General features: G+C 53.2%; 50 protein-coding genes and 4 pseudogenes. 18 read left to right on the top strand and 36 right to left on the bottom strand.

Annotated features, from left to right (window positions below; translation table 11 throughout):
* Positions 1-1,045 precede the first annotated feature (1,045 nt).
* The 16 genes from BK665_RS09100 to BK665_RS09015 all read right to left on the bottom strand — a co-directional run bounded on the left by BK665_RS09100 (position 1,046) and on the right by BK665_RS09015 (position 18,642).
* Positions 1,046-1,306: a PAAR domain-containing protein gene (locus BK665_RS09100; protein ID WP_123404753.1), complete on the bottom strand. Its 261-nt coding sequence runs from the start codon at positions 1,304-1,306 to the stop codon at positions 1,046-1,048.
* A gap of 179 nt (positions 1,307-1,485) precedes the next feature.
* The gene (locus tag BK665_RS09095; RefSeq protein WP_123404751.1) at positions 1,486-1,809 is read right to left on the bottom strand and encodes a hypothetical protein; all 324 of its coding nucleotides are present in this window, start codon (positions 1,807-1,809) and stop codon (positions 1,486-1,488) included.
* Between the two features lie 58 nt (positions 1,810-1,867).
* On the bottom strand, positions 1,868-3,034 hold the full coding sequence (locus BK665_RS09090; protein WP_123405010.1) for a T6SS immunity protein Tli4 family protein: 1,167 nt from the start codon (positions 3,032-3,034) through the stop codon (positions 1,868-1,870).
* Between the two features lie 107 nt (positions 3,035-3,141).
* Positions 3,142-4,848 carry a Tle4 family T6SS lipase effector gene (locus BK665_RS09085; RefSeq protein WP_123404749.1) on the bottom strand — a complete coding sequence of 569 codons (1,707 nt, stop codon included), beginning with the start codon at positions 4,846-4,848 and terminating at the stop codon, positions 3,142-3,144.
* Positions 4,849-4,924: 76 nt separating this feature from the next.
* Positions 4,925-7,423, bottom strand: coding sequence for a type VI secretion system Vgr family protein (locus tag BK665_RS09080; RefSeq protein ID WP_123404747.1), 2,499 nt, complete (start codon positions 7,421-7,423; stop codon positions 4,925-4,927).
* A 660-nt stretch (positions 7,424-8,083) separates the two neighbouring features.
* On the bottom strand, positions 8,084-8,383 hold the full coding sequence (locus BK665_RS09070) for a helix-turn-helix domain-containing protein (RefSeq protein WP_123404743.1): 300 nt from the start codon (positions 8,381-8,383) through the stop codon (positions 8,084-8,086).
* A gap of 456 nt (positions 8,384-8,839) precedes the next feature.
* Entirely contained in the window at positions 8,840-9,274 is a 435-nt protein-coding gene (locus BK665_RS34240) for a hypothetical protein (protein ID WP_148053204.1), read from the bottom strand.
* 103 nt (positions 9,275-9,377) lie between these two features.
* Positions 9,378-11,030, bottom strand: a complete 1,653-nt coding sequence (locus BK665_RS09060; protein WP_123404739.1) for a hypothetical protein — start codon at positions 11,028-11,030, stop codon at positions 9,378-9,380.
* Positions 11,031-12,593: 1,563 nt separating this feature from the next.
* Positions 12,594-13,004, bottom strand: coding sequence for a DNA-binding transcriptional response regulator (locus BK665_RS09055; RefSeq protein WP_123404737.1), 411 nt, complete (start codon positions 13,002-13,004; stop codon positions 12,594-12,596).
* A gap of 234 nt (positions 13,005-13,238) precedes the next feature.
* Positions 13,239-14,381 carry a sensor histidine kinase gene (locus BK665_RS09050; protein WP_123404736.1) on the bottom strand — a complete coding sequence of 381 codons (1,143 nt, stop codon included), beginning with the start codon at positions 14,379-14,381 and terminating at the stop codon, positions 13,239-13,241.
* A gap of 105 nt (positions 14,382-14,486) precedes the next feature.
* Entirely contained in the window at positions 14,487-14,870 is a 384-nt protein-coding gene (locus BK665_RS09045; RefSeq protein ID WP_123404734.1) for a hypothetical protein, read from the bottom strand.
* A gap of 698 nt (positions 14,871-15,568) precedes the next feature.
* Entirely contained in the window at positions 15,569-15,973 is a 405-nt protein-coding gene (locus tag BK665_RS09035) for a response regulator (RefSeq protein ID WP_123404730.1), read from the bottom strand.
* Positions 15,974-16,230: 257 nt separating this feature from the next.
* On the bottom strand, positions 16,231-16,719 hold the full coding sequence (locus BK665_RS09030; protein ID WP_123404727.1) for a hypothetical protein: 489 nt from the start codon (positions 16,717-16,719) through the stop codon (positions 16,231-16,233).
* 232 nt (positions 16,720-16,951) lie between these two features.
* Positions 16,952-17,563 (bottom strand): AbiU2 domain-containing protein, encoded by a 612-nt coding sequence (locus BK665_RS09025; RefSeq protein ID WP_221179248.1) that lies wholly within the window; start codon positions 17,561-17,563, stop codon positions 16,952-16,954.
* A 240-nt stretch (positions 17,564-17,803) separates the two neighbouring features.
* Positions 17,804-18,334 (bottom strand): Fic family protein, encoded by a 531-nt coding sequence (locus tag BK665_RS35325; RefSeq protein WP_375538927.1) that lies wholly within the window; start codon positions 18,332-18,334, stop codon positions 17,804-17,806.
* 98 nt (positions 18,335-18,432) lie between these two features.
* Positions 18,433-18,642, bottom strand: coding sequence for a hypothetical protein (locus BK665_RS09015; protein ID WP_123404723.1), 210 nt, complete (start codon positions 18,640-18,642; stop codon positions 18,433-18,435).
* Between the two features lie 523 nt (positions 18,643-19,165).
* On the opposite strand from BK665_RS09015, the gene BK665_RS34765 reads away from it, so the two are divergent.
* Both BK665_RS34765 and BK665_RS09005 read left to right on the top strand, forming a co-directional pair.
* Entirely contained in the window at positions 19,166-19,384 is a 219-nt protein-coding gene (locus BK665_RS34765; RefSeq protein ID WP_123404721.1) for a hypothetical protein, read from the top strand.
* A 358-nt stretch (positions 19,385-19,742) separates the two neighbouring features.
* A complete protein-coding gene (locus BK665_RS09005) occupies positions 19,743-20,735 on the top strand; it encodes a hypothetical protein (protein ID WP_123404719.1) in 993 nt (330 codons plus the stop codon).
* A gap of 212 nt (positions 20,736-20,947) precedes the next feature.
* Here BK665_RS09005 and BK665_RS34235 read toward each other — a convergent pair whose 3' ends face one another.
* The 3 genes and pseudogenes from BK665_RS34235 to istA form a co-directional block, all read right to left on the bottom strand.
* On the bottom strand, positions 20,948-21,175 hold the full coding sequence (locus BK665_RS34235) for a hypothetical protein (RefSeq protein ID WP_148053203.1): 228 nt from the start codon (positions 21,173-21,175) through the stop codon (positions 20,948-20,950).
* Positions 21,150-21,965 (bottom strand): IS21-like element helper ATPase IstB, encoded by an 816-nt coding sequence (gene istB, locus BK665_RS09000; RefSeq protein ID WP_123404717.1) that lies wholly within the window; start codon positions 21,963-21,965, stop codon positions 21,150-21,152. Before istB ends, BK665_RS34235 begins: the two co-directional genes overlap by 26 nt.
* A gap of 19 nt (positions 21,966-21,984) precedes the next feature.
* A pseudogene (istA, locus tag BK665_RS08995) lies at positions 21,985-22,515 on the bottom strand (IS21 family transposase); the annotation flags it as partial.
* 104 nt (positions 22,516-22,619) lie between these two features.
* Here istA and BK665_RS08990 point away from each other — a divergent pair.
* Positions 22,620-23,471 (top strand): annotated as a pseudogene (locus BK665_RS08990) (transposase); the annotation flags it as partial.
* Between the two features lie 280 nt (positions 23,472-23,751).
* On the opposite strand, the gene BK665_RS08985 reads toward BK665_RS08990, so the two are convergent.
* Complete coding sequence (locus tag BK665_RS08985) at positions 23,752-23,940, bottom strand: AbrB/MazE/SpoVT family DNA-binding domain-containing protein (RefSeq protein ID WP_123404715.1); 189 nt, start codon at positions 23,938-23,940, stop codon at positions 23,752-23,754.
* A gap of 279 nt (positions 23,941-24,219) precedes the next feature.
* On the opposite strand from BK665_RS08985, the gene BK665_RS08980 reads away from it, so the two are divergent.
* Positions 24,220-25,653, top strand: a complete 1,434-nt coding sequence (locus tag BK665_RS08980) for an ATP-dependent nuclease (protein ID WP_259699587.1) — start codon at positions 24,220-24,222, stop codon at positions 25,651-25,653.
* A 464-nt stretch (positions 25,654-26,117) separates the two neighbouring features.
* On the top strand, positions 26,118-27,830 hold the full coding sequence (locus tag BK665_RS08975; RefSeq protein WP_123404713.1) for a UvrD-helicase domain-containing protein: 1,713 nt from the start codon (positions 26,118-26,120) through the stop codon (positions 27,828-27,830).
* A 30-nt stretch (positions 27,831-27,860) separates the two neighbouring features.
* Here the strand turns inward: BK665_RS08975 and BK665_RS08970 are convergent, their stop codons facing one another.
* From BK665_RS08970 to BK665_RS08950, 5 genes are all read right to left on the bottom strand, one after another.
* A complete protein-coding gene (locus BK665_RS08970; protein WP_123404711.1) occupies positions 27,861-29,831 on the bottom strand; it encodes a hypothetical protein in 1,971 nt (656 codons plus the stop codon).
* Positions 29,832-30,009: 178 nt separating this feature from the next.
* The gene (locus BK665_RS08965) at positions 30,010-30,621 is read right to left on the bottom strand and encodes an SLATT domain-containing protein (RefSeq protein WP_123404709.1); all 612 of its coding nucleotides are present in this window, start codon (positions 30,619-30,621) and stop codon (positions 30,010-30,012) included.
* A complete protein-coding gene (locus BK665_RS08960; protein WP_123404707.1) occupies positions 30,618-31,928 on the bottom strand; it encodes a nucleotide-binding domain-containing protein in 1,311 nt (436 codons plus the stop codon). The genes BK665_RS08965 and BK665_RS08960 overlap by 4 nt, the downstream gene beginning before the upstream one ends.
* A 235-nt stretch (positions 31,929-32,163) precedes the next feature.
* Positions 32,164-32,799, bottom strand: a complete 636-nt coding sequence (locus BK665_RS08955; protein ID WP_123404705.1) for a 3'-5' exonuclease — start codon at positions 32,797-32,799, stop codon at positions 32,164-32,166.
* 311 nt (positions 32,800-33,110) lie between these two features.
* The gene (locus BK665_RS08950; protein WP_148053202.1) at positions 33,111-33,515 is read right to left on the bottom strand and encodes a hypothetical protein; all 405 of its coding nucleotides are present in this window, start codon (positions 33,513-33,515) and stop codon (positions 33,111-33,113) included.
* 284 nt (positions 33,516-33,799) lie between these two features.
* Between BK665_RS08950 and BK665_RS08945 the strand changes: the two genes are divergently transcribed.
* Together BK665_RS08945 and BK665_RS34760 are read left to right on the top strand one after the other, a co-directional pair.
* Positions 33,800-35,047, top strand: a complete 1,248-nt coding sequence (locus tag BK665_RS08945) for a TIGR03862 family flavoprotein (RefSeq protein WP_123404702.1) — start codon at positions 33,800-33,802, stop codon at positions 35,045-35,047.
* Between the two features lie 576 nt (positions 35,048-35,623).
* A pseudogene (locus BK665_RS34760) lies at positions 35,624-35,722 on the top strand (hypothetical protein); the annotation flags it as partial.
* A gap of 263 nt (positions 35,723-35,985) precedes the next feature.
* On the opposite strand, the gene rhlE1 reads toward BK665_RS34760, so the two are convergent.
* The 7 genes from rhlE1 to BK665_RS08905 all read right to left on the bottom strand — a co-directional run bounded on the left by rhlE1 (position 35,986) and on the right by BK665_RS08905 (position 41,561).
* Complete coding sequence (rhlE1, locus tag BK665_RS08930) at positions 35,986-37,320, bottom strand: RNA helicase RhlE1 (protein ID WP_123404696.1); 1,335 nt, start codon at positions 37,318-37,320, stop codon at positions 35,986-35,988.
* A 52-nt stretch (positions 37,321-37,372) separates the two neighbouring features.
* Positions 37,373-38,299, bottom strand: coding sequence for a drug/metabolite exporter YedA (yedA, locus tag BK665_RS08925; protein WP_123404694.1), 927 nt, complete (start codon positions 38,297-38,299; stop codon positions 37,373-37,375).
* Between the two features lie 266 nt (positions 38,300-38,565).
* The gene (locus BK665_RS34755) at positions 38,566-38,832 is read right to left on the bottom strand and encodes a BRO-N domain-containing protein (RefSeq protein ID WP_259699586.1); all 267 of its coding nucleotides are present in this window, start codon (positions 38,830-38,832) and stop codon (positions 38,566-38,568) included.
* Positions 38,833-38,847: 15 nt separating this feature from the next.
* Positions 38,848-39,060 carry a BRO-N domain-containing protein gene (locus BK665_RS34750; protein ID WP_259699585.1) on the bottom strand — a complete coding sequence of 71 codons (213 nt, stop codon included), beginning with the start codon at positions 39,058-39,060 and terminating at the stop codon, positions 38,848-38,850.
* Positions 39,061-39,544: 484 nt separating this feature from the next.
* Positions 39,545-40,156 (bottom strand): 3'-5' exonuclease, encoded by a 612-nt coding sequence (locus BK665_RS08915; RefSeq protein ID WP_054052626.1) that lies wholly within the window; start codon positions 40,154-40,156, stop codon positions 39,545-39,547.
* A 22-nt stretch (positions 40,157-40,178) separates the two neighbouring features.
* On the bottom strand, positions 40,179-40,658 hold the full coding sequence (locus BK665_RS08910) for a LabA-like NYN domain-containing protein (protein ID WP_054616703.1): 480 nt from the start codon (positions 40,656-40,658) through the stop codon (positions 40,179-40,181).
* A 135-nt stretch (positions 40,659-40,793) separates the two neighbouring features.
* Positions 40,794-41,561 (bottom strand): DUF2076 domain-containing protein, encoded by a 768-nt coding sequence (locus BK665_RS08905; protein WP_123404692.1) that lies wholly within the window; start codon positions 41,559-41,561, stop codon positions 40,794-40,796.
* A gap of 177 nt (positions 41,562-41,738) precedes the next feature.
* Between BK665_RS08905 and BK665_RS08900 the strand changes: the two genes are divergently transcribed.
* The gene (locus tag BK665_RS08900; protein ID WP_123404690.1) at positions 41,739-42,413 is read left to right on the top strand and encodes a YciC family protein; all 675 of its coding nucleotides are present in this window, start codon (positions 41,739-41,741) and stop codon (positions 42,411-42,413) included.
* 75 nt (positions 42,414-42,488) lie between these two features.
* Positions 42,489-43,568, top strand: coding sequence for an endonuclease/exonuclease/phosphatase family protein (locus BK665_RS08895; protein ID WP_123404689.1), 1,080 nt, complete (start codon positions 42,489-42,491; stop codon positions 43,566-43,568).
* Here the strand turns inward: BK665_RS08895 and BK665_RS08890 are convergent.
* Entirely contained in the window at positions 43,551-44,954 is a 1,404-nt protein-coding gene (locus BK665_RS08890; RefSeq protein WP_123404688.1) for an MFS transporter, read from the bottom strand. The genes BK665_RS08895 and BK665_RS08890 overlap by 18 nt on opposite strands.
* 119 nt (positions 44,955-45,073) lie before the next feature.
* Here BK665_RS08890 and BK665_RS08885 point away from each other — a divergent pair, with 119 nt between their 5' ends.
* From BK665_RS08885 to BK665_RS08875, 3 genes are all read left to right on the top strand, one after another.
* Positions 45,074-45,964: a LysR family transcriptional regulator gene (locus BK665_RS08885; RefSeq protein WP_123404687.1), complete on the top strand. Its 891-nt coding sequence runs from the start codon at positions 45,074-45,076 to the stop codon at positions 45,962-45,964.
* Positions 45,965-46,573: 609 nt separating this feature from the next.
* Positions 46,574-47,368, top strand: coding sequence for a Hachiman antiphage defense system protein HamA (locus tag BK665_RS08880; protein ID WP_123404686.1), 795 nt, complete (start codon positions 46,574-46,576; stop codon positions 47,366-47,368).
* A complete protein-coding gene (locus BK665_RS08875) occupies positions 47,369-49,849 on the top strand; it encodes a DEAD/DEAH box helicase (protein WP_123404685.1) in 2,481 nt (826 codons plus the stop codon). It abuts the gene before it with no gap.
* A 478-nt stretch (positions 49,850-50,327) separates the two neighbouring features.
* Here BK665_RS08875 and BK665_RS08870 read toward each other — a convergent pair whose 3' ends face one another.
* Complete coding sequence (locus BK665_RS08870; protein ID WP_148053201.1) at positions 50,328-51,140, bottom strand: DUF4145 domain-containing protein; 813 nt, start codon at positions 51,138-51,140, stop codon at positions 50,328-50,330.
* A 438-nt stretch (positions 51,141-51,578) separates the two neighbouring features.
* Here BK665_RS08870 and BK665_RS08865 point away from each other — a divergent pair, with 438 nt between their 5' ends.
* The 4 genes and pseudogenes from BK665_RS08865 to BK665_RS08850 all read left to right on the top strand — a co-directional run bounded on the left by BK665_RS08865 (position 51,579) and on the right by BK665_RS08850 (position 53,678).
* Positions 51,579-52,490, top strand: a complete 912-nt coding sequence (locus BK665_RS08865; protein WP_185076474.1) for an Abi family protein — start codon at positions 51,579-51,581, stop codon at positions 52,488-52,490.
* Between the two features lie 123 nt (positions 52,491-52,613).
* Entirely contained in the window at positions 52,614-52,931 is a 318-nt protein-coding gene (gene tnpA / locus BK665_RS08860) for an IS66-like element accessory protein TnpA (RefSeq protein ID WP_123404680.1), read from the top strand.
* A gap of 43 nt (positions 52,932-52,974) precedes the next feature.
* Positions 52,975-53,118 (top strand): annotated as a pseudogene (locus BK665_RS08855) (transposase domain-containing protein); the annotation flags it as partial.
* Positions 53,119-53,207: 89 nt separating this feature from the next.
* A complete protein-coding gene (locus BK665_RS08850; RefSeq protein ID WP_123405006.1) occupies positions 53,208-53,678 on the top strand; it encodes a bifunctional diaminohydroxyphosphoribosylaminopyrimidine deaminase/5-amino-6-(5-phosphoribosylamino)uracil reductase RibD in 471 nt (156 codons plus the stop codon).
* A gap of 372 nt (positions 53,679-54,050) precedes the next feature.
* Here BK665_RS08850 and BK665_RS08845 read toward each other — a convergent pair whose 3' ends face one another.
* On the bottom strand, positions 54,051-54,923 hold the full coding sequence (locus tag BK665_RS08845; RefSeq protein WP_123404678.1) for a restriction endonuclease: 873 nt from the start codon (positions 54,921-54,923) through the stop codon (positions 54,051-54,053).
* A gap of 113 nt (positions 54,924-55,036) precedes the next feature.
* Between BK665_RS08845 and BK665_RS08840 the strand changes: the two genes are divergently transcribed.
* Positions 55,037-55,441, top strand: coding sequence for a hypothetical protein (locus BK665_RS08840; protein ID WP_259699584.1), 405 nt, complete (start codon positions 55,037-55,039; stop codon positions 55,439-55,441).
* 84 nt (positions 55,442-55,525) lie between these two features.
* On the opposite strand, the gene BK665_RS08835 is transcribed toward BK665_RS08840, so the two are convergent.
* A complete protein-coding gene (locus tag BK665_RS08835; protein ID WP_123405004.1) occupies positions 55,526-55,987 on the bottom strand; it encodes an Xre family toxin-antitoxin system antitoxin in 462 nt (153 codons plus the stop codon).
* A gap of 210 nt (positions 55,988-56,197) precedes the next feature.
* On the opposite strand from BK665_RS08835, the gene BK665_RS08830 reads away from it, so the two are divergent.
* Positions 56,198-57,097, top strand: coding sequence for a Fic family protein (locus BK665_RS08830; protein ID WP_148053199.1), 900 nt, complete (start codon positions 56,198-56,200; stop codon positions 57,095-57,097).
* The last annotated feature ends 574 nt before the right edge of the window (positions 57,098-57,671 follow it).

The following is a 57,671-nucleotide window of genomic DNA, read 5'->3' as shown; positions in this document are numbered from 1 at the left end:
ACCGCACATTGCGCACACCAATGACCAGCTCGTATCACCGCCAAAGGCGCTCGCCAGTGATGGCCTCGATGACACAACCACTCCATGTACGCAGCGTTATTCTCATAGGCCATTGAAAGGCACTGTCCTCCGTGCGCGGATGCCGCGTTCTGTGCATCAGCCAGCGTTAATCGTCGCTTATCAATGCTGCATATCGGGCACCACGTGCCTCTGATCACCCGGCGGCCAAGCGTTTCCCATTCATGCCCCACTTTGCAACGAAAAAGCACACGTTGTCGTACACCTAGATATTCCCCATCACTCAAGCAAATCCCGTTATGACTAGCGGCAATAGCTCGAAGACGTTCTAACCCTTCCGGGTGCAATCGTTGTTTAGAAAACTGTTCGATTGCGCAACGCTGGCACCATGAGTCTCGTAAGATCTCATGGCCCATGGCATACCAGGTATGTTCTTGAGAGCAAATAAACTGATGACGCTGGCCCGTTCCTAAATAGGCTTCACTCAGGCACCGACCTCCCTGCTTCGCCGCCGCCTCTTGAAGCCTTTCCAGGCCGTCAGTTAAACGAGTCTTTTGGTAGCGAGTTCGCTTAACGCAGGCAGGACACCCTGGATGGCGCAGAGCATTCCTGCCATTGCGTTGCCATTGATGGCCGCATCCACAGTAAAAATGGTACAGGCTTTTCTCGCCCTGCCACTGCGTAGAAAGGCAAGACACTCCGTGTGACTGGACCGCATTTAGCAAAACTTGCATGGAGCGCTGCGCGCCACACTCTGGGCAGCCTTTGGCGGTCGGACTCAGTAGCGTGACGGGAGTCGTGCTAAAGAGGTGTCCGTACAAGCAAGTGAATTGGTATTTCACATGCCAACCAGACCAAAGGGTTTCATCGCTCGACAAACCTAAACGTTCAGTGGCCTGGCGCAATCGCTTGGAACGGTCTAGGACCACATGTAGCGGTGGTTTTTTTAACATAAAAGCTTCGTTTAGCTGGTTAGACTCAAATGCAGCACAGGCTAAGTGACCATCAAAAATGCCCTCTGCAATTCTCAACTATCGGCGTTGCCGTTGGGATTGCTCGCGATCAGGCTGGCACCGCAGGCGGTTTTCATGCCGTGGAGCGCTACGGGCACACCACCGACATCCAGCGTGGCGCTTCCCTCAGATATGGGAAATGTTCCTTTGCATTTAGGACAGTCGACCTTATGCCCCACGCCAGACATGGGTTTGCCATATAAGTCAGTTTGGCTGAAAGCTTCAATTACGGTTCCGCCATGACTGGTAGAGTCGCCGAGTCGAATGATATCCATATCTCTTCCTTTGAGTGGCACCAACGAAGCTGACCTGTAAACGCTTAGAAGGTTGCTTACTTGACGGGCCCCTGCGGACCTGTGTGACCGCAGGGGAGTTGCTCGCATACCTGTTGCGAACGGGAGACTGCCTGAATTAACTATCAGGATGTCCGCGATTAGTTGACCTACCCATCTCACTACCAAAAACGGATCTCTCCGCCCAGCATGAAAAGAATCAGTGCCAGGCCGGACTGTCCGAACAGCAGCGGGGCGATCGTAATCAAACCTTGAGCCACAACAGCAACTTTATATGGCCCCGACAAACCATAGCGCTGCCAATACAGTGCATGCAGGACCATTGTCAGGCTGTTCGCTACCCAGACCGCGCCAATGGCCATCATGTAATTCTGCTGAGCGATACGCAGCACCATGAACAGCAAGCCGAATATCACGACGAGGACTGAAGCGACAGCAAGTCGAGAGTGATTCGGTTTGATCGAGTCGGTGGTAGGTGGGTGCATTACTTTTCCATCCATGTGTGCGTTCGAAGGTTTGATATGTACCAAGCGCTGATCAGCCCTAAAGCTTATCCATCCAGTCCTGGGAAGGTGATAGCCCGGTCAGGAACTCCTCCAGAGCGTAGTCATTTGTTCCTGGCTTGCTGACCACAGTTGATGTCACTGGGCTAGAAGGACTAATGAGGGGTTTTCCACCTGATGGTGGTGTCAGGGCTCCTGGACGAAAGCGCACACTTTCAATTATGGCGTCCCAGATCTCGAAGAACTCTGCCTCGGTTGGACCTCCAGAAACATCTTCAAAATTAGGAAAATCGCCCAATGTCGATGGCTTTCTAGATGTCAGATAGGTCGTGTCCATACCCAAATTAACACTTGGCAATGGCGTAGGGGTTCCACGTCCGACAAAGTTCCATTCACCGCCAACATTGGTTTTGAATTCTTGTGGGCCTTTGCCTTCTGTTCCACCCATGACGTATTCCTCGCCATCCATCTCTCCAACAACACGCGTTGCCGCTCGATACTCTTTGCGCCCAGCAACGACACCTGGATCCGCTAGCATGCGAGCTATTAATCCAGCACTTTCCCTGTCTGCTTCACGACGCCGCTCAAGCATAGGCTGCTCAGGCTCCCATACCATTCCGTGTCGCACTACCACGCCTAAGTTGCGAGGCAGCGTAAATCCCCAACTCACTTCTTCCTGATCACCACTGGCGAGATCGTAGTACCCATCCACGAATGCGCCGCTCAAGCATAAGCCAGGGCGACTCGGTATTTCGTCCGCTGCTCGCGCATGCAGTCGAGGAAACAGTTTGGCAATGGCATCTTTGCTATTGAGTGATGGTGTGATTTTGAAGAGAGTGCCATCGCGCCATAGATAGCCTTCGGCTTGGTGAAAAAGCTGCTGAACAACAGTCTCGTCATCCTCAGCCAAACCATCCACGTGCTCATACTCATAGACAAAGACGGCACCTCCCTCGGGCGTTGCAATGCGTTCCGAGGGTCGCAGATAAGCTTTTCCATTGTTGTCTGTCTTGATTGCCAGCACCTCTTGCCATCGGTGCTCAACTAGCTCGTCGTATTGCTGCTGGGTGACGCCAGTAGTCACGGAAAGTGCCATGTTGCCTAATTGCGCACCACTCGCTTGGGTGGTCCAAGTGGCTCCTTTTGGCAGGTCGATTAGTAAACGACCGACGCAATAGGTCTGCATATTTTGTGTCAAGTCACTCATGGTATGGCTCTGGTTGGAATGGGGTAAGCGCCACTGGTGCCATCCGTATGTGGAAGCCCCCAGTATTGAGACTACAAGGGCAACAATTAGAAGATGGCGGCGAGCGATCATGCCGAGAGCTTCTTGGCATTGGCACCTATTCTCAGAACCGAATACAGCGTTAGGTTCTGTACGTTGCGGTTCTTGTAGGAGCCCTGATGGTCATAGCCTGTCATGCGGGCAGCGAACACTGCTTGCTCCGCAGCGTCTTCGGCGGCATGTGCAGGCACGGTGCCGTCGCCCGCCTGATCTTGGCCCTGAAGGTCAGCGAAGTAACCATCGCCACGGGTGTTATGGCCAATTCCAACACCGTACTGGTTAATCAACTGGTCTTCGCTGATGTCATCAACCATCCACGCTCGCCCTTCGTGATTTTCACCCCTCAGTCGTAGAGACAAAGCATGTTCGCGTGAGGGCGTGGGAACGGGGGTAGCGGGCATTCCTGGCTTATTGGAAGGGATAACTCCAGTGCCAAGCTTCCATGTGACTCGATGGAACGCCTGATGACTGCTGTCTGCCCCGTAGTGAACGAAGCTGTTGGGGTGGTAATAGTTACCTAGCCCAGCGTGAAAAGATTTTGCCTGGTTGAGCATTTTTTCATAGTTGCTCCAAGCGCTGGTTAGCGTGCCCGGGGATGAGTTCCCAATTGGATTTATCCAAGCGGCATCCATCAATTTCCACCACGCATTCTTCTTTAAGTAAATCTGCGTGTACGGATCTGGCCCAGTAGGCATCTGAAATAATTCTTTTCCATTGCAAGTGATGCTCAACCAACCAGCGCCATAACGTTGATTAGGTAACAACTCCAGCGGACCCGCAGCATTCGCGAAGATAGGCATAATCTTCTTGCCAGTCCCGCCGAGTCCAATGGCCCCGGCCATATCCTCCCATCCCGCTCGAACACGACGATAGGCAGTTGCGGCACCAATAGCCGGTTGGACGCCATGAACCACGCCTTGGATCAGGTTTGGGTTGCGCTTGGCACACATGCGCGCCACTAATCCACCCATGGAGTGAGTGACTAAAATCACCCCATGCTCACACTTAACCCCCAGATCCTTTCTGCATCGTTCGAGAACGGCTTGGATTCGACCTGCAAGATAGTCAGCGGCTTGAGCATTGGAGTTGAGCCAGTTGTAACCCACCGCATACACGGGGTAGCGAAATTCAGCCGCTGCCTTCAGTGCTTCTGTTTTCAGGGGGCTGTAGCCTTTGAGCTCGCCCCAAGCCGAAACATTATTTGGAACCGCCGCCATAACGCCTGGATAGGGTTTGCCCTCCGGGGTCAAAATGAAACGTAGCTGCGCTTCAAGGAAGTTGAGAATGCTCCCATAAGAATCGAGCGACACGGATCCCCAACCACGATTTCTCGCCTCTTGAACCGGTAAGGTGCTGACAAATTTGCTCACAGTTTCGAGATCGGAATCCTGAGGGTCCGACAGCGCGCGGGTTAGTTGCGGATCAAGTAATTGCTTGCGTTCAACTGGGGTCAAACTGTTGTAGCTTTTCCATTTGGTGACTCCCGCCACCCATCCAGCGGCATCGTCAGGAAACCACGCCCATCGATTATCGTTGCCCAGGATGCGAGCGTTAGCTCCTGTTGCCAACAACGGACTGCCCATGATGCCGGGCACAAAAATGATCGGAATGGCGTGGTCCGGAGGTGCGTTGAGTTCAGCGCGGACGTTGTTGGATGTGCGGCTCATGGTCACACGTGCGGTAACGTTCCCATCTGGGCCAATTTGGGTTGGTACCGGCCTTGTTGGCTCACTCATTAGGCTCTCCCTGCCTTGTTTTGACGACTTTCAATGTAGATTCTGGCTTTTCCGATATTAGGGATTTGCATGATGGTCATGTCTCACTTGGACCAAGCAGATGAAACTCATAACCTTCAGTCGTGAGACCCTGCTGCATTGCGGCCCAACCATCACCATCAGTAACGCCTTCCACCCGGGCACCATCACTTCGCGTAAGTGCGTAACGGTAATTCGGTAATGGCGTCCCATTGCGTACCACCCGTACTCGCTCATTGAACGGAGTTTGGGCCCACGTGTTAAAGACGGTGGACGCGTGAGCTGGGGCGATAAAGCTGTGCTTGGCCGACTTGACGATAAAATTGCCGGGCATACCCAGTTCGATGTTGCCTCCCTTAAGGGTTAGGTAGGCACCGCCGCAGGTCAGGGTGATGTGCTCCTTGGCAGAGATCACCACGTGTTGAGTGCTCGCGCTAATCTCCACGCTTTGATCCGCCTCCAAGCTGATGTTGTTCTTTTGAGCCTGTAGGAGCATCGGTCCTTGGTGAGTGATATGTCGCATCTCACCGCTTTGAGCGAATAGACCCAAGTCGGTGCCTGCGTTAACTACGAATTTTTGGCCCGAGGTGAATTGCTGATTCTGTTGCGCAACGCTATCGATATGCTCGCCAGCAGCCAGAGTGACGCTATTGGGAGACACCGCCGCGATACCGGCCTGACCACTCAAGGCAATAGCAGGTTTACCTCCGTTGGTTTTGCCCGATTCGTCATTGGCGCCATTACCCAAATCACGAACTGCCTCACTGAGCGACTTCTGTGGCGCGGTGTCATGCCCAACACCTTGATGATCCGCGGCGTAGTCGCCCAACTCTTTAGCCAGTTGAAGAGCGGCCTCCAATACCTGAACGGCAGTGGCACGGTTGAGATGCCCACCATTGGCATTCAGTTGCTCTTCAGTGCTGAGAAGCAGGCCCTTGGCTGCACGCAGCGCACCATGTTCGTCTGTGCGCAGCTCGAAACCTTCACCGCGTGGCTCTCCGCCACTTGGACGTGGATGAGTCAGATAGCCCAAGTGCAACGCGGTGCTGCCATGATCACTCATCAACGCAGCACTGATTTGCTTTGTAGTGTCGTCGATGCGCAGTTCGTTGGCCCTGGTCCCCTTGTACTCCTTGCTTTTGATAGTGCTCAGAATTTTGTGATTGGGAAGTTGGTACGGCGGGGAGTTGGTCGCACGGTAGGTGCGGCCAGTGATGATCGGTTGGTCACAATCCCCATCGAGGTAGTCGACGATAACTTCCTGTCCGATGCGCGGAATCGCCATGTGCCCCCATTCGGCGCCGGCCCAGTTTTGCGACACTCTGATCCAGCAGGTGCTGAACTCATTGTTCTTGCCTTCCCGATCCCATGGGAATTGGATTTTTACCCGCCCCCATTCGTCGCAGTAGATCTCCTCGCCTTCAGGCCCTACCACGCTGGCGATCTGTGGCCCATCGATACGGGGCTTGGGCATCGGCGCAGGGCGCCACTCTGTTTCTTCGGAAATGATCTCGGCGGTGAAGTCGTAACTAACCCCCATCTCCGCGCCGGCAGATTCTTCTTGCTGGCTGGAGTGCTGCACACCTTTATGTGTGATTCGGACAGAACGCCACCACCGGTTGAAATCTTCTCTGGGGTGACCAGTAAGCTGGAACGACAGGCCGGGAATCAGACGAGGATCATCTCCTTCGACCACTGCAATCTGCGCATCACGGCGATGACCGCGTAGGCGATTCTCAGTAAACGGTTTGCCGACAGCACTGGCCTTGTAGCGTCCAGGGTAATCGTAACGTTCGTAGTCCTGGGCCTGATTATTCAGGTCATCACCGGCAAGATTCTGCTGCTGGTCGAAGGTGGGGCGTTTAAAGGTGTAATCGCGCTGCGTCTGCTCAGCCGTGCGGACGTTTTCGGTGTAACTGAACGCATAGAGCACCGGATGCTCGGCATCCGCTGCTGGCTGAGTCGTGTAGAGCACCGGCCCACCCTTGATACGCTCCTGAACATAGAGCTTGTCGCCATGAACTAGAGTGTGAGTGCTTGCGTCGAATTTGAAATAGTAGAAAAGGCCTTCCTCGGTAGAAAGCCTGTCGAACAGGTAGAGGTCGGTATCGCCGGCCTGAGCGCAGTACTCGCGGGGCAAGTGTTCTACGTTGATGTTTTGTTCATAGTTCATAACGCCATGCTCGGTAAGCACGGACTTAAGTATGTCGGGCACATTTTTTTGCTGGAATATGCGCCAGTTGGAGCTCAGGGCCAACCGGGCAAGTTGAGGTTCAACTACAACTTGGTATCGCGTGCGTCGGAACCCGGTTTTGCCTTGAGTGAAGCTGGACACCAAGCCATGAACGTAACGGACAGCCATGGAGCCTTGCCAGATCGTGAGCAGCGCTGGTTGATCGAGTACCTGCTGAAAGTCGATATTGGAGTTGTCACTGGCAAGCTCGACAGTCAGCCGAAAAGGCTCGCAAAGCGCCTCCTCCAACGTGAACTCTACGACCTCGAACTCGGTCCGCCCGGACAGCACGGAAAAGGTGAATCTCAAGTCCCTTTGGCGCATATAACTGTTCCCTAGTCAAAATGGTGAGCGACACGTGAGGAAAATTGCCTCACGTGACAGTTAAAAGCGGTGCACGCTTACGGCGCTCTTCGAGCGCCCAAAAGGTTGGTTTTTGCGGCACGCCATTGAGGCTCTCATCTCGGCGCGCAATGACGAATTCGACATCGAACACACAAGGCTTGCTAATAGATTCGTTGACGTTGAAAGCGAGGACTTGAAGGACAGAGTGAAGTCATTGACCGTCAAATTGGATTGCATTCGAGGGGAGGCATTGAACATCCATTGTTCCTTTTTTGCAGTGGCGCAGCACGAGGATTCATAGCTGATACAGCTGGCGCCAAAAGCACGATGAGCCTTACCTGGCCTTCATAAGCTTACATTGGCGGGCACGCTAACAAGGCGGCAAAAGAATTGCTGTAGGACGCGTCTTAAACTTCATCCGAGCTTTCAATCTTTAGGAATATTACCTCAGAGCGCAACAAGGGCGGTAAAAATGGCACCACATTCATTTTTCACCGCTGCCTATGTGGGTTTTCCTTGAAACAACTCACCCACAACAAGCCATTTGGCAAACTCAAAATCGCTCTGGATCTGTTGTTACTGAGGGCCGCTCAACGTGTCGCATCATGCGTTCTGCTGAACTCGATATCCGGCGGCGCATTACGACTCAGCAAGCCCAGCGAGCAGCTTCCCCCCATCAAGTTCAATTTTGACCTGCTCAAATATTTCGTCGAGCGTAGCGTCGTCTCTCAAGGCATAGCAAGCCACCAACAGACTGACTGGGTGTACCTGCACAACGGAAGCGATTTCGTCCAGCTTATCAAGGGTTGGGCTGTAAATTCCTCGCTCCAAGGTGCTGATATAGGTGCGACTACTCACAATCGAGAAGTCCTCTTGGGTGTAGCCCCGTAAAATTCTTATCCGGTTCAATACCCTGCCGAAAGCCTTTTTCAGTTCCACTCGCGTAACTCGCAAAGGGAACGATAGAGCCTTTTCGAACAGTATATGGCTACAATGTATACTGTTCACCGAGGAGGGGTTTGCGTGTTCACTACACATCGCATGGCAGAGCGGCATTCGAGCCCGCTACTAGGACGAGACCGGCAGAGCTGGCATTTCGTCGAGCAAGACGTGCATTCGCCTTGGTTGTACGTTTCTCTCGCACGTCGCCTCAACGAGGAATCGACCATTGACATGGTCATGGTCGCTGACATTCCGACGTTTGAGCTTTTCCTTGGCCAAACCAATGGAGATCTATGGATAGAAGGTGTCCAGCTCGTGAGTCCTGGATGGATGAATGGTACGAAGGGATGGCTAATGGAATCTCTTGTAGGGATCGATGAAAAATGCACCGAAAACCATCGGACATACGTCTATACGGTGCAAGAGGGAAAGCAGTATTCCAACCCTCCGATCTCAGCGCCCGACGCAAGCGCTGCAAGCCGTGTCGTTTTTCAGCACACGCTTAACAACGATGGGTGATTGTGTCCGGCAGGTAGCGAACGCCTCCACCTTATGGCGCTGAATGTTTCGTTTTTCGGCGGCTGAAAGTTGTTTTAACGCGCCTTTGACTTCAGCGTCATGAAGGCCCAGGTGATTGTGGGCGCAGCAATGACCTATCAGTACGTTAGAGCCATCGTTGAGCTCAACGACAAAGCCATGCTGATGCATCTTTGAACAGCGCGTACCTTTTTTTTGGTACTGGCAACTGGCTTCAGGCTGGATCAAGCGATAAGGGCGCAGCGGGTGGCTGTACTTCTCCTTGGTCAAGGTTATGTCAGCGCCGATATTGAATAGGGAGTGGAGATCGGCAAGCGATCTGATTTCGATGATGCCATGAGTAGGAGCCATTCAGTCCTCTTGAGCGAACACCAGAGAGAGAGCTGTATATTAACCCAGTAATTGCATATTGGAATCACAGAAAAAAGAAGGCGCCGTTACCATACCAGCAGCGCTACGCTGCCCCGGGAGCCGATACAGATGTGAATGGTGGAGGCGGAGCTGGCACCGAACTGCTTTCAACTGCGGCTCGCTTTTTATCTCGCTCTGTTTTTCTAGCCGCTCGCTCGAGGCTCATCTCAATTTCTTTCAGTGGGTGGTTGATGAAGTGCTGTTCGTAGGTGCGGATCAGTCCTGCATCGTTACTGTCCAAGACTTGCTCGAAAACATGATCTGAGCCTTTGGCAACAATCTCGTACTTTTGGGTTTTAAGATTTCTATCCGAGATCATCAGCAGCGCCTCGGGAGTGAATTTACCACTGCTCCAAATCTCGAATCGCTGCGGAAGGTCTTTCCACTCCGAGTGATGCTTGGCCACTTCACGAATCACCGGAATCCGTTCATCGAGCCATTTGATGACCTCCGCGTCGTCAACATTGCCCATAGGGTTTACCCCCTTGCACTCAATGAACACTACGTCTCGATTTCTTCTGGCAATCAAAACGTCAATTTCAGCTTCTCGTCCAAGGCTATCTTTGACCTTGCGATTTACCTCGGGATCGCCACCTGGGAAGCTGGTCTTGGCAATCAGAGCGACCGCAAATTCAAACAAACTGCCTCGTAACGTGGAGGCGGCACCTTCGATCCGGGAAAGGACGTTGAAAACCTTATCCAGCGTCTCAGGGCTGTCCAATAGCCTCGCCGTATTCTCGAGCAACGAGCATAAGTGCTTGAGGGCTTTGGCCACCTCCAAGCCGAAGATGTTTTCTGTTGTGGCAGGGATGATGCCTTCGCTTTTCAAAAGCGCGAACGCTTCCATTGAAAACTCTTCGGCTACAAACAACTGAAGACAGCGATTAACCTTTTTCAGACTTCGAAGCGTCGCGCATTTTTTTACGAACGCGCTCAGCTCTTTTGCCGTTACGTTGCCATTCAAGGCAATGTCGCACACAAAAAAGCCTCCCTTAACGCCAGTGGCTTCACTGTAGGAACGCATCGGGAAAAGGTAAGACGGCCCAGCCATATCCCACTGAAACGTGCCCACTTGAGGCATCTTTTCAAGTCCGTCGTCTTCGCGCGTTTTGACGGCCTCGTAGCTCACCAGGCCCAAATTTCGGGCCCAGTCTTTAACTGCAAGGAGCGCTACTCGCTCACAAATATTTCGGGCTTTGAGTCGGGGCAGTATGAATCCGTCTCTGAGAGACATCTCCTGATCGCATCTCACGATGCACACATCACCCCCCGGGAGTGTGACCTCCTTGACCAGATCCGCGCTGATCAAGCGTTCAAGGAGACTTTGCGCGGATACATGCTTTAGCTGAGCGACTGGCGCACCACACGCTATGAGAAAGTGTGACCGCATCATTATGTTGGAGCGCATCTTCAAAGCCTGAAGCGCTTGGTAATAGGTGCTGTTGGTCTCCTGAAGAGCATCCATCAGCTTTGTGAAAAATCTCGGCGAACCGTAATCGGAACGCAGATAAACAAACCGTGCACGATGCGGGAAGACCAAATGGCCGAGTTTTCTCATGTCTTCGCAGCCACGCTCGACACGCTTGCGTGCCGCCGGTGGTGCCAGCTTGTAGGTAGCTTCCAAAATCTTCGCAAGCTCACTACTGAGCATAGGGCCACTCTTGGCCAAGATTTCAGCTGTCGCATCCTTTGCCATCGTCGCTCCCAGCTCAATGTCACACTGCGCTATTTATACCCTTGATAACAAGGGTCGTTCCGCTGTCGTCAACGGTTTCTGTATAGACCCGATTTACACGGGTTTAAGGGGTAGTAACCAGCAGATTTTTGGAAAAATGTCACAATAGTCAAACTCGTCTTTAAGGATCTCGTCCTTTTGTCTCCGTTTTAGCCTGGAGAAGCACTAGTCCACATACAATGTAGCGATCGCCAGCACCGACCTGATCTGACGAAGCGCACACTCGCGGTTTTGCAAGGCCAACGCAATACAAAGCCTGCTCTTTCCGCCACTCCAAACACCGACCCAGTACGCTGAAATGGGAGGCCTTGCATCACTGCCTAAGTGCATGGACTTGACCACTGATTCGCATCCATTGGCCAGCAATTGCATCTAGCAAATCTAACCGGTTGCATTAGACACGGATGACCCCAGTGACGCGCGGCAGAAAATGCTATGAGCAACCGATCCGCCACGCCGAGGGACGTTCACCCTTTTGAAATGGTATGTATAAGTCATTGTGGAAGTTCTAGCTGAGCGCTCTAGCACGGCGGTCTGTCGGTTGTGTTGCTCGGATGCGCCGGTCTGACTGCCATCTGGTTGGCCTTTGCTGATACCATGCGCTACATGTCGCAGCCGGATAACTGGGTTGTCACTTTGAATATATAAATGAGCAGATTTTGTTGCTTGGTTTTATGCCCAGGCACAAAAAACCCCGTCCCGCGAGGGACAGGGTATGGCGTTGCTGTAGGGGGCAGACTTGGCGGTACTAGCCCTACAACGACTAAACCGATGCCAAAGGCAAGGGTCGTGAGGGAAGTGTGGGCTATTGGGTATAGTATTACAATACCGTAATAGCTATTGGCAGATAGCTGGCACTCGTCCTCGACTCTTTTTGCTTTGGCGTTTTCTTTAAGGAATCAGCCATGAGAGAGACTAAATGCCGACGCGTTCGGCGTCGCACACCACAGCACCTACGGACTGTCCACGTAAGCGCCTATAGCCGCAATCGCTACGGGCATCGGGAGAGTGTGTGCGAGCATTTTCGTAGCCCACCCTGGACTCAATTGATGTTCGAGTTCTAAATGTGTGGAGGGGTGGGAAACTGCCCCTTTTCCCAGCCTCCCAGCTTGGCGTTCAATTGAGCGTCAGACCTAACTGAAAAAAACGTCGCCTGAGTGTCCGCTGATGGCCCAGAGTGTGTAAAAACGCTTCGCCAAAATTGAAGTGTGCGCGTCTACGTTAAATCTGAAATTTATCGGCACGTCAGCAGATGTGGATTTCGCGTAGAAGCGTGATTTTCAGTCCGGTTTTGAGTACCTGTCGCGCTCAAAAACGTTTTTACACAGCCTCGGCCGATTTCAGCCGATCGCGAGAGGCAGCAGCCGGCCATAAGCAGCCATTCGTGAATGTCCGTTTACGACCCAAAGCTGTCATTCGATCGCCCTCCGATCGGAGCTTATGTCGATTTCGAGCGGTGTAGGAAAAGGTTAGGCTTTCTGGAGGGATATCAAGGCTGGAGGAGAATCGCGATTCAACAAACTGTCACGGCGTCTTTTCCAGGGGGCGGTCAGGCTGAAGTAAGTTTGCTACAGCCATTACAAGATCATTCAGAGACCAGGGCTTCTCTAGGTACGTCGTTGAGGAGAGCACAATTGAGGCGTCCCGCTTACCTGAGGTGAGAATCGCCGCGGTTAAGGGCCATTTAGTTTTTACCAGTTCGATGAATTCCGTACCTTGGAGTCGACCTAGTACCCCCTGGTCCACGATTACCAGCGGACAACCGCCTTGCGTCTGTTGCAGAAAAATCAAAGCAGCATCCGCTGATTCAAAGACCAACGACTGAAGGTCGATCTCCGCCAGAGTTTCCACTACCAACTTACGTAAGGTTGGGTTGCCTTCGACAACGACAGCCCAGCCCGTTAGTGGTGAGAGCTTTCCCCATTTAGCGTCCAAGGATCGGTTCCTTTATAGGCTCCATCACCGGATGCCCAGAGCTACCAGTGTAGGCCCTTAATTCGAGGAAATATGCGCCCAAGCTCAATGAAATCGTTGTTTTATGAGATTGATACTTAAGTGGAATGGTCGTTTAAACAGAGATGAATCCGCTATGCGGGGGGGATGGGTCTGAATGCGTTGGTTTTATTGGGCTCCGACCGCAATCGACCCGAAGATGCCTCTCGAATGTGCCTACGGATGTAGGGGCGACTCAGAAATTGGAAGCTTGACTAGAAAAGTGGTGCCTCCACTCGAGTCAGAGCTGACATCGATTGAACCGTTATGTGATGCCACGATCTCTGACGCGATGAACAGCCCCAAGCCAAGACCCTCTGTCGGCCCGTGATCAATTGCAGATCGCAGAGAGAAACGACCCATAGGGTTAAATATAAACGGGAGAACGTCCTCTGGTATGGGCTCACCCCTGTTATGGACGGTAAAAATAGCGCAGTCTTCTGATATCTCTAACTTCACCTTGATAGAGAATTGATTATCTCCATGCTGTACAGCATTGCTGATTATGTTCGAGAAGACTTGTTCCATTCTGGCACCGTCGAATTGCCCTTGAACTGGAGCCTTCGCGTCGAACAAGACTATGGCCTCTGGATGAAACGCTCGGATTTCTTCGACAACACGTTCGCAAACGTGCAAGAGATCTATATCCGCCTTTTTGACAGGAATGCCTGGGCCCATTTGGCAGCGTGTTAAATCAAGTAGGTCTGCAACAATTTGGCTCGCTCGCAGCACGCTCGTATATATTTGATTGGCAACCTTTGTGGCCCGGGCTCCGGCTCCTTCTGAGCGCCTCAACACGTCGGCACCCAGCAAGATCGCTCCTAGCGGGGTGCGCAGGTCGTGGCCGAGAATGCCTAAAAATACGTTGCGTGACGCCTCCACTGCGCGCGAGTAGCTGGCGATGGATTCGGCGAGAGCCTGATCGATGGCTTCGTGGAATCGGGTCATGTCGTCGACATTAATCGGCGTACCATCCTTCACTTGCCTCATCCACTGACTGACGACACTCGTTCTCAATGCTCGGTATTCCGACACCATTTGATCAATCGTGAAACCTGCCATCAGCCGCGTCATTGCATGAGTTTCAGCTGCGGTTTCTTCATCATCTGAAGGGACTCGGCCTTGAGATTTGACAGCTTGCTCTCGCTTCGTCTGTTTGGTGCGCAGGTCGCTTGCTATTGCCCGCAACATCTCTTCGGCATGATCTCGCAGCGCTTCACTATCGAGGTCCGCGCCCGGCGTCTCAATGGTTCTGGCGAAATCTTCCCAGGCCTGCAGAATCGGCTCAAGGTTCTCGAGAATGAAATTGGACAGGCGCATGTCGATGATCCTAATGGGAAGCGGTGCAAAGGTCGGGAGGAAAACGAAGCTGCGCCGGTGCGGTGTGAGCGAATGCTCAGCAGTGTAGGAGGTTGTTTATAGCTTTTAAAGCTCGGTCCGTATTAGGCCCGCTTTGTCGATAAGCATGATCAAGGCGTCGCCAGTTTTGACACTAACCCTCATCTCTTGCGTCCATTGCCTAGAGCACCCCTCCGAAGTTCGCGCCGAGAGGGTGTGTGATCCGAACGTGAGCCCGAAATGGGCTACTTCTGCGCCGAAAAAGTCAGCGGCCGGCTTTTCGTCTATTGAAATACGGATCGCGCAATCATTTCCTAATGAGGTCGCGGCCAAGATGGCGAGATGGGTATCAGATGTTTTTGTAAAACCAAAAAGCCGCTCTTGGGGAACAGTGGTGATCTCTTCCGGAACGGGTGCCGTTTTGCAGCCTGCTATTAGAGCAAGTGTTAAAAGGAAAGTGACGTACTTCATCCGATTCCTCTACGCAGTTTCTTCTATCCAATTGACGCTACAGCCCCAATGTCAGCGACCTCAACCTTTGCTCCACGATACTGTCATAATGGTCTGCTAACAGTTCACAGCGCTCTGTAGGCAGGCCGTCACAGCATATTATTCCGAGTATGAATCCCTGGGCTTTAGCGCCACTTTTAACCGCGAGAATCATCGAGCCTGCGAGTTCGATCTCGCGGAGAATCCTCTCTGCCTGCCGCTTTATGGGCTCGGGCAAATCGTTTGTAGCTTCTCTCATGGCTTTCTCCACCAGCGATTACGATCGAACAACAAGAGGCACCAGTTCGCTGTAAAAGCATGGACAAAAGGTTGCTCCAAGAGTTTCGCTGGTTTCATATCGTGAGATCTTCACCCGTCGACCAGCCATAGTACGGCTGCTTTCGACAAGTGCTCAGCTGCTGCCGCTCTTGACAGGCAGTCTGGCCCGATTGCTGCCGGTCGCGGAGGCCATCTGTGCTGAGGCGACGGCCTGAAGTGATCTATTCAGACCAAGCAATACCAGTGTGATGGAGTGCTGGAATGCCTTGTGTCTACGTGAGCGACACACCCACGGCGGCGATGAGAAGACACAAAACGCTTATTGAAAAAAGCAGGATAAGAACTATCTCTCTAATCATGTTGAACGCCGTTCCAAACGCTAAGTATAGACGGTCGCCCGTTTACGACTGCCTCGGTCGAAAGCGGGTTGCGGTCGCGATGGTGCTTTCCAATTGAGCCAGCGTGTATGGCTTCTTTAGAAAAATCGTTGAAAGAGGGATCAGCTGCTCGTCCACAAAATAGCCAGAGACGAGTATCGAAGGAATGGAAGGCCACCGTTCGTTCGCCATGCGTATAAATTCGGTGCCTCGCATCCCTCCAGGCAAACCTTGATCCGCGATGATGAAGGCGCAATCGCCTTCAATATGTACAAGGTAGCTCAGCGCCTGAACGGCATTGTCGAAACCCGCAGATGCATATCCACGCTCCGCCAACGATTCCTCTAAAAGCATCCTGACAACCGGTTCGTCCTCGATAACGATTACGCGCCCATGTACAGACTGCCCATCTTTCCGATCAAAGCTCACGCTGGTTTTTCCTTATGCGGGCTACCGCTGACTCTGTAGGTAGAGTGTAAGAGTTTTTTAAGCGTAGTGGCGGTTGAAGGGTGATCTAGGAAGAGCCCGGGGAGAAAGTAGATTTTACCGGCGCTGACGGGCCGCTTCTGGCCGGTCTTTGCCCGTTGAGACCGGCAAAAACTGTCCCGAAGCGGTCGGTTGCATGAGGCGCCTGAGTGCAATGGATGAGGCAGCCTACCCGAAAGCTAGCCATACCAAAATTGAACTCAGCCCCTAGTATGCCGCGTTTGCCTTGCAGCAGAGCTTATTCCGGAAGCAAACCAAACGCATACCATTGAAGTAAAGAGATCTAGAATTTCTTTTGGCTCGGTTGGGTCCTCGAATTCTGGCCCGCAGCACTTCTTCAGGTAGTGAGAGAGCGGAAGCAAGTCCACGCTACCGATCTTGAAGTCGATATTGTGACTGAGCTTATTCCGAAGGCTATTCAGGTGCTTGATTGCGGGAATGGAGTTGTATTTCTCCGGATAATTATCTGTAGCAAGAAGCGAGACTTTTTGCCCAAACGTCTGCCTGGATGCATCCCAATCCAGTTCTGGGTAACGAGTCTTCAGGTACTCATCAAGGTAGTGCTCAATGATGAGGTGGCAGGACAAAAAGTAACCAAGTAGCTCGTAATTCAAGTTATCGAGGCGCTTCCAAGTGACATTGCCATCTCGGATATCACGTACTAGAGGAGGAAGACTCATTTTCTTCATAATAAGGACTCAGTTTTGATTCTGCGACCCGCACGTCTTTGTGCGGGGGCCAGTGGGGGGATTCGGCCTCATGGTAATTCGGAGGCTCCTTACCAATTACTGCACCCAAAAGAGATGATTTCTTCCCTCTGTCGTCCGCTTGTGGCCGATCTCTGCCGGTCACAACAGACTTCTATCGGTCAAAAGCAGGCGGTCATCTTGGAGCGGCTCTCCGGTCGCTGCTTGAAAGCTTTCAATCAACTTTTCTCAGCTTCCTGAGCAGCAATGCGGCACCGCTTTCATCAATGAATCGATCGTAAAGGAAGTCAACGGCGCGGGTTTTGTGCTGCACATATCTGAGAACATTACGAATAGCAGTGAGCATTTCCTCAATCTTCACTCTGCTGATACCGCTCAGATGAACCGCGCCTTTAACTATGTGATAGTCATGATCGTTGTGGGCAATTCGCTTGTTCCGATGCTCTCGAGCGTACTCCGTTTCAGCAAGGGCCAGGTCGCATAAGCTTTGGATTTCACCTCGCATAATTGGATCTAAGACCAACGCGGGCAATGCGCGCAAAGTTATATTTTTCTTCCCCCTCATTGTCGCAGGATCAGTCAAAGCCGCTATTCGAAGCAGAACGCTATCCCACAACTCATCCTGTATCACCCTAAAAAACAAGCTGGCGGTCTGGTTTAGAACATTGATATTTTCAGCACTAGTCCCGTATAGGTGCACGTATTGCTGCCAAACAATACCAAGTTCAATTACTTCGTGATGCACTGCGAAGAAAACCGGCCCCAGCTCACCCCCCATGGAGCCGACATATTCGTCACGCATCGCGCTTATGTTGTCCGTTTCCACTCCTACTCTCCTAGATGTTCGGTACAAGATAGACCTATTGCTAGCGTAGCAATGCTACTGAATAGTCATCCATCGTAGATGCGCCAGCCTGGGGCCTCTTGGATGAACGCAATATCGCGACCAGAGAGTCCGCTTTTGGCCGATTGCTGCCTGTCACTGAAGGTTGAAAACGACCTTAAGCTGACAATAGCCATATCCCCAGAGTGATTCTGACTCGAAACGACACAGGCATTACGGAGGTTAATCCTGAGGGTTCTCAGCGGGGGGGTGTTGTGTACTGAGTTGCTCGGTGATGAGCTTGGACAACAGCTCATGCAGTGGGCTTAGATCAAACGGACCTTGGGTCAGAGACTCGTCTACACGCTGGAGTGCAACAACGTATTCATCCCGGTCGCGACAAATCAGCTCAGGAAGGATCGTAGTCCCTGGTAGCCAGCTACCGGACTTCACACACAGTACAAAATAACAGGCGGCCCTAGCCGTTCGACCATTGCCGTTGATGAACGGGTGAATGTGGTTCAGTCGCCAGAGTACGTATGCCGACAGGGCCACTGGGTCGGATTGCTCCCAGTTTCTGTTCACCATGTTCACAAGGTCATCCATGAGCGCCTCGACACGGTAGTGGTCTGGGGGCGTATGTTTGCCTACGTAGACTTGGCAAGGGCGGTACTCGCCAGCATTCGTATGCAGGCAAGTAATCGCATGAAAGTTCAGTGCCTTGATGATGTGAGTCGATAGGAAAGGGCGCTGCGTAGCCAATGCGGCACCCACTATGGACCTCAAGAAGTCGTACTGCCGATTGCCATTGGAGACTTCCAGTTCTTGGTAGACTGGATCTTGTTCGGTTCCACCACACAGTTCGAAGAGGATCAACGTTTCGCCCCTTGGACTCCTTCCTGCTCAAGGATCAGCTTGCGAACCTGTTCGCGCGTAACGCCGTTCTTTGAGCCCACTGACCCGTAAACGAACGATACACGCTGCTCCAATACTTCCTCGGCCGTCTGTTTATGTTGCGAGGCCCCTTTGAGCGCAAGCAACAGATCTGGACTCGTATTCAAATCCAAGAAATTCTTTGCCATGTTGACCTCCTTTGCGCTGATTGACCTATACCTTCGACACCGGAGCACGCCAGGTGTCCTCTTTATTTATCGATCCCGCTGATGAAGAGCGCAAGAAAATTTACGTTCCCGGCTCCAGGCACCGACGCGTGGGGGCTGAATAGTCGGTGCCCCTGATTGTAGCCTGTTCTCACGCTTTCCCTCTGTGCGTTTAGTACCTACCGTCGAATCTGTACCCCCGATGAGAAACGACAAGGGCCTGCATCGCTCCCTTAGGGAACAGGCCACCGCACAACTCTTTGTAGACATTTAAGGGCAGGCTTTAGCCGGGTCGACGCTACCCATTCGCCCCTCGTCCGTCCACCGTCAGGTATTGGCCGTCTTCTGCAGCTCATAACCAGGGAACATGATGCTCAAATCAGGTCCCTTGGACGGGTCAGGTCGAATGAAAACAGTTGGGCAGATCTGTGCAGTTATCCCACCCAGCCTCAGCTAACGGCGACATGAGCTAGGCTTCCGGCATCATTCCTCTAGGACGACCGTCATGCCAGATAACTCAGACCGCAAGATTGCCACTGCGGACGCTCTGACATTGCTCCTTCACAACCAGCACGCCCTAGGTGCAGCGATAGAAGAAATAACCAAGTGGCTCTCAGAAAATGGGGTAGGCAGTGTCGCCGCTAATGCAATGTCGGCCATGGAAACGCTGGATACAAATGCTCAAGTCATCACAGATTCCATTATGAGGATACGCCAGTCATAGAATGCTCAGTGAGCTGCCCTCTGATTGAATTGCCCTGACTCTGTAGACACAAATGACTGGCAGCTATGGGTCGCTTTCTGCCTCTCGCGACGGGCAGAAAACGGCCAGAAGCGGTCGGTCGACTGATGGGATTAGGAAGGTTACATTTCACGTGCACGGAGATGCTTAGACGACTGCTCCACCAACATGCTGAAGCTGGCTTTGCCACCATCTCGGTCTCGTCATCGGTGACAACGCAGTCATTCGCTTCAGTCAGATACGACGCAGGTATTGCGTCCAGTTAAAGCATTCCATAGGAAAGCCCTGTTCACCGGCCTCGCTCAGATGAGCACAGAATCTTCAGGCGGAGCCTGCCATTATGGCAAGATCGAAAATCGTCGACGCACCACTCAAACAAAAGATCAGAAAGAACGCTCCCTTCGATTTGTCAGCTATTACAGCGGAATACCCGTACTTTTCACAACTGCTTGCTGTCGCTGTCGGTCAGCTCAAGGAGCTGCCGGATTTTTCTGATGACGAAAAAATCGCAGTGATGTCGGACTTCGGTGGTGAGCATCCGGGCGCGCACTTCAACACCTATTCGTTTCTGATCTTGGCTTACAACAAGGTCGGTCCGTTCATGGAGCAGATTGAAGAGCTAAGAAAAAAACATGGCTTGCTCAAACCCTACAGCGAGTTTGCATTCAAAGACTTGGGCTATGGACCAAGGAGCCGGGCCTTGCCGGAGTTTCTTCGTATAGTGGACAACTTCATCCACGGCGCGGTTATTACTATCGCCATCGACAAGCAGATCGACACAGTATTTGGTGTTTCAAAGAAGGAGGCGCATCCGTTCATTGAGAAAGAACTTTCCACCATGGGTTTGGGTAAATGGAAAGGGGCTGCTGGAGAGAAGGTTCTGCGCGTTTGTCACTCGATTGCATTGTTTGCCGCTCTAACTACGAGGGAGAACCAACGCCTGCTTTGGTATTGTGATAACGATGCTATTAACGAAAACGCCAGAGATAGAGGTTTTGCAGACACACAGCAAATATTTCTCCGGACGCTTGGTATGTATTCTAAACATAAATTTGATCTTGTTGGGTTTGGCAAGTCATTCGATGGAAAATCCCACTTAGATGACCTGCTGAGTATTCCAGATTTTGCTGCAGGCGTTGTTCAGGATCTTCTCAAGTCTCACAAAACCGGAGATGACAACATTCCCGGCGGTGAGGAAAAGATAGCGCTATTGAATTGGATGGCAACAAAAAGTAAGTTTTTATCAAAAATCACAATTCAAATCAGTAGACTTGCTAACGGGGAACTTGGCAGCGGGGTGGTCGATATTACACCCGCGAAGCAGAATAGCTGAACGATCAGCTTGGTACTCAGCTAGGACAGTTGGTGTGGACAGCAAGTTTATCTCAACAACTGCCATTGAACCGGCGAAGGATCGAATGTCAGCAACTGGTTGAATTTTACCTTGGACCAACGGTTGATTTGGGTCGACTGCGATGCTTCGTGAACGGCTTGTCCTCCACGCTGAGTGAGTATAAGTGGATCAGTCACGGTGCGTGGCGTTCGTTAACCGCCGTGAAGCAGCCAGCCATGACAACCAGCGACCAACTTGTCGGCGCTGATTGAAAACTGACCCACCCTGCCGATTGAAAATTGACCCAGGGCGGATTGCTGTTTTTTTGTCCCAGCAATTGTGAATAAGCTTAGCAGCAGTGTCCCGGTTGAACGGTCATCAAGCCCCACCGCATAAAGGCATGCGGCAGGGTGTTTATGAAGCAGAACAAAACGGTTCATCGTCCTCGATACCATCTTCGTCCTTGCGCTTTCGTTCACGTGATTTGATCTTTGTCTGCGCGACCAGGCTGCTGTGTTGCAGGCGGTAGGACTCGTTGCCCGTTTCGACTATGTGGCAATGGTGTGTCAACCGATCCAGCAACGCCGTGGTCATCTTGGCGTCACCGAACACACTCGACCATTCCGAGAAGCTGAGGTTGGTGGTGATCACTACGCTGGTGTGTTCGTACAGCTTGGACAGCAGGTGAAATAACAGCGCGCCGCCGCTCTGGCTGAAGGGCAAATACCCCAGCTCATCGAGTATCACCAGGTCTGTCCGTAGCAGCCCTTGAGCGATTCGACCTGCCTTACCCTCGTACTTTTCGCGCTCCAGCAAATTGACCAGATCCACCGTGGAGTAGAAGCGCACGCGTTTGTGATGCGTTGTAATCCCGGACACGGCCAGGGCGGTGGCCAGGTGTGTTTTGCCGGTTCCAGGCCCGCCGATGAACACCACATTCTGCGCGGTATCGGTGAACTCCAGGCTGGACAGATCCCTGACCAGACGGGCGTCTGCGCTAGAAGCGCTGAAGTCGAAGCCTGCCAAATCACGATGCATGGGCAGTTTGGCCATGTTCATCTGGTGGTTCACTGAGCGCACCGCTCGATCCGCATGTTCTTGTTGAAGCAGATACTCAAGCAGCCATTTCGACGAGGTCGTTGAGGCTTCGCCTTGCGAGGCCAGTTCTTCCCAGGCGCTGGCCATGCCATGCAGACGCAGTTCTTTGAGTTCCGCCTTAAGATCACGCATTGCGAGTCTCCTCATCGGTGGTATGGGCATCGAACAGCATCTCGTGGCCTTGGCTGGGATACGCAACCAACCAGAACGCGCGACTGGCGCACAGCTTCATGTGGGAGACCTGGATGCGTCGGAACAGGCCGCCGATCAGCAGTCCTTCTTCGCTCCAGTCGAATTGAAAAGCCTCGCCAAGTGTAAAGGTCAGCGGTACGAAGGCCCGTAAAGACTTGCCTTGCTCGCCGCGCCACGCGCGGATGAAGGCGGTGAGCTGGCTGTAGCCGCCGTCGTAACCCTGGGCTTTGATCTGCTCGAAGAGTGCTTTGGCGCTCCTGCGGTTGTGCTTTGCCCGGAACGAATCGGCCTTAAGCGCCTGCTCCAGCGCCTGGTGAAACGGACTGAGTTTGTTGAAGGCTGCGCACCGCTGGTACGCCGGTTGAGTAGCTTCGGGCGCTCTGACCCATTTTCGGATGGTGTTTCTCGACAGCCCGGTACGCTTGGCTATCTGGTGCAGCGAGAGTTTGTCGCGGAAGTACATCCGCCGGATTTTTCCCAACATTTCCATGCTGATCACCCTGTGTTCTCCTGCTCGAAAAGTGAGCAGAAGCAGTTGAACACCTGGGTCAGTTTTCAGTCGGCAGAACAGCCTTTACTGGGTCAGTTTTCGGTCAGCGGCAACAAGAAAAGATAGAAACACTGAAAAAGCAGATGCAGAAACTCAAGGAAGTCGAGGCACAGCTCCACGAAAGTCCAGACCAGCAGATTTCCCTCACAGACCCAGATGCACGCTCAATGGCCACGAGCGGTCGAGGCACCGGGACGGTTGGCTACAACGTGCAAACCGCTGTCGATGACAAACACCATTTGATCATTGCCCATGAGGTGACCAACATTGGCAATGATCGCGGGCATCTGAGCAATATGGCGAACCAAGCGCGTGAAGAAATTGGAGCTGAATCGCTAACGGTGGTGGCTGATCGAGGCTATTACAAAGGTCTGGAAATCCTTGCTTGCGAGCAAGCAGGCATCACTACCTTCGTACCGAAACCCCTCACATCTGGCAGCAAAGCGGAAGGCAGATTCGGCAAGCAGGATTTCATCTATCTTGCGGCGTCGGACGAGTATCGATGCCCTGCGGGGCAGTTACTAACCAGGCGACATTCGTCGACGGAAGACGGCATGTTATTGCATTGTTATTACTTCTTGGGCTGCCAGTCCTGCTCAATGCAAAAGCAATGCACGACGGGTAAGGAACGTCGGGTTAAGCGCTGGGAACATGAAGCGGTAGTTGATGCGATGCAGGTTCGATTGGAGCATGACCCGGGGAAGATGAAGGTTCGCCGCCAGACTGTTGAGCATCCTTTTGGAACGCTCAAATATTGGATGGGAGCCACCCACTTCCTGACCAAAACACTACCGCGGGTAAGTACTGAGATAAGCCTTCATGTGCTCGCCTACAACCTCAAACGAATGATGAGCATCTTCGGCATCGCAGGACTGCTTGAGGCGATCAGGGCGTGAATCCAGCCGCTTGGCTCGCCCGTTAGTAGGCGTTTGGGCCGCTGACGCGGTCCAAACGGCATTACGAACGTCTATGTAGCTGACTAGGGCAATTCGCGCTTCCGTCTGCTGGTTTCGCAGACAACGCCCGTAGTTCTCAACTTTCGATGTGTTCAGTGCGTTTTCACACAGCCTGGACCCAAAGCTGACGGTCTGGGGCGGCAAATGCCCAATCACCGCCGCTAAGATGTGCCGTTCACTTAAGCCCAATTGATGATTAGGTGGAGCGCACGGGTCCGACTCAGGGTGTAGCTGAGTCGCTCGATTTCGGTGTCAGAACTATCGCGCCGTCGATCACTTCAATCGTCAACATGTCACCGATGCTCAGTCCTAAACTGACGAGTAGCTCAGGCGGCAAATCAATGACGACGTCGCCACTTCCATCCGCAGGATCTTGGCATTTCACTGTCCAGCGTTGGGCTTCGATCATGATGTCACTCACACTTTGGTCTTGGCGGGAACGGTTCATTATGCTCGCTAATGTCTTCGCAAGTTGAAGCGTGAAGCTTGATGCTGACCGCTGAGGACTACTTCTGGTCGATTTTCTGTCTGTCGTGACGGGCAGCCGTCGGCCAATAGCGGCCCTTGGTTGCGCGCGCGCAGTGCGGGACTCGGCCCGACCGAGCCCTTTAGTAGCGATACATTCGAATCCCACCTACCATGGCACTAGAGCTGGGATCTTGATTACCGCTAGATAAGGAGGGTCGAAGTGCATCTTGTGCGTGTTCGCGTCCGGAACTTTAGAGGCATCGCCTACGGAGAGGTCCACCTCAATGGACACACCGCTTTTATCGGTGACAACAATGCTGGTAAGTCCACTTTGCTGGAAGCGGTGGATCTGGTACTTGGCCCAGAGCGCCTGAGTCGCCGTCCTGTAATTGACGAGCACGATTTTTATGCCGGTACATATGTAGACCCAGCCAAGAATGAGGTGGTCCCGATTCAGGTCGAGGTCATCGTCGCTGATCTTTCCGATGAGCAGCAGCGACATTTCCGCGACCACATCGAATGGTGGGACTCGCTGGCTAAGACATTGCTTGTAGGGGCACCTCCAGAGGGAACAGACGCCCCACATGTTAGTGCGGCATTGCGCGTCTTCTTCAACGGCTGGTATGACGTAGAAGAGGATGACTTTGCTGGAGATACTTACTACGCAACTCCCGAGATGCCGGATGGCTCCTACTTGCGCTTCTCTGCGCCCGACAAGCGAAAATGCGGTTTTCTTTATCTGCGTACGCTGCGAACCGGCGCTCGCGCACTCAGCCTGGAGCGAGGCTCTTTGTTGGACGTGATCCTTCGGCTGAAGGAGACACGACTGACAATGTGGGAAGACCTGCTCGACCAGTTGAGGGCACTGCCGGTTGGAGAGACCGAGGACATCGGCGAGTTGCTTCTCGCAGTCCAGGATGCAGTACGGCACTACGTTCCATCCGACTGGGCAGAGCAACCCCACATGCGGGTTTCGGACCTCACCCGCGACATGCTCCGCCGAACCCTGACTGTCTTCATGGGCACTGGAGCGAAGAGGTCGGATGGCACCATCTACTCCGCCCCATATCAGCATCAAGGCACTGGCACGATTAACACGCTGGTATTGGCTCTGCTGTCCATCATTGCCGAACTCAAGCAAAGCGTGATCTTCGCGATGGAAGAGCCAGAGATAGCACTTCCGCCGCACACGCAGAAACGAATCATCAATTCGCTGCGCCAGAAGTCGGCACAGGCCATCTTCACCTCTCACTCACCTTACGTGCTGGAGGAGTTCGAGCCTGCCCAGGTAGTGGTTCTCAAGCGAACGGCCGGTGTTATGACCGGAATCCCTGCTACATACCCACCAGCAGTCAAGCCTAAGGCTTATCGCACCGAATTTAGAACTCGATTCTGCGAAGCCCTACTGGCCCGCTACGTACTTGTGCTTGAGGGGCGTACGGAGTTCGACGCACTACCAGCCGCGGCCCGCCGGCTTGGAGAGCTGGATCCTACACGATTCAAATCGCTCGAAAACCTCGGTGTAGCCATTGTCGACGCTCGCGGCGAGACCAATGTCGCCCCGCTGGGTGAATTCCTCCGATCACTCGGCAAGGTCGTGTTCGCTGTGTTCGACAAGCAGTCTCCGGAGGCACTCGCAGCCATCAAGGCCTGAGTCGATTACCCTTATGAGTCTGCGAGCACAGGCTTCGAAGACCTGGTTCTGCAGGGGGCATCGGAGGCCGCACTCCGAAGCTATGCCGCTGTTGTAGTTGCTGCTGGCGATTGGCCGCAGCATCTCGCGCCATGGACGCCAACAGCCGCAATGACATTAGCGAATCTACAGGTGGCTCTGTCTAGCTATTTCAGTTGGGCTAAGGGTGGTGGGGACGCCGGCGACCTGCTCACCTCCTGCTTAACCGCTAACGACATGCCTGAATACGTGAGAACCACGTTGGCGGCCATCAAGAACATCATTGAACCACCGTCACCACCACCTCTTCCTACGCCGCTGCCAGCACTTCCTCCCCAGGCAATCGGCGTCTTCCTTCTTCCTGAAGTGCCCATAGCTGCAGCCGATCCGGCGCCATTGGTTGCAGCCTATAGGAAGTTTCAACCTTACCCGCCCAAGCCACTGACATGATCGCAGCGTGGAGCGATCAGAAGCGATATTTCCTAGCTTGCACTGGACATGCCCTCGCGCTGGGCGGCCCTGGCGCAGGCAAAACGCACGTCGCGTTGGTAAAAGCTCGTGATGAGATTCGCTCAGGAATACTCAAGCCCGGCCAGAAGATACTCTTCTTGAGCTTCGCCAGGCCTACCGTAGCGCGCATCATCGAAAAGGCCTCTGAGCTAATTTCGCGTGAGGATCTGAAACAGCTGGAGGTCAGCACGTACCACGGCTTCGCATGGAGCATTCTACGGAGCCATGCCTATTTGTTGAATGGTAGGCCGACCTTGCAGCTTCTGCCGCCCCCCGAAGCAGCAGCGCATTTGACTGACATCGATAAAGCCCACCACGAAGCTGAGAAGCGGCGTCTTTTCGTGCAGGAGGGCCGTTTGCATTTCGACCTGTTCGCAAGCTTAGCCAGCGAACTGCTTAGTCGGAGTAATCGGCTGGGCGCTATCTTCTCTGACACTTATCCCATCATCATCTTCGACGAGTTCCAGGACACTAACAGTGATGAGTGGGCGCTAATCAAGCAGCTTGGGAAACGTAGTCGCCTCACTGCGCTGGCCGACCCAGAACAGAGGATCTATGAGTTTCGAGGTGCTGATCCCAGGCGCTTGGGTGATTTTCTGGAAATTTTTGGCGCTGTCCAATTCGATTTCGCTGGTGAGAACCATCGCAGCAGCGGCACCGATATCGCGAACTATGGAAATGACCTTCTCACTGGCGCAAACAAGGGCAAAAACTATCAGCAGGTCAAAATCGTGCGTTACGGCTTTATGTATGGAAAGAGTCTGCACTTTAGCGCTAAGGCCGCTGTGTACTCGGCGCTGGATCGACTCAAGAAAGTACCAGGCAAATCGATCGCGGTCCTGGTGCCATCCAAGCGGCTAATGCTCGAATTTTCCGACTACCTTTCTTCCTCAGCTGACGGTCTGCCAGAGCTTCATCACGATGTTGCAATGGATGCTGAACCGCCGGCTCTAGCCGCTGGCGTTATCGCCACTCTGCTGGAGGGAGGCAAGGCTGGCGATATGGCGAGCCGCATGCTCGCCGCACTTCACACGCACATTCGTGGGCGTCGAGGAGGCAAGCCTACTCCACAGACCGAACTCGACCTGGCGGGCGCTCTTACCGGCTTCCTCTCCTCGGGAAAGATCCGCGGTACCAAGCGCCAGTTGATTGTTAGTGAGGTTCAACGCATCTCAGAGTTGCGGCAAGAGCTGCAACTATCAGGCGACCCTTCGGAGGACTGGTTACAGCTGCGCGGCTGGTTGGAATCGTCCACAGCAGAAGCCTTGAGGCAAGTAGCAACGGATGCCCGCTACCTACGACTTTTTCATCGTGGCTCGGTGCTGCGAACAAACTTGGGTGCCCTGTGGCGTGTCCAGGGTGGGTACACGGGCGCTGAAGAGGCGGTTCGCAGTGCCTTGATGCAGGAGCATTTTGCTGCAGCTCAAAAGGACTGGCGCGGCATCCATCTCATGACGATTCATAAGTCTAAGGGGAAGGAGTTCGACGAGGTCATCATCTACGACGGCCTGTACCAACGCATTGCCAAAGCCTCGCAGGATCCAAAGACCTGTTCTCAAGACCTTTTAGCTCTGCGGGTGGGCGTAACACGGGCGATACGCCGAACCACTGTTTTGACGCCGAAACGTGATCCCTGCCCTTTCCTGTGACTCACGACTTCGCTTGCTTGTTAGGTATCATCAAAGATCTACATAGAAATACCTATAGCAAACATCTTCAATGGACTCAAGAATATTTGCCCTGGTAGCGTCTTTTCTAATAACTGCATCATTGATGTAGTTGATTTGGGGCGGATTCATAAGATACTGGCGAAGGCGCATTTCCGCCTCATCTATCCCACCGTAGAGATAAAGTATTTTTTCAGAAACCACTCCATCTTTAATCGTAGAAGTTATCTGCTGCCTTACAATACCAGCGAGAAACGTCGCTAGTATATTGATATCCACAATTGGTGTATCTCCATATGGTATCCCACAGTGTGCAGGACCATTAAGCAATACCAAAGGCTGTATTTTTAAATTCGAGGGCAACGTAATCCCCTTAGTTTTACACTGCTCGCGAAATGTAGACTCATAGCGGTAAATATTCTTTACTTTCCTCTGCAACTGAGTACACGCCCCAATCACCTTTTCTCTGTGTTTGAAAGTATCAAACGTGTCCGAAGGTTGTAAAAAACATTTGATTTCACCAACTAGCAATATGCCACCAAGCAGGAGGACAAAATCAATTTCTTCATACTTCAGGTCAGCGCCACCAGGCAAATTAAACTTGAAATTTCCGTTACAAAACTTGACGGATGATTTCAAAGGCGAGTTCTCAATTTGCCGTTCTATTAAACTTCTGAGATACTTCTCAAATGAGTAGCCTCTAACATCCAGGTTAACCCCAATTTGTCTTAGCCAAATATTTACATTCCGCTGAGTTGTACCCCATAGAAGAGGTGTATATAGCACAAGCAATTTTTCGTTATCTAGACTCAGTAAAGGCTGAGTCCACAGCTCATTCTTTTCCTGATCACTTTTTTCGTGATCAAATACAAAAAAATCGACAAGATCACCCGCAAATTTTACAGATACATTTAGTGACTCGCTTACAGCCAAAACTAAAGCTATTTTATCAACGACCCGAGCGCAAACACTTACTAGTATCTGGTTGGCGCTTTCAGCATCAGAGTCAGTCATTGGCGATTGCATTAACATCCGTGCCAAGCTGTACAACACGGCCCAGCAACGGATGATATCCAAAATACCTCCACCCATCGATGGCGAACGGAATGACATATATTGTTCATAGTAAGGCTCCAACGCCTCACCGAGAATCATATACATGGCTGCTGAAGCAACATCTACAACACCCTCGGGAGCCAAGGTATAGCGGATGGTAGAATTTTCAACTACCTCGGCCTGGATCGGCCTAGGGATACCGAGCTCCTGATGACTCATCTTTTCATATAAACGATGAAAAGACATAAGCCGATTAACGCTCATTGCATGCGTCAGAACGTTTCTACGGTATTGAGTGACAACCTTCCATCTCGCAAAAAACTCGTCTCCGGGAAAAAAAGTGACACCCTTACTGAAGTCGACTTGGTAGTCATTCCAGAGGCAGTCCTCCCAATGCTCCTCCAATAACTTGTAAAATGAGCCGAGCCTATAATCTTGCGCAATCCGAACTAGATCAATTGCTCGCTCGTCAAGGGAGGTTTTTATGTGACGATCACTCAACACCACTTGTATCGGCAGATGAAGAGCATCGATATCAATTTGAGCAACTTCATCAATCGAGTGAGCGACACCTTGATTGTCAAATAGCTCGGGAGCGATTATTTTTTTGCTCGCGTCTTCGTCAGATAAATTTTCCGTATTGCTGCTCAGCTCTTCAACTGCGCCCTGATACATCATCGCGTTCAAGTTTGCATGCGTCACGAGGCCAAGTAGCTTATCGCTCCTACTGATCGATTTATCAGAGGCAAAACCGAGCTGGCCACGAATTTTGCTGAACGCCTCACTGAACCAAAGTCCTGATAATTTCAGATTTTTCGTGCGTTCGTCTTCTGATGAACCAGGATCTACTATCCATAGTTCTGGGTCAAAGCGCTTTTGATTGGGCCGGGATATCTCATTTTTACGTACACTGTCAAAAAAAATCATATTGGCGAACTCTTAAATAATCTAACACTGATCTAAACCGTCAGCGCGGTATTTTATATGTCATCGATATACGCACCATGCTCGCGTTTCCGTTAGCTGATCAAGGTCACAATGTTTCGGTAACAGTTAGACCGACCCAAAAACCAATGAAGGTACGCATCCCGTCCATCCAAATGTTTCAGGCGATACCGAAGCAGCTCTTAACTGATTGAAAGTGTAAGGCGAAGCAGGTAGCGATCAAAACGATAAGGACGGATAAAGCTAGCCATCCCGTAAGAGGTACCTTATCTCTCCAAAAACTGAAGTTTTTCTGTTTTGCTACCCAGTCAATTTGGTACTGCCAAAAGAATTTATAGTGAGCGTACCAGTCGCTGAAGAGAATTTGTTTACTGATAGAAGCACCATAGTACTGCGATTCAAATGCCGCCAGGCGCGCCCAGTAAAGGGAAAAGTCAGCATTTGGCGCGAGAGCTTCAACCTCTCGGTACAGGTCTCGCAGGCCGTTGAAAATTTTGGTGATCTCCACAGCAGCTTTTTCATAGTCTGATTTTTTTGAATCGTAAACCGAGATATAAATACCGATAACTCCCAACACTGCCAGTGCTGCGGAGACGTTTTTGGCTGACAAAGAATCATAAACCAGAGAAAAAATGCCTATGGCAGTGCCAATGAATCCAATCAACCCAGGAATCTTTTCTACGATGTCATAAGTTGCCCAATGCTTGCGGCCGCCGAAACCAACGTTGTAGCCCGTTTCTGCGATGCTCTTGAGTAAAGACACCTGGCTCATATGCTTTCACTAATAGGTACGGTTATTTCGCTGCGGGCTACGACAACATCATCCTTCAGGATGTAGCATTCAACCAGGTGGTCGCCTTTGAAGCTCGTGGATTCCTGAATTGTCTCATGTCCCGTGTCGCCTTTTATGTAGCCGCGGACGCAATCACGCTTCTCAGCTTCTTGCCCGATATTGAGCACCTTCCATTTGACGGTGTACGGCTTTGGAACGTCGTTTCGAATGATTTTAAATTTGAGCGTCTTGCGCGCTTGGAGGGGCAATCCTAGTGAAATTAGCTCACTCAGCAACCGTTCTCGAAAGCCTTTCTGCTCAACGTCACAGTCGATTACCAAGGGATAGCGAACATCGACAGGTGCGAGATCCTCGATAAACTCTTCGGTGTCCTTGAAGGCATAAAGGGAATTGTCGGCCAGCGCCTCCATACCAGCACGTGCGGCGGCGCGTGTTGTTGGGAAATCGCGACCGAATACCTTCCTCCAACGCTCACCCTCAGTTTCCTTACCCGCAGCTTCAATGGCCTTCAGGGATAGCTCATATGCTCGCTTGGCCGGTTTTTGAAATTTCTGTTTCACCTTGACGTGTTGGCGACTGCCCAGAGCCGCGTAGCGTTCTTGTTGTGGAAGGTTTGACGCGTAGTGAAAGAAGTCCCTGACCATGCAGTCGTAGGAGGCGAAACTTTTGTCAGCGTAATCGTCTGTCTGCGTGAGGAAATTATGCGCCAACGTGTCGAGCAGCAGACCCCCAATCCCGATACCGTGCTTGTTCTTCCACGCCCGTAGCATTTTGCATAGGCGACGCAAGTTTCCATTCTGGTCATCATCGACCTCGCCGGTAGCCTTAATTTCATCTTTGGGTTTGGTGATCTTCCACGATCCGCCGTTGTACGTATCAGGGTATTTGAAGCTACCGTCGTCTTGCTTGAAAACGGGCTGAACCTCAACGTTGAAGTTCAGGAACTTAACGCAAACCACCAAACGGTCAACGGTGATCGCGGTCGTGGAGTACCTTTCTTGGATGGCAACTTTCGTGTCTGAGAGTAGCTTCGACTGCCCGCCTTCCTTGTCGTACTTGTCCCAGGCACTGTTGGGCATGATGTACAACATATCGAGGTCGGAGACGCCTTTGATGGCTGTCCACCGGCCATAGGAGCCTACTTGAAGATTATTGGCGGTCGAGTCCAGCGTCCGAAAATACTTATTGAGCGATCGAGTGACACCGGAGTAACGATCTTCAATCGTCACGTGGTTGGTGATGCGCAGATTGGAGACAAAATCCTTGAAAATAGTAGCAGTTGACATTGGTATCCCTACTCGTCAGTTCCCCAATCACGCTCTGTTGGAGTCTCGGCATAGTAGCCGACGGCTATCATCAAGGTCTATCGCCTGACACTTGGTTGTGCCCAGAACGAGAGCAGCCACAACTGACCAGTCTTTGCGCGCGAACGGCAAAAAAATGGCGAAGCATTCCCCCATCGAGCGGAGAGTGTTGATAGCGGGAGCAAGATAACTTCGATAGGCACCGGGGTGCGCGCATCTATAGGATTTTTCGAGACCTTGCCAGCAGTAGCACAACCATGTCGGCTAGATTCTTGGCGTCATCGATCCCTCGGTGGTACTGGCCGCTCCAATTTAGCCCAAGTGCTTCGACGGCAGCCCACAATCCTATTGACGGACATGCAAATATTTCGCGATAGCTTCGTTCAATATCCAAATGTTGAACTCCACACAGTATCGGCGTGCAATTGGCTCTCAGAGCGTCAGCTGCGAGCTGATCAGCGTCGTAATCTCCCCACGATCCCCACACTGCGTTGGGGTATTTCTGAAGGAATGCAGTGAACTCCGTTGCTACCTTTGGGAATGATTGGGCAGCATCCACATCGGCTTGCCTAATAGATGTCAGATTGATACAGAAGTCAGTCAGTGTAGGGTGGAGGACTGGGCGCACATAGCGCTGAAACATGTCTACGGTTTCCATTCTTCGTAGATCAATCACGGCTACGCCTATCTCGATCGTTTCCATCTCATCTGGGCTGACGACCAGTGCTCGAGGATTTTCGGACTCCATGAGCTCGTCGCATGTCGCCTCAAGGTCGATGCACAGCATAAAATCAAAAGACTTTATTAATGTTTCGAACGCCTCCAATTCTTGAATATCGGGGAGACTTTTCATCTGACCTTCCTGGAACCAGGACGTCGCCACCACGTTGGCGTAGAGAGTGGCTAGCCCGGTCTTGAAGCGCAGGGCTGCTGAATGGCATAGAAACGATGACTCATCGCCTACCGTATTATTGAGTAGACCTATCCGCGAACCATTCGTTTAACCGTATGTGGAGAAAGTGGACATCACTACAACCTACTCTCTCATCACAGAATAATCAGTAAATCGAATTTTCACTGTGTAAACCAAGATGGTTAACACAGTGAAAAAGCGGTAAACACTGGGGATGAATAGCTGAAAGCATGCCTGTTTCATTCAGCTTGTCATGTTGGCCGTTTCGGCTTGGGACGTGCCACGTTGTCCTTATACTCAAGGAAAGCACTCGCTTTCTCCTCATCAATCAGATTCGAAACTGGAGTGCGACGGGGCGATTTGACTGCCTGAGGCGCGTCGATCCCCAGAGTACCCATATCTCTGACTGCTGCTCGTTCTTTCTCGCTCAACGAGGATTGAAAGACCATCGCAATCACACGTTCGTTACGATCTGCACGGGTGAAATCTACGACGTTTGACTTCATCGCATCAGGCAGATCGAAGGGGCATTGCAAGTCCTTGTGCTTCTGCTTTTTGCGATTGCTCTGCGCCTGTAGCTGTAGCTCTTCGACCTCAGAAGCACTTGCTGTGTATGCTGCAGAACAGTACGCACGAGTGATATCGAGCAGATTCACCCACTGCCGGCTCGCTTTGCGGCAACAGTTTAAGAGCCGAAAGGTGAGATCGGCAAGAAAAACACTGTACATGGACACAGCACAAATCAATGCTACGACATCACACTTTTTAAGGAAAAATACGCCGGGACCTTCAGAACACCTGTCTGGGCCGTCATCCTTGAGGCTGCTGACGTCCGCTTCTTAGGGGAACACATTGATAACTCTAGTATGTGATTCTCCCAGCTGCAAAATACCCAGTATTGCTTACAATACGTTCCACTCTCACTTCACTAGGCTTTTTGATGCCCGTTTATCCTCCATCGCGTGTTGCCATTATCGGTGGAGGTCCAGCGGGACTTATAGCCGCCGAAACGCTCAGCCTCGCGGGTGTCCAGGTCGACCTATACGACGCTATGCCATCGCTCGGCCGCAAATTTCTTCTGGCTGGTATAGGTGGTCTGAACATTACTCATAGCGAAGCCTACGACATCTTTTGTGGCCGATACAGCAGCCATCAATCCCAGCTGCAAGCGATGCTTGACCGCCTTCCACCGCAAGCGTTGCGTGATTGGGTTCATGGTTTAGGTATCGATACCTTTGTCGGCAGCTCCGGCCGAGTGTTTCCCACCCAAATGAAAGCTGCTCCGTTGCTCAGGACTTGGGTACATAGGCTTCGCAGTGCCGGAGTGCGCCTACATGTGCGTCATCGCTGGCTGGGGTGGAATGATAATGGCGCATTACGGCTATCCAATTCGGACGGGGAGATTTTGATTGAACCTCAGGCAACTGTATTGGCAATGGGTGGCGCGAGCTGGCCACAACTAGGAGCGGACGGCGCTTGGTTGCCTTGGCTACAGGCGAAAGGAGTAGAGATCACTCCCTTAGAAAGCGCGAATTGCGGCTTCGAAGTGAAATGGAGCACATATCTCCGCGAGAAGTTTGTAGGCTCCCCTCTAAAATCGGTTGCACTGACATTTACCGACAATCAGGGTTTGACCGAAAAGCGGCAAGGCGAATTGGTGATTAGTGCACACGGGGTAGAAGGCAGTCTGATTTACGCATTTTCGCAGCGACTACGTGAATACTTGAATATTCACGGCACCGCCACCTTCACGCTAGATCTGGCACCTGGGTACGACTTAGACAAGGTAACGGAAAAAGTCAGCCATACACGCGGCTCGAGATCCCTCTCTAACCACTTGCAAAGTCGCCTTGGCATCAACGGGGTCAAGTTAGCATTGCTGCATGAAGTTCTCAGCAAGGAGCAGTTTGACGACTCAGCCAAACTGGCTGCGACTATCAAAGCGCTACCAATCACCGTTCAAGCAACCCGCCCCATCGCAGAGGCGATCAGCACCGCCGGCGGAGTAGCCTTCAGCAGCCTAAACAACAACCTCATGCTCAGATCACTCCCGGGTGTTTTCGTAGCCGGCGAGATGATTGACTGGGAAGCTCCAACCGGTGGATATCTTCTCACTGCGTGCTTCGCAACTGGCTTACACGCGGGGCTCGGTGTACTTGACTGGCTGGAGAATGGCCAGTCTTCTTGATAAACACCTCCACACTGCATCTGCAAATCTAATCGTTCTCTTACGATCATCGACAAAATGGCGGTTTGCGAGACAAATCATCAATTGGGTCAGATAGATGACAGCCTGGGTACTTTCATCGAGTTGCCCCCCGTCCCCCTCCACGCTTTAAACTAGGCGCCCGTGCCTGACCCCACGCAGAGACTCGTATTTCTCAAAGCGGAAAACTACCCGAACGGTCACGGTACGTATGGGATTCACCAGCTTTGTAACCCTAATTTTCATTCTGTAAACCACAGTAGTTAACAAGTCAAAAAAGTGGTTTACACGAACGATAGATTTCTTCATTCAACGGGTATTAACACAGTTTCGCCCATTCCCATCACATCGAATTGTCCAACATTTACTAGATATGACGATCGCAAAAGTCTAACCAGTTGGAGTGCGTGCGAGATGACAGCGACGCAATCATTCGTTCAGACGGAACGCTAATTTCGCAGATACCCTCTTAGTCGTTTAATGCGAGGCGAGCTCAATGACAGTGGAGCCCCTGATCCTAAAGAGTCATTTATCGTTCACGCTGACATAAGTCGCTACTGGGAAGCGCCGACGGGCGGCTATTTGCTGACCGGGTGTTTTGCCAGTGGGCGGGCGGCCGGGTTGGGGATGGTGGAGTGGTTACAGTGCAAGGGCTGAAGATTGCGGCGCGCCCTTCGCAAGCAAGCCCGCTCCCACACTGGATCTCGAGTGTTCACAAACAATGTGTTCACAGCAGATCCCATGTGGGAGCGGGCTTGCTCGCGAAGGCGCCTTAACAGACGCCGCGAATCATCAAGGCTTGATCGTTCCCACGCTCCGCGTGGGAATGCAGCCCGGGACGCTCCGCGTCCCTTCCGAAGCGGACGCAGAGCGTCCATTGAGGCATTCCCACGCAGAGCGTGGGAACGATCACTGCGGGATCAAGGCTTTTTCTTACGCGGCCCAGTGTTAAACACCGGCACTTTGCGCACAGGCTTGATCGAAGGCTCCACCGCCGAAGCATCCCCGCTCTCAACCCATTTACCGAGGTTGCGCTTACCGCCACCGGAGGTCTTGGGCTTCTTCGGTTTTTTCGGTTTCTTGACGACCTGACCGCTGGAATCGGTATCCGGCACCCGATGCTCAGGTTCGAAATCCTGCTCGGTCTGGCGAGTCAATGTCTGACGGGTCAACATCTCGATGGCGGACAGCTGATTCACTTCATCCGCGCACACGAGGGAAATCGCCTCACCGGTAGCACCCGCACGCCCGGTACGACCGATACGGTGGATGTAGTCCTCAGCCACGATCGGCAGGTCGAAGTTGACCACCAGCGGCAGGTCTTCGATATCCAGACCACGGGCCGCAACGTCGGTGGCCACCAGAATCTGAATCTCACTGGCCTTGAACCGATCCAGCGCACGCTGGCGAGTCGCCTGGGGTTTGTCGCCGTGGATACCGTCGGCATTGATGCCCAGGCCCTGGAGTTTTTCCACCAGCGCGTCCACGCCGTTACGGGTCTTGGCGAACACCAGCACCTGTTTCCACTTGCCCTTGCGCAGCAAATGAATGAACAGCTCCGGCTTGCGCTTCTTGTCCACCACCACAACCCATTGCTTCACGGTATTGGCAGCGACGTTGCGCGGGCTGACTTCGATGCTCAGCGGATCGTTGAGCATTTGCCCGGCCAGCAAGCGGATCGCGTCGGAGAAGGTCGCGGAGAACAACAGCGTCTGGCGCTGCTTCGGCAACACGCGGTAGATGTTGCCCAGTTCCTCGGAGAAGCCCAGGTCGAGCATGCGATCGGCTTCGTCGAGGATCAGGGTTTGCAGTTGATTGAACTTGAGGGCCTTCTGGCGATACAGGTCAAGCAAGCGACCCGGCGTCGCCACCAGCACATCCACGCCTTTGCGCAGCTTCATCATTTGCGGGTTGATGCTGACGCCGCCATACACCGCGTAGGTGCTCAACGGCAGGTTCTCGGCGTACTGACGCACGGCTTCGTGAACCTGTTCAGCCAATTCGCGGGTCGGCACCAGGATCAGCGCGCGCACCGAGTTGGACGCCACTTTCGGCCCTTCCATGGCCAGCAACTGCAGCAGCGGCAGCGCGAAACCGGCAGTCTTGCCGGTGCCGGTCTGGGCCGCAGCCATCAGGTCGCGACCGGCCAGCACCGCCGGAATGGCTTGCGCCTGGACCGGCGTAGGCGTCTGGTAGCCGAGCGTCTCAAGAGAGCGCAGCAAGGGTTCGATCAGGCCAAGGGAGGCGAAAGTCATGGGATTACCGTAGGAAAAATCAGAGCGGGTGTGCGATGGCGCGCAGTTTACCCTAATTCACACGGGATTCTGTCGGCGCCGCCACCACAGGTCGCGCCGGCCCACGACGCCACTGCGGCAAACCGATCAACACCACGGCGCTGATAATCACCGCCATGGCAATCGCTTCCTCGATTCCGATGCTCTCGCCGACAAACACAATCCCCAGCAACACTGCCACCGCCGGGTTGACGTAGGCATAACTGGTGGCCGCCGCCGGACGCACGTTTTTCAACAGGTACATGTAGGCGTTGAAAGCGATGATCGAGCCGAAGCCGATCAGGTAAGCCAATGCAGCCCAGCCCTCAATCGGCGGCAGACTGTCCAGATGCTCGCCACTGACCGTGCTGCCGATCAGCAACACCACGCCGCCCACCAGCATTTCCACGGCACTGGCCATCGCGCCCTGGGGCAACGGCAAGTGTTTGCTCCACACCGAGCCGAAGGCCCAGGTCGCGGCGGCGAACACCAACAACGCGGCGCCCAACGGGCTCGATTGCAGGTTGGAACCCAGGTTGAGCATGGCAATGCCGATCAGCCCGAGCACAATCCCGGCCCATTCGAGACGGGTATTGCGTGCGCCCCAGAAATAGCCGCACAACAAGGTAAACAACGGCACCGTCGCCACCGCCAGCGCCGCAACACCGGACGCCACGCCCGTGTGCTCGGCCACGCTCACCGCGCCGTTACCGAAACTGAGCAGCAAAATCCCGATGATCCCCGCCGCTTTCCACTGCGCCCAGGTCGGCGCCGGTGCCCCGCGCCAGCGCAGGAAGGCGTACATCAGCGTCCCTGCAATCACGAAGCGAATCCCGCCGAGCATCAACGGTGGCCAGTACTGCACGCCGATGCGAATCACCAGATAGGTCGAGCCCCAAATCACGTACAACGCGAAAAAAGCGGCGATCAACGGTAAGGGAAAGCGACGTAAGCCAGGCATTGGGCAGCTCGTAGGCAGGACAAGGAGACTGGATATTCTAGAAAGGCCAAGGCGCAAAAATAAGTTACAAAACCTGTTTATCGCACCGGTACACTTTTCAAAGCTCGGCTCCTACCGGATTTTGTGGTGTCGTCAGAGTCCGCGTCACAGGAGATCTAATGTGGGAGCGGGCTTGCTCGCGAAAGCGGTTTGTCAGTCACATAGATGTTGGATGTGTCGACGCTTTCGCGAGCAAGCCCGCTCCCACAGGGGGATTTGCGGGGTTGTCAGATTCCGCGTGCGCCGCTATATCCGGCGCCCAATAAACACGGCATGTCTTTCAGACGAACCCAGGGTTCGGTCCGCCAATGCAGCAGGCTCAAGGTTCCACCCGCCCATTCCATCAAGCGCAAACTCGGGGCCTGATTCGAAGCCACCCCGCCACCGTCCCGCAGCATCGGCACGACGTGATGGGTCAACCAACGGCGCAGATTCCGGTTCTCCGGGCAGTAGTGATAGACCAGCATCGCGTACACGCCGGACTCGCTCAGCATCAACATTTCCTGGGGTTAATCGCTGCCAGACAAACACATCATCCGGCGTTGATCGGCGTCGAGCTTGAGTGCGTGTCGGCCGTTGATATCCACGCCCATTAATCGGCCGATATCCCGGGCGCAAAACCAGGCTTCTGCGTGCAGTAAAAGGGCTCGCAATTGGATGTGATGGCGGATGAAGGTTTGGGGGATGAAGGGAACTGGGGGATTAGGAGTAATTTTGACCATGTCGATTTTCCTAACAAGCGTTGGAGCTACCAGCATCACTTGCAGATGATGGGTGGCAGCTGTGTGCAGGTCTGCAAGACCGAGTTGTTAGGACCTCGGCAGACCCAAAGGTCTCCCGCACACAGCTACCATAAATCGATGGTCGCTAGATAAAGCGACGCGATTATAGGTGTGCTTGTATGCACCTAACAAACTCTCGGTGGGCTTGCAGACCCGATCACTGAGTTTTCAGCGACGGTCAAAAGGTTATCGATGCCCCGGATGAGGGGCAAGACAGACATTCCCTAAAATTCGGTAGGACCGATCATCAAACCGGAGGCGGCGTTAAACACAAATCCAACGTCGCAGGGAGATCCAATGTGGGAGCGGGCTTGCTCGCGAAAGCGGTTTGTCAGTCACATAGATGTTGGATGTGCCGACGCTTTCGCGAGCAAGCCCGCTCCCACAGGGGATTTGTGTTGTGTCAGAGGAATAGTGGGGGCAGTCAGAACCCGCGATGGCGCTTCAGATGTTCGTTGATCTTCGCCGCCGGCACTTTCTGCAAGCTGACCAACAAATCATGGGACAACTCGCGCAACCCATGCTGTTGGCGCAGTTGCTCAGCCAGGTGCGTCGTCAGGTTCGCCGCCATTTCCGCATCCGCCATCGCCCGGTGAGCCTTGCCGGTGTTGGGCAGGCTGGCGAAGGTGGTGAGGGTGCCGAGTTTGTGGTTCGGCGCGGCGGGCATCAAGCGTCGGGCCAGCAGCAGCGAACAGGCAAAGTTCTGCAACCGTGTGCGTTTGATCCGCCCCAGTTCAAAGTCCCAGAACTTCTGGTCGAACGCCGCGTTGTGCGCCAGCAACGGTGTAATCCCGACGAATTCGTTGACTTCGTTCATCACTTGCTCGGCCGAGGGCGCGGTGCGCAGCATGGCGTTGCTGATGCCGGTGAGTTGTTCGATGAAGGCCGGCACGCGCACGCCGGCGTTCATCAGGCTTTGGTAACGCTCGACGATGCGCCCCTGTTCAAGGATCACCACGGCAATTTCCGTGGCCCGGCAACTGCTGCTCGGGGAGATCCCGGTGGTTTCAAAGTCGATGACTGCTATGCGTTCCAAACCTGTTTCAACTCCGTATAGATCAATTCTTGAGCAGCAACGCGCCTTCGATCGGCACGTAGCGGCTGGCGGCGCGGATCAGCGAATTCGCGGTCAGGCCCGGCACGCCGTAAGCCACGGCTTGCACGCCGTGTTTGCTGATGATGCGCTCCAGCAGCATGTCGAAATCACCGTCGCCGGAGGCCAGCACCACTTCGTCCACGTGATCGGCGGCGTCCATGATGTCGAGGGTGATGCCCACGTCCCAGTCGCCCTTGGCCGAGCCGTCGCTGCGCTGGATGTAGGGCTTGAGCTTCACCACGAAACCGAGGTTGCGCAGGATCTGCTGAAACTGCTGCTGTTTGCTGTCACCGCGATCGATGGCGTAGGCGTACGCCTCGACGATCTCGCCCTGTTTGCTGATATCAGCCCACAGCGCGGCATAGTTGAAGTGGCAACCATAGGCCTGGCGCACGGTGTAATAGAGGTTTTGGACGTCGGCGAACACTGCGATTTTCTTCATCGCTTCCCTCTTGGCGCACAGGCGCAGGCTTTGAATCCGGCACGAGGCCCGAAAAGTCGCCCAGTATGCCAGCCCGAAGGATTGTTCCGCGAATAATCGGACCGGGGCGCGATTGCGCCCCGGACGAGTGGAGGGTCAGACGAAGGAGTCGTCGTCATCGCCGCCGAAGAATGACGAGCTGTCATCGCTGTAGTCGGCGTCGGTGAAATTGCCCTGGTCGTTGGAATCGTTACCGGCCACGTTCTGGTCGTTGTTCCAGTCATTGCCGCTGTGGTCGTTGACCTGGGCAGGCTCTTCCTTGATGACTTCGACCACTTCCTGGGGCTGCTGATTGCTGTGGAACAGGCTGCTGATGCCTTGTGCCAGCATCACACCACCGGCCACGCCGGCCGCAGTTTTCAGTGCGCCTCCCAGGAAACCGCTACCCACCGGCGCCTGTTGTTGCGGCGCGTAGTTTTGCTGCGGGGCACCGTAGTTCTGTTGCGGTGCGCCGAAGTTTTGTTGGGGCGGCTGCGAATTGAACGCTGGCCGCGCCGGTTCGCGCCAGCCACCGGTCGCGGGTGGAGGACTTTGCGTGGGCTGCGGATCGCGGGAGCCGCCGCCGAAGATGCTCGACAGGAAACCACCACCGCTCGGGGCTGGCGTCGAGGCCTTGGCCTGTTGCAGCTCGGCCTGCAATTGCTGGATTTGCTGGGCCTGTTGCTTGTTCTGTTCGTCGAGGCTTTTGATCGCAGCCTCTTGCACCAGAATCGCCTGGGTCATGAAATAGCCTGCGGCGGGCTGGCGAGTCAGGTGCTCCTTGATCCGCGCCTCGGCCTGGGCGTCACGCGGGGCTGAATCCGTTTCGGCCTGTTGCAGCCGGGAAAACAGTCCATCGATCAGGGTTTGTTCTTCGCTGTTCATGGCGACCTCGTAGATTGCCGGGAATATCGTCGTCCCTCTCCAAAGCGGAGAAGGTGCCTGACAGTAATGGGGCTGATACAGGATGTTTCAATGGCCTTTACCTAACGTTTACGTTTGCGCCCCCCGGCGTCTCATCGGTTAAAGTGTGGCACTGCTTTCAACCTGCGATACCGACTGATGAATCCGTTCGACGTGCTGCGTGACTCCTTGTATTTCTTCAAGCGCAATCTGGGCCAGATCGTGCAGCTGTGCCTGCCGCTGGTGATTGTTGAAGCGTTCCTGCAACAGATTGTCGACAACAACGTCGGCCCGGACGGTTTTCCCGGTTACAGCGTGGTCGTCGGTTTGCTGGTGTATCCGTTGTACACCGCCGCGCTGATCCTGTTTCTCGACGCCCGCAGCCGTGGCGAATCGCCGCGCATCCGCGACTTGCTCGCCACCTCCGCCACGCTGTGGCCGCGCTTCGCCCTGCTCACCGCCCTCAACACCTTGCTGATCCTGATTGGCCTGTCGCTGTATTTCCTGCCAGGCATCTGGCTGATGGTGACCCTGGCGTTCGCCGAATACCTGCTGGTGCTGCGCGGCCTGGCGCCACTGGCGGCGATGAAGGAAAGCCTGCGCCTGACTCGCGGCCATTTCCTGCGCATCCTCGTTTGCATCCTCACAGTGATGGCGCCGTTGTGGCTGCTCAAGGGTGCGAGCTTCGCGATCTACCCCGAACCGCAGAACCCAGTGATCGCCCTGCTGATCGACAGCGCCCACAGCTTCCTGCAATTGTTCACCAGCGTGGTCCTGTTCCGCCTGTTCATGCTGATTGGCGAAGTGCCTGACAACAACGACAGAACGGTCTGACCGCTCTAACCTTGGGCGCGGGCGCCGCTCTCGGGTATGCTCGGGGTCATCTTTGTAACGCTATAAGCCGAGCCAATGACCCGTCTACTGCGCTACACCCTGCTGGGCCTGCTGATTATCCTCGGGCTGCTCGCCGTGCTGATCTACAGCGCGACCTGGCGGCCCGAAACCAAGGAGGTGTTGCCGGTCAGTTGCAACGCCAAGGCGCCGACCCTGGTGCCCGGTCAAGCCTTGAAAGTCATGACCTGGAACGTCCAGTACCTGGCGGGCAAGCGCTACGTGTTCTGGAACGATCTGGCCCAGGGCGACGACGAACAACCCACCCTCGAAGACATGGCCTTCAGCCTCGACGAAGTGGCGCGGGTGATTCGTGACGAGCAACCGGACATCGTCCTGCTGCAAGAACTCGATAACGGCGCCAAGGCCAGCGATTATCAGGATCAGTTCAAATTGCTGCAGGAACGGGTCGCCGACCTGTATCCATGCAGTGCCCACGCCTTCGACTGGAAAGCCGATTTCGTCCCCGAGCCGCACATCTTCGGCAGCGTCGGCCGGCAACTGGCAACCCTGAGCCGCTTTCAGGTCGAACATGCCGAACGCCTGCAACTGCCGGTGGCGCCGGTCAATTTCATCAGCCGCCAGTTCAAACCGAAAAATGCCTTGTTGGTGACGTACCTGCCGGTAAGCGATGGCGGGCAGATTGCCGTGCTCAATACGCATCTGGATCGGGCCACTCAGCCCGACGACACCTTGCAAACCCAGGTGATGGCCGTGGCCAAGGTCCTCGACAAATATGAAGGTCGCGGCACACCGTGGCTGATCGGCGGTGACTTCAATCTGTTGCCCCTGGGCCAGTACCGACGCCTGCCCACCGAGCAACGCACGTCCTACTCCCCCGACAGCGCGCTGCATGTGCTGTGGGACAAATACCCGATGATCCCCACCAACAACGAGGCCAGCGGTGTGGATCGGGCGCAGTGGCTGACTCATTACCCGAACGATCCCGGACTGAACGGCCCGGACCGCACGGTTGATTACCTGTTCTACAGCCCCAGGATCAAACGGGTTGAAGCGACGGTGCGACAGGACGACACGTTGCGCATTTCCGATCATTTGCCGGTGATTGCGCGGTTTCTGTTACCGGCGTCGCCGTAGCACCATCAAGCCAATGGCGATGGCGACGACGATGAGCCCGGCGGCCACGGCGAAGGTCATGTGCATTCCCTGCGCCACCGCTTCGGGCTGCGCTTGCACAATGTTGCTGCTGGCCGCGCCGAAAGCGAACACCGCGCCCATCACCGAGGCGCCCGTGATCAGCCCGAGATTGCGCGACAAGCCAAGCAAACCGGAAATGACGCCCCGCTGTTCTGGCTGGATATCGGTCATGACCGCGGTGTTGTTGGCCGCTTGAAACAGCGCATAGCCTGCGGTGATGACCACCAGCGCAGCGATGTAACCGAATACGCCGACACTCATTGGCATGACGGGCAGGATCAAACAGCCTGCCGCCATGGCAACGAGGCCGATGAGGCTTGAGCGATGCGCGCCCACTTGGTCGACCATCCGCCCGGACGGAACCCCTGCCAACGCGGCAACCAGCGGCCCGGCGGACATCGCGAAGCCGACGCTCGCAGCACTCAGCGCCAGCGCCCCCGAAAGATAAAACGGCCCAACCACCATGGTCGCCATCACGACGGCGGTCACCAGGGTGCTCATGGCGAAACCGGCACTTAGCACGGGATTGCGCAACATCGCCAATTTAATCAACGGCGACGAGGCCGTGTTTTCGATGAACACAAACACACTCACGCCCAATACCGCCGCCAACAACAGCGCTGTATTCAGCGGGCCGAAACTTCCACGCCCCAGGGTCATCGCCAGGGCATAGGCCAGCAGCGTCAGGACCAAAACCAGCGTGCCCGGCACATCGAAACCTGGACGCTTGCCCCGACGATCAAGCGGCAAAAAACGCCAGGCAAGGGCAAGTGCCAGAATCCCCAGCGGCACATTGATCAGAAAGATTCCTTGCCATCCCACGCTGGCGATCAGCACACCGCCGAGGGTTGGCCCGAGGCAGGTGCCCATCGCCGACAACGTGCCAAGCACACCCATCGCGCTGCCAAGTTTTTCCTTGGGCACCGCTTCACCCACCAGCGCCATGGTCAGCGCCATCATGATCGCCGCGCCGCTGCCTTGTAGCGCCCGGGCGGCAATCAGCAGCCCGAGGGTCGGCGCAACGGCACACAGGATCGACGCCAGCGTGAACAGCGCAATCCCGATCAGCAGCAGACGTCGGCGGCCGATCAGGTCACCGAGCCGTCCCACGCTGACGATCAGCGCCGTGATGGCCAGCAAATAGGCCAGGACCACCCACTGCACGTCCTGAAAGGTTGCGTTGAACGACGCCGCCAACGTCGGCAGCCCGACATTGGCAATGCTGGTGCCGAGGGACGACAACAGCATCGACAACGACAGGCTGACCAGCACACCCCGAGCCGAAGGCGCCCCGGTTGTTTCAATCGCCATCGTGGATGTTTTCATTGGCTGCGGACTCCGGAAAATGGGCTTGTCCGCAGCCTAAGCCACTGCCTACTATGGCGGAAGGCGCACCGTTTGCAGGTTATTCATGCACGGGACGCCACCTATCAAAGGACGCCCGCATGTCGCTGCCCGATCTGAATTTGTTGATCACTCTGGATGTCTTGCTGGCGGAAGGCAGCGTGGCCCGCGCCGCCGAGCGCTTGCGCCTGAGCCCATCGGCCATGAGCCGGGCGCTGGCGCGACTGCGGGAAACCACTGGCGATCCGCTGTTGGTCCGGGCCGGGCGCGGACTGGTGCCCACGCCCCGTGCGCTGGAATTGCGTGAACGAGTCGGTTCGCTGGTGCAGGAGGCGCTGACCATGCTGCGCCCCACCGAAACACTCGAACTCAAGCAACTGGTGCGCACTTTCACCCTGCGCACCAGCGATGGCTTCGTCGAGAATTTCGGGCCACGGCTGATCGCTCGCCTACTCAAGGAAGCGCCTCATGCTCGCTTGAATTTCGTACAAAAACTGAACAAGGACAGCACCCTGCTGCGCAACGGCACGGTGGATCTGGAAACCGGCGTGATCGGCGAATCCACCAGCCCGGAGATTCGCACCCGCATGCTGTTCCGCGACCAGTTCATCGGCGTTGTGCGCCAGGGCCACCCGTTGAGCAAGGGTGAGATGACACCCGCACGTTATGCCGCTGAACAACACATCCTCGTTTCCCGCCGGGGCGCCAGCAAAGGCGCCATGGATGAGGCTTTGGCCGAGCTTGGCCTGGAGCGCGACATCATCACCGTCGTCGGCGGCTTTTGCGCCGCGTTGGCGCTGGCGCGGGCTTCAGACTTGGTCGCCACCGTGCCGCAACGCCACGTCGGCAGCCTGTGCGATGGCCTGCATACTTTTGCCCTGCCGTTCCCCACGCCACCGATTACCGTGTCGATGCTTTGGCATCCGCGAATGGAGGCTGATCCTGCCCATCGCTGGCTTCGGGGATGCATCCATGAGGTGTGCAGTCAGTAGGCTTTTCAGGGCTTGCGTGGCTTGATCCGCGCCGTCGCCTCAGCCACCAGCGGATCATCCGGCCAGTAATACCTGGCACCAACTGACCGCTCTATAGATTGACAACGTACAACCCCATAAAAATTTGGCTATGAACCAATCTCTACGCGACATCGATTGACTGTCAATCTAGCGACCTCTGACTGGCGAAAATTACCTGACAGACCAGGCATCATTGACACCCCCAAAATACTCTGACGCACTTCTTCCGCGTGAACATTGACAACCGCTCTAAAGATCACAGACAGCCGGTATATCCGTAGGCGTTTGTAGGAGCGGCGCTACGCATCCTGAGAGTGCGGATGGCATGCGACGTCGCAGCTCATCGCCCAAGCCCCCAGGTAGCGCCCAAGTCACAGACTTAAGTCTCTACTTTCAACAGAACCATCTCGCTATACTTCAAAGAATGGCACAGTGCCTTTATGGCTTTTCAGTCCTTGCTCGGCCCATTTACCACCAAAAAGAAGCCAATCAAGCACAGCCAAGAAAGTATCTGTTAGACCCCAAGGCCGCTGAGTTGGAAGCAGCGGAAGGACTTCAGAGGCTGCGGCCCCTTTGGATATTCGTGTTATGGATGGCGTGAACTTCAAGCAAACCGGTCAGTACGCAATGTGCTGCATTGAGAGTTTCTCCGATGATCTGAAGAAGACCATCAGGGCAAACCTAACCAGAATATGCCATGGCGCTGACCAGGCGAGCCGGAGCATGGTGGTATTCAAATACGCAGCCACGCTTAAGTCATTCTGGGATCGCTACTCCACAAAGGATCAGAATACCCGAACGGGCATGCTGGGGGAGCTGCTAGCGCATGTCGTAATCCTCGAGATGCTTGACGATTTTGATGTGGTTTCGCCTTTCTTCAATATGGAAGAAAAACACATCCGCAAAGGCTTTGACCTCATTCTTTATCAACCATCATCCAACGAGGTTTGGATTACGGAAGTGAAGTCAGGGGCAGCCGGAAAGAAAACTTCATGTGCGGCCAGCAAGTCCATGCTAGCCAAGGCACGTGATGACCTTAAAGGTCGACTCGCGGAATCAGAAATGAATCATTGGCTGAACGCCATGAATGCTGCGCAGAAATCCATTAACGATAAGAAAAGTTACAAAGAATCTGTGCTCGCCATCTTGGGCATGGAGGGTGACAAAGCTTACGGAAATTCCGCCGTACCATCAGACAATAACGTTGTCTTAGTATCTGCTTTGTTTAACGACGTCTCGCATAAGATTATGGAGAGGAGCATTGCGGACTTTACTACTACCCTGACAGCAACCCCTATCTTTAAAACTGTGTTGGTATTATCCCTTCACAAGGGAACACTTGAGAAACTAGAAGACTTTCTCCGGGCAGAGGCAGGATGCTAAATGCAAGAGCTCACTATCAAGGAATTGGCAAAGACCCGATTTAAAGACATCTACATGGAGCTTCTTCGTGGTAACGAGATGTCCGATGGGGATACCGTTAAGCTGCTTGCGATTGCAGTCCTGCTCCTCAACCATAAAGCGCCTGAAATAAAGCGTTTAGGTTATAGGATTACTTTGTTTTATGGCAACTTGACTGGAAAATACGAGCCACTTTATGACGTATCTATCAACAGCGGTCTATTGCCGGTCTCTGCTGTCCTCGGTAAATCTTTTGAACAAGATGAAAGACTCAGCAGGTCATTCATCCAAAATATCGTGAGCAGTTACGTAGACACGTTCCGCGACCAGGGCATGGTGCTCACAGAGCAACAGGACACGCTGAGAACCTTCGTCCAAGACGAATATGAAAACTCGTCAGTAGTCATTGCTCCGACCTCTTACGGAAAGTCTGAGCTCATTATCAAGTCCGTCAAAGACAATCCTTCCAAACACATCCTTATCTTAGTGCCATCGAAAGCTTTGCTCGCCCAGACGAAGAAGCGACTAATTTATTCAGACATTCCAAAACTGGGCAAGGTTGTAACGCACCCTGAGATGTACTCGCCCGAGCGAAACAATCGGACTTTTGTACTTACACAAGAGCGCCTGAATCGACTACTTAACGAATACAGCACCCTGAACTTCGACATGGTTTTTGTGGACGAGGCCCATAACCTCCTTCAGGGCGACAGTCGCAATGAACTCTTGGCGACCATGCTATGTATCCTAGGAGCGAGGAATTCTCAGACTTCATTCAAGTTTTTGACCCCCTTCCTTTGTAACGAGCTCAACGTTCGAGTTCGCTACCTTGATATGACGCCCAAAGGCTTCAGGGTAGATGAGTATATCAAGTCTGAGCGCTTCTATACTCGGGACTTCAGGACTGGCAAGAACGACGGCAAGCTCAAGCTCTACGACCATTTTCTCAACCAATGGTTGGAAATTGACAGAAAGCACAAGAATTGCTTTGACTTGATCAAACGCGAATCGCTAGCCAAAAACATTATTTATGGCAACACCAAAAAGAAAATTGAGCAGTTCGCCATTGAGCTCGCTAACACGTTACCTGATATTGAGTGCCCATTGGTTCAAAAAGCTTGCGATGAGCTCGAGGAAGCATTTGATAAGCGATACAGGCTGATTTCATGTTTGCGCAGGGGTGTGATGTACCACCACGGCTCCATTCCGGACACCATACGACTGTATCTGGAGAACCTGTTCCACCAGTCCAAGGCGATGAAGTATCTGGTGTGCAACTCCACTCTGCTTGAAGGCGTGAATCTTCCTATTGAGCGCCTGTTCATTTTTGACTACTCGAAAGGCCGTGGAAATTTGACCTCATCGCAATTCAAAAATCTGATCGGTCGTGTGAATAGATTTAGTGAGGTATTCGCACCCGAAGCGGGCACCACACTTAAAAAGCTAGAGTCGAGCATCTACCTCTTGGGAGTCGACGGCTTTACACATAAGAAATCTAATCTTCAGACCTTTTATGAAAAATCCGTGAATGTCTCGAAAGTCGACGAAGACAACGTAAGCAACGTTCTCCTTCAAGAGACAGCCATTTTGGATGGCCCGATGGCAGACCGACATCGTGACGCTGTGGCAAGGCTTGAAAATCTCCAACCTGGCATAGTCACTGGGCAAGAGTGTAGGTATGTCAAGACTGGCGTCGGCCAACTACTGATAGCCAACAGTGTAAGCGAGATTGATGTCTTCGCCACTGAGGAGGAGATTGATAACGCCATTAGCATATCGGTTGAGGAAAATGGTTTGATCGATAGCGCCGACCGCCTGCTGCTTGAGATCAAGTCTTGCTTCGTCGACAATTTCGATGACAAGAGGAAGTACAGTGACCTAAAACGACTCCAAAATAAGGCCACTATAGATTTCTACGCCATGTTTTTGGATTGGAAGCTGAAAAAATACAGCCTCAAGCAGGTACTGAGGTACACACTCAAATACTGGCGCGAGCTTCCTGAGAAGAAAGGTACTGACTATGTGTATGTTGCAAACTGGGGTGATACTAAGTTTGGGAATAGTCAGTTTCCTTATTGGGTCAGAATCTCAACTAAAGATGATGTAGAGAGAGTCAACCTTGCAATCGTTCGACTGAAAGAAGAAGATGATTTTTTTGACAACAAGATTTTCAAGTTTGTAGAAGTTCTAAATGGAGTTGGGGCTATTGACCCAGGCTTTTATAAACGTATGAAATATGGCACGACCGACGACTCGAAGATTAAGTTAATCCGTGAGGGATACAGTCGCGGGCTTTCCGAGCTGTTGCTTGATCGATATCCCCAGTACGTTCGTCTTGATAATAATGGCGAGATTCAGGTCAGCTCCAAGGTCATTCGGCTCATGAGAGACAATGAAGAGAGCGACTTGCTCATCTTTGAAGCCCAGATGAATCTGAAAGCCGCTCCCGACCCCGTGGCATAGCGCTGACTGGTATCGTTGAGGTCGCCCTTACCCCTCTTGGTTTATGACCAAGAGGGTTCAATGACATTAGATTTAATCTGTGCCCACCTGAGACGGCCCTCGAGGAGCCAAGGTAGGCCATTACCGCAGCCACTTCTTGTATCTGAACCCGCTTCCACAGGAGCACGAGTCATAGCGCCCATATATTTTCGGGGCAAGTGCTCTTTCCACCGTTTTCATTGCCAGCCTCAGAAACAAGAACGTTTTAACTTCCCTTGTTTATTCATCCATCGCTGACGAATGCTCCCGCCGGAACTCAAGCATAATCCCAAACCGAATTTCACCCAGGAACCCTGACCGAAACTCCGCACCAGTTCGCAGCACGTTGAGCATATTTCCGCTTTACGCAATGCAGATCAAGAAATCTGATAGCTGCCTTGCCAGGGGGCGGGTTCCAATGCAAACAGATACCCGCCACTCTTGAGCAGTACATGATTTATTAGCGTGCTTGATCCGCTCTGGGCTCCTTGGGTGGGCTGGTTTTTTGACTAGCCTTACGGAGTGACTGCATCCAACTTTCAGACTCATCCAAAAAATTCTGAGTAAAGATCAGCATTGCCTCGGCTTCATCATCATGATAGGCAACCATTTCGTGAGCAGCATCGTTGCCACTTTCCCTAATCCTATCCATGTCATAAAACAACCTGTGCTTTATGCTATCAAAATTCAGGAATTCGCTGACTTCTGACCTCGCAATTTTTTTCTTTTCCTTAATACCTTTAACCAGCAGTTCTTCGAGACGCTGAGCGAGATTGCTCGGGTGTTCCTTCCCAGGATGCCTCGTTTGCCACATAAAGATCGACTGAATATCAACGATTTTACGGCACAGAATACCCACCGCCTCCCATGCCTGCAGGCTATAGCATTTGCGCGCTTGCTCGTAAATATCGGAGACACTTATAACTGGTGGGAACGAATAGTGCTGAGGTGGTAGCAAAGCCGGGACATCAAAATCTATCATAAACTCAGCCCCCAACTTGAGTTCATTATTTTCGTTAGAAAAATTCTCAAGCTTTACAGTGGCATTCTTAATTTCATCATGTGCAACAGACACGCTTGCGCTTACATAATTCTTGCATTCAGGACAATAGCAAGCTATCGAGAACAATCCAAAGTCGAATTCGCGCCATTCATCGCAATGAAATTTATTAAGATAAAAGCATTCATTATCTTGGCTGCTGGCAACAACAAAAATTTTTCCGTACTTCCCACAGCGAGGGCACGAAGACTTAAAAAATAGAGGCTTTTCCAAAAGTTATCCCTAACAAAAATATTTCACAAACTAAATGAATCGAATTTTGTAGTGCAGCTCGTGTGAGTTCCCTAGGATGGCTTCAGAATACGCCCCTATCTACATCACCGGCTGAGGGCTCTGAGGCTAAAAATGTCCCCGACTGGCTCGTTTTCAGCTACAAGCCTCACAACCTGATACGTCCTTTTTAAGACACGCTGGCGGCCAAAAGCACTGGCCTAGCAGTTGGCATAATAGCGTACCTGGTGCTTCGGAATCGAGACGTCAGCTCGCTTTGGCCGCCTGGCTACATACACCATCACTTCCAGAGCGGGTAATTCTTCCTGCATGTATCGCATTCCTGCTGGCTCGTAGAGCGCATGGTTCAGAGAGCTCGGGCACTTGTCACGAGCATTGATAGCCCTCGATAATATGAGATCACCTTGCAATGGACTGCCTATGCGCCCGCTCGATGTCGACCCTTTCATCAAGGCGCTGTCCACTCCGCGTCTACGTAATTACAGATCCTACTTCAATGCTGTAGATGACCACGATGTTTATGCGTGCTACCAGTGGAACAACGAGGTGTCCCGGTCGCTTGTTCCGCTGATACATCTTGTCGAAATCGTTATGCGAAATGCCTATCACAAAGAGCTGAGCCGATTTCATTCACAGCGGCTAAACCAACCCATAGTGGATTCGATGAACTGGTACGACCACCTGTCTTTGACTAAGCATAATGATGGGGGCTTGTCGAAAACGCTTAAAAAGCTCAAGAAGAAATCGTCCTTCACCGACCACGACGTGGTGTCCAACCTCACCTTCGGCTTCTGGACAAACATCAGCAAGGAAACCAACACGCAGTGGGGAGTCGTTCTTCCGCTAGTATTTCCAAACACCAACAGAAATTTTTCCCTGGCAAAAAATACGGACTGGCTAGAAGCCCGCGTCGGCCTTGTCAACGATATCCGAAACCGAATCTCCCACTGGGAGCCAATCTGGAAGCGCGGGGACTTGATGGAAGAGCGCGTGATACGTCCGGGATCTGCGCCGCTAAAGGTCGCACACCTTGCACCTACCACTCCCGAGCAAAGCATTCAACGCGTGAATACGGAATATGACCGAACCCTTTCGCTCCTTGCCATGATGGATAAAGACTTGGCAGCAGGTTATACAGACTCTCATAACCACGAGCACTTCAAATGGGTGTGCAGTGAGGAAGGTTTGTCCAGCTACCGAGCCTATAAGCGTCGCGCAACAATCCCTTTCTCAATGGCCAAGCGTAATTTATCAAGCTTAGTGAAGGGCCAAACGATGCTCACTATCACACATGGCGGTGTGAGGTTTCGAATTACGCCTCTCAACGCTTGATGAAAGAGCTGAGTGGCTGCGGCGTAAGCGCCCGGCGAACACACCTTCAGAATCCCAGCATTAAGGGCGATGGTGTCCGCGTATTTTTAAGCGGACGCGATTGCCCTTATCACCAGGATTTCCATGCGCCAACGAAGCTCTTACCCCAAACCATTCAAAGCCCAGGTCGTCCAGGAATGCCTGCAACCCGGAGCGACGATTTCCAGCGTAGCCATCCACCACGGCATCAATGCCAACGTGATCCGCAAGTGGCTACCAACTTACCGGGATCAATCGCTTGCAACCTTGCCTGCTTTCGTTCCGGTAAAAACTGTACCAAGGCGAGCATCAGAAGAGATGGTGATCATCTCGCTGCCTCTGGGTGATAAATCCATCACCGTAAAATGGCCAGCCTCGGATCCGGACGGCTGCGCGTGTTTCATTCATGGCCTGGCCCAATGATTCGCGTCGATGCCATCTGGCTCGCCACCGAGCCTATGGACATGCGGCGATCATGAGTCTGATCCAGTCTGCAAGACTCAATGGGAATGATCCGTACGCCTACTTGAAAGATGTTCTCGTGCGTCTGCCGAGGCAACGAGCAAGTGCAATTTCGGAGCTGCTGCCGCATAAATGGGTGCCCATGTAGTATCGCTGCAAATAGATAGTTTCAGGGGTGCAGCGATACCTAGTTCAATGTGCCAAGATTCGGCCACCAAGGATGAGTACCAATCGAATATGCCTAGTCTTACCTCCGATGCCGGTTTCATGCAGCTTGCTCTTGCCCAAGGGCGCTTAGCCTTACCTGACTGCCTTCCAAACCCGCCAGTAGGTTGCGTGCTGGTAAAAGACAACGTGGTGATCAGTCAAGGCCATACACAGGCACCTGGGCTCTATCACGCGGAAGCGATGGCGTTAAGCCGATTAGCGAATGACTGCTCCGGGGTGACTGCATTTGTCACGCTTGAGCCATGCTCTTTTCATGGCCGAACTCCGTCATGTGCTCGGGCACTGATACACAGCGGGGTTGATAAAGTTTTTGTTGGGTTGCTTGATCCCGATCCGAGAAACTCGGGAGCGGGCATAAGAATGCTACGAGATGCAGGCATTACAGTCGTTGTCGGCTTACTGGCGGAGGAAGCTGCTGAAGACTTAGCTGGTTTTTTGGTAAGCAATACCGGTGAATCGTCGGATCGCGACGATCAGTAAATCGTTAGCACCTCAGCGCAAGGTGGGATGCCCGGACGGTTACGCTGCGGCACTCAGCTCTCTCGATACCCAGACCAAGCATTTAGAAATGCTAAACGACAGACAAAAAAAACCGCCAATAATGGCGGTTTTTTAGAGGTCTTGCTCGGGGTCTCTGGCTCTCTACGACGGGGTTTGGTTTGTCGATAAAGAGTTCTTTTCCTCCTAGAGGACTTGGTGCCAGACACATACCAATTCAGATTACCTATGAGAGCCTTCAGTGTCAACCACCATTTCACCTAACGACGCTTGGCCCAACATTCACTCCCGCAGCTTAGCGAAAAGCTATTCACGCCTTCAGTCCAGAGCCCATCGCAAGAGATAAATTTTCTACTAAAATAACTCTCCCACCGGGACGAACACCGAGCCTGTCTCAGCGGCTGCTCGTACCTTCCGGTCGATGACATCTGCGAAAGGTATCTGTTTCTCCAGCGCTTCGTGGATGTCCTTTCCTGAGATACATATTAGGCTTTTACGGCGCCCAAAAGCTTCGAGTCCAACATTGGTGAAACCGTAATAGCTAATGAACACTCCTCGCGTCCAAGCGGCCTTCTCATTGATCTTGCCCTGAAGGATATGAAGCTCTCCCACCCCAATAGGGTTGGACACCCATTTAGCTTCCACAAGATAAATATCACCGCGACAGAGAAAGCTCCCGTCAATCTGCTCACCCGTATTCCTAAATGGGGCACGAGGCTGGAGACTCGAGGCTTCGAAGAGTTGTTGCAGGAATATTTCGAAAGCGTAGCCACGGGCTTGAGGCGCGAGCTTATGAATCTCCACTAGGGCCCGCTTCAGTTGAGCTGACTGATCGACCCCGACTTGGCGCACGGCAGCGAAGGGATTGCCTATTGCGTCATCACTTATCGAGCCAGCCTCCAAGCCTCGGATCAAGGTTAAGAATCGCCCCTCCGCGTGCACCACAGGCTCACTTTTGCGTTGGCTGGAGAGCGTGGCCTCACGATACTGCCAGAGTGCCTTAAGCGCTCGTACACAGGTCGTCGTATCCGCAAGTGTGAGAAAACAGCGGAGGCGCCTCGCCTTGGAAGTACCGTCCGCAGCAAAAAGCGGGTCATCAATGTCAATCTCCAGCTCTCCAAGGAAGAACTGGGACAAGGTACGATTTGAGAAGTCCAGCACGTAACCCTGCTCCATCTCGAAAAGAAGGTCGAGGAGCTTCATATCCAACGGTTTTATCTTCGGCATGCTACCCGTCCTTGACCAAGCACAACGAAACGAGCATACGACATTGCCAAGGAAGACCCAATGGACTGAAGCTTAGACGAGCTCACTGAAACCTGGAATAGCGGACGAAAATGATGAGTGACGCGAATCGTCTCTGGCAGCGCGAACGAAAACGGCGCTATGCATTGTGGGATTTAGAAAAACTGCAGCCTGGATCTGATAGTGCGATTCAGTACCTTGCGATTCTTGATGAAATTGAGCGCGAAGATCGAGATGACCCCATTGGTGATGCAGTCGCCATGTCGGTTGATGAGCTACGAGAATGTGTTCCAGAAACCGAGATCGTGGGAGTCAGCGGATCCCGCTTTATAGTCGTGCTTGACGAGCACATACCAGAACCTTGGAAAACTCGTTTCGAAGAAGCCAGCACGGGGTCTACCCGCTTACGACAGGGTTGCTATGCGGGAGATTGGCGTCGTTTTTTACGATTATGGACAGCCGAGATGCTGCACCTCGCAGCGCATAGGGAGATGCTTTAGAACTTGATGAGGGTATTCGCAAGTCCCAGGATAGTAGGGGACGCCAGGGTGATGGAGCCATCAAAAAAGTCCACCCGACGGATCTCACACAAGAACGCCGTTCTCCAGCCTTCCGATAAGATCGAAGACAGCTTTCGTCCCCACTCTCGTCCCCAGCATATCCAGTGGACGCTTCGATCCCAGTCCTCGAACCGGCGAACTCATCCATTTCGCTGCTGCGGCCTTATCGTTTTCGAAGAGGTTCAGTGCTTCCTCAAAGACAGCTACCAATGCTACCAGACGGTCGCTTTCTTTGGTGTCGAACCGCCCTGCTTTCGCCCTACGGGCCATCGTAGAGGGAGATACACAAATAGCCTTGGAGATGTCCCCTCGCGGCACCTGCAAGAGGCTTGCTATCCGTTCGAGGTATTCGAAAGGCAGTCCTTCGTGAACGAGTTCATGAAGCTTGGTGCCGCGTGACGGCAGACCTAGGGTAATCCAAATACTTGGTGGGATCTGAGGCCCTGGTTGGTATTCCTTGATCGATGACAGCACTTTCATCTCCATCTGAAAACCTACCACCAAGCCGGGCCAGGTGGCCCGAACCAACGACATCTCCCTTGCCCGCTGCGCAGGATCTGTCATACCCAGGAAGACATGATATCGATAGATAGTGAGTTCATCCTATCCTGTGAGCTTTCGTGACCTCCACGAATTGCTATGCACCGCTTCGCTCGTTTCGAAATCTACACTTGTTGCATGACAAGCGCTTCAAGCATGGATAGTGTCAGCGCCATGAATGTCCCAAACCCGGCCCTCCCCGACTCGATTCCTCCGTCGATACTGGCGAGAGCAGACGCGTTTGTAACGAAAACTGCTTTCCTTGCCGGCCTGCTCGCACCTGAAACTGCAGCATGCGTGAGTAGCCTGCTGATGGACTCTGACGCCGATTACTCAAAGATCATCGACGGGCACCACATTGAGTCGGTGGTTCTAAAGGATGCACTCAACTTAGCGAACAAGCAGTCTACGCTGGGGGCAAGCACTGAGCTCCGTCGACGTATTCTGGTGGCACTAGCCCACCATTATCACCTTCTACAAAACCACCCGATTTCTGACGGCAATGCGGCTGTGGCGAGAATTATCGTTCAAATGCATTTCGCTCAGATTGGGTTGCATCCGCACTTGTGGTCGCTGTCTCGCGGCATAGCTCGTAGACGGGAGGAGTATCACGCCGCCCTGGACATGACTGGTGGTACGCAGGAGTGTCAACTTGCTGGTGGTGCCCAGCAATCAGACAAAACCCTTCTCGGCTTCATCGAGTTCATGCTTGATGTCTGCCATGAAGAGGTGGACTACATGACTGCTGCCCTGAATCGCCGCAAGCTTCGTGAATCTGTTACGAATGCGTTCAACACAAACTCACGCTTAACAGAGGCCGGGATCAGAGCAAAAATTGCTCCAGCTTTCCTGGCACTGCTGATCCAGGGCGCGCTTCCTCGCTCTGAGTTCAATACCTTTACCGGTCTTCAGTCTGAAGCAGCAAGCAATCAAGTCGGCAGGTTGATCAATATCGGCCTAGTGGTGAGCCCGCCATCTGATCTCCTCACACTTGAAGTCGCCTTACCAGACTGGTTTGTAAGGGAGCTCCTTCCGGATTTGCACAAGAGTTGGTAGCTCTGATCGCCAAGATGCAGCCTGGCAGATACGGCGGGTGCTTCAGGCAGAATCGCTTTCCAAGGTTTACGTCGAGCCGGGCATTAGGCCCGAACCAGCGAAATTTAGAAAATGCCTCGACAAGCCACCTACTACTAGGCCGTTCTTTTTCCCGCAAAGACGAGTACGTCGCACTGTCATAAATTGTCTCATCTGAAGCCCGCCCCATTCTTGAAATCGTCTTTTATTGCCAGTATTTGTAGGACACAAATCTCATGCAGGGAACGCAACCATGCAAGCAAGATTCAGAGTGATTGATACCACCACCCTGGACGATGGCAGCAAGCAATACAGGGTCGTTGATCTTGTAGAGGGAGGCTCAGCAAGCAAGCATGGTGTCTTCAAGGTTAGGACAGAGGCAGACGCTGTTTGCTCGACATTGAATGCTGAGCATCCGAGGCAGTTGGCAGTGCGTGCATCGCAGAATTCCTACTGAGCCGATACGGCATCTCACTCGCTACTATGCGGAGCTACTTGCGAAGCCGGTTTCCATTAGGGAAGCGGAGACCTCAGACACCAGGCAACTTGAACGGGA

It is taken from the genome of Pseudomonas frederiksbergensis (assembly GCF_003732665.1).
GTDB classification, from domain to species: domain Bacteria; phylum Pseudomonadota; class Gammaproteobacteria; order Pseudomonadales; family Pseudomonadaceae; genus Aquipseudomonas; species Aquipseudomonas frederiksbergensis_G.
The sequence above is the reverse complement of the archived record's forward strand: the minus strand, read 5'-3'. Positions and strand labels throughout refer to the sequence as shown.

Coding starts and splice junctions, on each gene's coding strand:
- BK665_RS08875 (WP_123404685.1), top strand. CDS start 47,369: ATGCAAGAGCTCACTATCAAGGAATTGGCAAAGACCCGATTTAAAGAC.
- BK665_RS08900 (WP_123404690.1), top strand. CDS start 41,739: ATGAATCCGTTCGACGTGCTGCGTGACTCCTTGTATTTCTTCAAGCGC.
- BK665_RS08845 (WP_123404678.1), bottom strand. CDS start 54,923: ATGCCGAAGATAAAACCGTTGGATATGAAGCTCCTCGACCTTCTTTTC.
- BK665_RS08970 (WP_123404711.1), bottom strand. CDS start 29,831: ATGATTTTTTTTGACAGTGTACGTAAAAATGAGATATCCCGGCCCAAT.
- BK665_RS08945 (WP_123404702.1), top strand. CDS start 33,800: ATGCCCGTTTATCCTCCATCGCGTGTTGCCATTATCGGTGGAGGTCCA.
- rhlE1 (WP_123404696.1), bottom strand. CDS start 37,320: ATGACTTTCGCCTCCCTTGGCCTGATCGAACCCTTGCTGCGCTCTCTT.
- BK665_RS08850 (WP_123405006.1), top strand. CDS start 53,208: ATGCCTAGTCTTACCTCCGATGCCGGTTTCATGCAGCTTGCTCTTGCC.
- BK665_RS09050 (WP_123404736.1), bottom strand. CDS start 14,381: ATGCGCCTGTCCAATTTCATTCTCGAGAACCTTGAGCCGATTCTGCAG.
- BK665_RS09015 (WP_123404723.1), bottom strand. CDS start 18,642: ATGGCAAAGAATTTCTTGGATTTGAATACGAGTCCAGATCTGTTGCTT.
- BK665_RS09090 (WP_123405010.1), bottom strand. CDS start 3,034: ATGAGTGACTTGACACAAAATATGCAGACCTATTGCGTCGGTCGTTTA.
- BK665_RS08975 (WP_123404713.1), top strand. CDS start 26,118: ATGATCGCAGCGTGGAGCGATCAGAAGCGATATTTCCTAGCTTGCACT.
- BK665_RS08835 (WP_123405004.1), bottom strand. CDS start 55,987: ATGGAGATGAAAGTGCTGTCATCGATCAAGGAATACCAACCAGGGCCT.
- istB (WP_123404717.1), bottom strand. CDS start 21,965: ATGCGTGATCTTAAGGCGGAACTCAAAGAACTGCGTCTGCATGGCATG.
- BK665_RS34755 (WP_259699586.1), bottom strand. CDS start 38,832: ATGCTGAGCGAGTCCGGCGTGTACGCGATGCTGGTCTATCACTACTGC.
- BK665_RS08865 (WP_185076474.1), top strand. CDS start 51,579: ATGCGCCCGCTCGATGTCGACCCTTTCATCAAGGCGCTGTCCACTCCG.
- yedA (WP_123404694.1), bottom strand. CDS start 38,299: ATGCCTGGCTTACGTCGCTTTCCCTTACCGTTGATCGCCGCTTTTTTC.
- BK665_RS08905 (WP_123404692.1), bottom strand. CDS start 41,561: ATGAACAGCGAAGAACAAACCCTGATCGATGGACTGTTTTCCCGGCTG.
- BK665_RS09030 (WP_123404727.1), bottom strand. CDS start 16,719: ATGAAGAAAATGAGTCTTCCTCCTCTAGTACGTGATATCCGAGATGGC.
- BK665_RS08890 (WP_123404688.1), bottom strand. CDS start 44,954: ATGAAAACATCCACGATGGCGATTGAAACAACCGGGGCGCCTTCGGCT.
- BK665_RS09095 (WP_123404751.1), bottom strand. CDS start 1,809: ATGCACCCACCTACCACCGACTCGATCAAACCGAATCACTCTCGACTT.
- BK665_RS08960 (WP_123404707.1), bottom strand. CDS start 31,928: ATGTCAACTGCTACTATTTTCAAGGATTTTGTCTCCAATCTGCGCATC.
- BK665_RS08830 (WP_148053199.1), top strand. CDS start 56,198: ATGGATAGTGTCAGCGCCATGAATGTCCCAAACCCGGCCCTCCCCGAC.
- BK665_RS08885 (WP_123404687.1), top strand. CDS start 45,074: ATGTCGCTGCCCGATCTGAATTTGTTGATCACTCTGGATGTCTTGCTG.
- BK665_RS08985 (WP_123404715.1), bottom strand. CDS start 23,940: ATGATCGAAGCCCAACGCTGGACAGTGAAATGCCAAGATCCTGCGGAT.
- BK665_RS09080 (WP_123404747.1), bottom strand. CDS start 7,423: ATGCGCCAAAGGGACTTGAGATTCACCTTTTCCGTGCTGTCCGGGCGG.
- tnpA (WP_123404680.1), top strand. CDS start 52,614: ATGCGCCAACGAAGCTCTTACCCCAAACCATTCAAAGCCCAGGTCGTC.
- BK665_RS34765 (WP_123404721.1), top strand. CDS start 19,166: ATGCCAGATAACTCAGACCGCAAGATTGCCACTGCGGACGCTCTGACA.
- BK665_RS08880 (WP_123404686.1), top strand. CDS start 46,574: ATGGATGGCGTGAACTTCAAGCAAACCGGTCAGTACGCAATGTGCTGC.
- BK665_RS08955 (WP_123404705.1), bottom strand. CDS start 32,799: ATGAAAAGTCTCCCCGATATTCAAGAATTGGAGGCGTTCGAAACATTA.
- BK665_RS08895 (WP_123404689.1), top strand. CDS start 42,489: ATGACCCGTCTACTGCGCTACACCCTGCTGGGCCTGCTGATTATCCTC.
- BK665_RS09005 (WP_123404719.1), top strand. CDS start 19,743: ATGGCAAGATCGAAAATCGTCGACGCACCACTCAAACAAAAGATCAGA.
- BK665_RS08965 (WP_123404709.1), bottom strand. CDS start 30,621: ATGAGCCAGGTGTCTTTACTCAAGAGCATCGCAGAAACGGGCTACAAC.
- BK665_RS09060 (WP_123404739.1), bottom strand. CDS start 11,030: ATGGCAAAGGATGCGACAGCTGAAATCTTGGCCAAGAGTGGCCCTATG.
- BK665_RS09085 (WP_123404749.1), bottom strand. CDS start 4,848: ATGAGTGAGCCAACAAGGCCGGTACCAACCCAAATTGGCCCAGATGGG.
- BK665_RS09045 (WP_123404734.1), bottom strand. CDS start 14,870: ATGAAGTACGTCACTTTCCTTTTAACACTTGCTCTAATAGCAGGCTGC.
- BK665_RS08840 (WP_259699584.1), top strand. CDS start 55,037: ATGAGTGACGCGAATCGTCTCTGGCAGCGCGAACGAAAACGGCGCTAT.
- BK665_RS34240 (WP_148053204.1), bottom strand. CDS start 9,274: ATGGCTCCTACTCATGGCATCATCGAAATCAGATCGCTTGCCGATCTC.
- BK665_RS34750 (WP_259699585.1), bottom strand. CDS start 39,060: ATGGTCAAAATTACTCCTAATCCCCCAGTTCCCTTCATCCCCCAAACC.
- BK665_RS34235 (WP_148053203.1), bottom strand. CDS start 21,175: ATGAACCGTTTTGTTCTGCTTCATAAACACCCTGCCGCATGCCTTTAT.
- BK665_RS08910 (WP_054616703.1), bottom strand. CDS start 40,658: ATGAAGAAAATCGCAGTGTTCGCCGACGTCCAAAACCTCTATTACACC.
- BK665_RS09100 (WP_123404753.1), bottom strand. CDS start 1,306: ATGGATATCATTCGACTCGGCGACTCTACCAGTCATGGCGGAACCGTA.